Genomic DNA, 57,671 nt, shown 5'->3' with positions numbered 1-57,671 from the left:
TATGTTTTTAACGATAAGCTTTTAGCTAGAGCTGCAAGTTATTATGCAAAACTAGCTTTAAAATATTTAAACGCAGCTTTTTGAGTATTTTTTAGGAGTGCGTGCGTATAGATTTTTACGCTTTGGCCTTATTTGAATGCTTTTTATTTCGGTAGTGAAGTCTTAAACTCAAGCTTAAATTTAAGTAAGTGAGAAGTGCCCTCCCCACTTTTTTTGTCTATTTATTTGTTCAAATTTGTTTTTAAATATTAAGGCTTTAAGATTAGGCTTTTGCGAATTTCTTTTTATTTATTTTTCTTTTTAAGGACAATACCAAAAAACATTCACAAATAAAAAAGCTTAAAAAGTTCCATTACAAAGTTTTTGATGCCGTTTTATTATACCGGCATGACACGGATATTTGGACTAAGCTCTTCTTGCAAGATATTTTCTATAGCATATAAAGTTGCTCCACTTCCGCTTGCACAGCCATTACATGCACCTAAATAACGTATGTAAATATCCACATTTCCTTCATTTGACTTTTGTATATCAATAACTTCTAAATCTCCTCCATCGCTGTGAAGCATAGCTCTAATTTCAGAATCTAAAACGCTTTCAACGGCTTTAAGTTGCTTTACCATAGTCATATCATCAAAACTTATATCATCGTGTGTTGCAGCGATTTTAAGTCTTTCTCTTTCCATTTCAGCCCTTGTTTCAGCTAAAATATCTACAAGATAATAATCTCTTTTTTCATGTCCGCCCGGTTTAGCACAGGATTTGCAAAATGCACCTGCTTTGGTGTATTGCGTGATTTCTTCAACTGTGTGCAAATCATTTAGGCGAATGACTTCTTTAATCGTGCCAAGTGAAACTCTAGCACACTCACACACTATGATTTGATTTTCAAAGCTTTCTGCATCTACACCCATATACTGAGCTGCAGCTTGTTTGATTACATCATAAGCCATTACCGAGCAGTGCATTTTTTGAGGTGGCACGGCTGGGGTATTTTTATCATCTCTCATTGCAAATTCAACATCTAAATTGGTGATTTTTACCACATCTTTTACTTGCTTTCCTATGCAAAGATCAACCATAGTATCAGAGCTTGCTATGGCTGTTCCACAGCCAAAACTTTTAAATTTAGCATCTTTGATAGTATCTGTCTTTTCATCAACAAGCCAATAAAGTCTCACCGCGTCCCCACAGCTTTCAGCTCCAAAATCAGCTACGATGAGCCTAGCATTAGCTTTTGCAGCATCTTCTTCTGTAAATTCGCCCATGTGGCGAGGATTATTCATTCTGTCTTGAACTTTTTGTGAATACTCATCCCAAATAGATCCACCGATTAAATTATTTTTTCCCATGTTAATTCCCTTTTCTATAAGCTTTTGGTATATATGCATAAGTGCTTGAAATTGCCCTTAAACGCTCGGTTGCAAGCTTGATTTGCTCACTTGCATAATCAATCTCTTCTTCAGTATTAAATCTTGATAAAGAGAGCCTTAATGCAGTGTGGGCTAGATCATTTTCTGCACCAATTGCTTCCATGATAGGATTACTTTCTAAATCCTCGCTCGCACAGGCTGATCCGGTGCTTGCTGCAATGCCGTTTTTGTTTAAATCCCAAAGCATAGCCTCGCCTTCAACGCCTTTAATACTTGCTAAGATCGTATTTGGCACGCGGTTTGTTCTGCTACCAACCACGCTTGTATCAGGTAGAACTAAGATGGCATCTTCAAGTTTATCTCTTAAACGTTTGATATGAGAATCTTCATAATCAAGCATTAAATTTGCTATCCTTAAAGCCTCACCCATAGCCACTATACCAGCCACATTAAGCGTGCCACTTCTTCGCCCACCCATGTGTTCACCGCCGTGTAAAAGCGGGCTGAGTTTAATGCCTTTTTTGATATATAAACCGCCCACGCCTTTTGGTCCGTGAAATTTGTGTGCTGAAAAGCTTGCTAGATCAACTCCAGCAGCATTAAAATCAACCTTGATCTTACCTACAGCTTGAGTTGCATCAGTGTGAAATAAAGCTCCATATTCATGGCTTAGTTCAGCAAGCTCTTTGATAGGAAAGATCATACCTGTTTCGTTATTTGCCCACATGACATTGACAAGGGCTGTTTTTTCACTGATGACGCTTTTAAGATCATCTACACTACAAAGTCCTTCGCTATTTACAGGCAGGTCAATAACTTTTACCCCAAGACTTTTTAGAAAAAAAGCTGCCATACTTACGGCTGGGTGTTCAACGCCTGAGATAATGACTTCATTACGATCTTTGCCTAAGATATAATCAAAATAAATACTTTTAAGCACCCAATTAATACTCTCAGTAGCACAGGAAGTAATGATAATATCATCAATATCCCTTGCACCAAGTCCAGCATAAAGTTTATCCATAGCTTCCCTTAAAGGTGCATGCGTTGCTGAACCCCACTGATGAAGTGAGTTTGGATTGCCATAATGCTCGCTCAAGTATGGTTGCATAAGCTCATAAGCACTTGGATCAAGCTTGGTTGTTGCATTATTATCTAAATATACTTTCATTATGTCTTATCCTTATAATCTGCGAAAAATAAAGCTTTTAAAAACAAACTAGTTAAATTGATAGTTATTTTTAATAAGATTTATTTTATCTTGTTAATTTATCTGCAAATAATAACACAAAAAAATAAAAATAAGTTTAAAATTATCCATTAAATTTTAAAATTGTGCAAAATCACGACATAATGCTCATATACGAACGAACGATTTTGTTAAGACTTGCTTGTTTTTGCCTTTGAGTATAGAAATTTTCAAGTGAGTTTTGTCTTGTTTGATTGATTTGGTTTAGTTGTTCTTGATTGCTTTGTGTGCTTGCTTCTTGCTTGATTTGTTTAAATTCAGCATTCAAAGCTTGTGTATAAAGTGAATAAATCGAACTTGAACGCGTGAATTCTTCAATATTTAAGTCTTTTTGATAGTTGAGATATTGTTGATAGAGTAAGTTTAATTTATCACTTTGTGTGTTTTGTTTGTTTACTCCATTGACATACAAATACAAATCAAAGCTCATTCTTTCTTTGTTTTGCTCTTGAACATAGTTTTCAAAGGATCCTTCACTTTGAAGAATTTTGTAAAAATTTTGGTGTAAGCTTAGGCTTAAATTGACCGGTTCAATGAAAAAATTCACTTCTTTGTTGGCACTTTTTATATCCTTGTGTATAAAATTCATCAAAAGCCCACTTTTTGAAACTTCGCTCTCTTTGCTTAAATAAGGCTTGATAAGCTCGTTTTGGCTTGTATTGTTTATAGCTGAGTCAAAATGAAAATTGATGATTTTGTTTTCAAGGTTTAAAGGTATAAGGTTTTTATTGTGCGTTAAGGCTAAGTTTAGCTCATTTTCTCCTTTATAAAGACGTGTAATTTCACTTGAAAAATCCCCACTTTTTGTAGAAAAGCCTTGATAAAGTCCAGCAACTTCGCCACGATTTAAAAAAGCATTATCATCTTTTGCAAATTCAGGTTCAACAGCTTTTAAAGCCGAATAATAAGTATTTAAGAGTTGGGGCAAGTCGATTTTGTTAAAGCTTAAATTTTCATCTTGTTTTATAAGCTCTTTGGCTATACTTTGCACGCTTTTTATATTAATTTCATAACTCAAAGGTAAATTTGCAGCATGGTTTAAATCCTTTTGAAAAATGCCTTTTTCATCAGTTCTAAAGCCAAATTCACTTGCAAAACTTTGAGCTTCAAACTCAACTTTTGAATCAGGATTTTGCACTTCTGGAGTGCGAATTTCTTGAGTGTTTTGGATATTTTTTTTCTCATTATTTGCATTTAATGCTTGTGTTAAAAAAGTATTGGAACTTGAAAAACTTGTATTAATATCCATAAAACCTTCTTTTTCTCATATTGCGTCCAATAAAAGCAAAAAGTATTCCAATTTTATTTTTTAAAAAACTTGACTTTTGCAGTGAAAAAAGCTACAATGAAAAACTCAAAAAAAATTAAAAGGAGAAGCCAAATGAATACACCTGCTTTCATTCAAATACTTGTCCTTTTTTCTTCTATGGCAAATATGCGTGCTTTTGCGCGCTAAAAATTCTTTTTATTTATCTTTAATACTTAAAAATTTAAGTTAAAAGCCTTTGTGCTTTTATGATTTAAACTCAATGAAAAAGGAAAACAAAATGCCAAATTTAAAACACAATGATTATGCAAGTGCGACTTTAGCTCTACACGCGGGCTATGAATATGAAGGCAAAAGAACCACAAGTGTGCCACTTTATCAAAGTTCAGCTTATAGCTTTGAAAGCTTAGAACAAGCTGCAAATCGCTTTAGCCTTAAAGAGATAGGCTATACTTACTCAAGAATGGCAAATCCAACCATAGATGTGCTTGCCAAAAGGCTTGCTGCTATTGAGGGTGGGGCTATGAGTGCTGTAGTGGCTAGTGGGAGTGCTGCGATTTTTTATGCGGTGCTTAATCTTGCTGAGTGTGGAGATAATATACTTTATGCAAATAAAATTTATGGAGGAACGCAGACTTTGTTTGTGCATACACTTAAAAGGCTTGGTATATCATGCAAAAGTTTTGATCTTGATGATTTAGGCACGCTTGAAGAGGCAATTGATGAGAAAACCAAGCTTATTTTCTTTGAAAGTCTTTCAAATCCTCAAATTGCGATTGCCGATATAGAAAAAATTGCACAAATTGCTAAAAAGCATAATATCATCAGTATTTGTGATAACACCGTTGCCACAGCTTTTTTACATAAGCCCTTTAAATTTGGCGTTGATGTGAGTGTGTATAGTCTTACTAAATACATCAACGGGCAAGGAAGCACCTTAGGTGGAGTGATTATTGAAAGGAAGGGCTTGAATGAAGTGCTTATAAACAATCCTCGCTATACTCAGTTTAACACCCCAAATGAAGCTTATCATGGTTTAGTTTATGCGGATTTAAATTTACCACTTTTTTGCTCTCGTATCTTGCTTGAATGGCTTAGAAATACAGGAGCAAGTTTAAGTCCTTTTAATGCTTGGCAGCTTTTACAAGGGCTTGAAACTCTTGATCTTCGCATACAAAAGCACAGCCAAAATGCCCTTAAGATAGCCCAATTTCTACAAGCTCATCCTTTGGTTGAGGAGGTGAATTATCCAGCCTTAAAAACAAGTCCTTATCATAAGCTTTTGCAAAAATACTTTAAGAACAATCAAGCAAGCGGACTTTTAAGCTTTGAAGCAAAGAGTTTTGAGGCAGCTCAAAGAATTTGCAATGAACTCAAGCTTTTTTCTCTAGTTGTAAATATCGGCGATAGCAAGAGTTTGATCATACACCCGTTTTCAACGACACATTCACAACTCAGTGAAGAGGAGTTAAAAGCAGCAGGCATTACGCCAAAAACGCTTCGTCTAAGCATAGGGCTTGAGGATGCAAATGATCTCATCGCTGATTTAAAACAAGCCATAGAAAAGGAGGATTAATATGCCTTTGATTATCCCTAAAGAAATTCCAGCCTTTAATCTTTTAAAAGATTTTACTTTTATCATCGATGAAACAAGAGCGATCACTCAAGATATACGCCCTTTAAAAGTGTTGATTTTTAACCTTATGCCTACAAAAATAGAAACAGAAAATCAGCTTTTATCCTTGCTTGGAAACTCTCCTTTGCAAGTTGAGATTACCTTGCTAAAGACAAAAAGTTATGAGAGCAAAAACACAGATAAAAATCATCTTGATCGCTTTTATGTGAGCTTTGATGAGATTAGGGGGCACCAATTTGATGGTGCTATCGTTACAGGGGCACCGATTGAGCATTTAGACTTTGAAGAGGTGGTGTATTGGCAAGAATTTGCTGAGGTTTTAAGCTATCTTAGAACGCATACTACCAGCACATTATATCTGTGCTGGGGTGCAATGGCAGCCTTATATCATTTTTATAAAATTCAAAAGATTTCTTTGAAAAAGAAGCTTTTTGGCGTGTTTGAACATGAGCTTATCCATGAAGACTTGCTTTTAAGCGGGCTTGATGAGCAAGTAAAAATGCCTCATTCTAGGCATTCGGGCATTAATGAAGCACAAATTAGGGCAAATAAAAGCTTAAAGATTTTGCTTGAGGGCAAACAAAGTGGCATAAGCACGATAAGGGATTTTAAAGATGTGTTTATACTCGCACACCCAGAATATGCTAAATTTACACTTGATGCTGAGTATAAAAGGGATTTAGACAAAGGTAAAAGCATAGAAAAACCCTTGCATTACTATGATGAAAAGGGTAAGGTAAGCTTTTGCTGGAGATCAAATGCGAGTGTGATTTTTCATAATTGGCTTAATTTTGTCTATCAAGTTACGCCTTATCAGTTATCTTTTGCTTCAATGCAAGGAGTAAGATAGGGATTGAAAGAAGAACGAGGTTTATTTGAATATGAATTTAATGCGATTGTTTTAAATTCAAACAAGCTTTGTTGCAAATAAAACTTGTTTGAATGGTATGTTTTAGCTTTGAATAGCCTGCAAAATTTCTTCATAAGCTATGCAAAATTGTTTTAAACCATCATCAAGTAAGTCCTTGCTGGCTTTTTCAAGTTTATCTTGGCAGATATTTTTATACAACTTTTTTTCAAGCTCACTCTTGCTTTCGCACTCAAGCAAAGGCGAGTTTTTATAAGCTTTGATTGCATCAAGTGGAGCTGTGTTTATGCTATGCTTAAATTTTAAAGCCTTGATATAATGATCCTTGTCTAAATCATCGCCTTTCACGCCTGTGCTAGCAAAAAGGGTGCGTATATTTGGCTCGTTTTGATCTTTTATATGTGTATAAGCAAGACTAGCATTGAGTATGCCGATTTGATTTTTATCAAGCACCTTGTTATTTAAAAGCCGATCAAAACGACTTACAAAGACGCTGATAACAGCTTGTGGGCTTTGAAGCCGTCCTTTAAGGACTGAGTTTTTCTTGCGAAAGGTTTTTAAGCCCTCATTAAGAGCCTCAAAGCATTCTTTTGCTTGATTGAGTGAAAAAATCAGAGTTGCATTGACGCTGATACCCTCGCTCATCAAAACCTTCATTACTTCATAACTTTGCCTTGTGGCTGGCACTTTCATCATGACATTTTGTTTGCCTATGGTTGAGTAAAGTCTTTTTGCCTCCCCTATGCTTAAGGCTGTGTTACTTTCTAAACGTGGATCGATCTCAAGGCTGATAAAACCATCATCTTTTTTAAAAAAGTTTAAAGCAAGTTTATCAGCAGCCTTTGCTATGTCAGCTATGGCTAGGTTTTCATAAATTTCTTTTGCGTTTTTGCCTTTGAGCTTAATAATTTTTGCCTTATAGCTTGGGTGTTTAAGGATAGCATTTTTAAAAATGGCTGGATTTGAAGTTGCTCCGCTTATTTTACCACTTTGTAAAAGCTCTACAAATTCAGTATCTAAAAAGCTATCTTCAACAAAATCGCACCATAATGAGAAATTTTTCATTTTTTTCCTTTTTTAGCTGATAAATTGAATGATTTCTTTTAAGTCTTTTTTTTCAATGCAAATGTCAGCATGAGCTTTTAAAGCTTCTTTGGCACAAAAAGCGATTTTAAGCCCGCTTTCTTTAAACATAGAAATATCATTTGCCCCATCCCCTACGCATAGCACTTCATCTTGTTTTATATCTAAAAGCCTTCGAAGTCTTTGAAGCATAAGTCCTTTTGAGTTCAAAAACATCATCTCTCCGCCTACAAGTCCACTTAAAAACGTATTTTTATGGTGTAAGAAATTCGCAAAAGCGATGTCAAATTGAAGTGTTTTTTGAGCTTCATTTAAAGCCTCGTGAAAGCCACCGCTAAATACAGCAATTTTGATATTTTTGCTTTTTAATTCAGTGATAAGCTCTAAGCTACCTTTCATCAAAGGTAAATTCGCACAAGTTTTTAACACAAGTTCATAAGGCATGCCCTTAAGCAAAGCCACCCTTGCTTGCAAGCTTTCAAAAAAATCAAGCTCACCATTCATAGCCTTATGAGTGATCAAAGCGACTTGATCTCCTACTTCGTAAGCTTTTGCAAGCTCATCTATAGTTTCGCCATCCATTAAAGTGGAGTCGAAGTCAAAGACGCAAAGTTTTAGCATTAAAATTCGCGCTTGAGTAGAGATTCGACTTTAAGTATAGTAAAGATATTATCATCTCTTTTGCCTATACCATAGATCATACCCTTTTCTTTCAATAAAGTTTCAGGTGGCGGGTCAATGCGGTTGCGATGAATTTTTATAGCCTCTGTAAGTCTATCAATGACAAAGCCAGCACTTCCACCTATACCGCTACTTGCTTCCTCACCTTTAAGCACGATATAACGCGTTTGTGGTGTCATTTTTGAAACACCTAGATTAAAGCGCTGAGCTAGATCAATAAGAGGCATTACATTGCCTCGCATATTAAATACACCTAAAACATATTCAGGCACATTAGGCACACGGGTATATTCTATGGGCTTAATGATCTCTTGGATATTAAGGATAGGTATAGCATACTCCTCATCACCTACAACAAGCCCTACAAGTTGTATAATTTCATCTTCTTTGTTGTTCTCATAGGGCTGAGAAATTTGCACTTGCTGTTTTTGGAAAACTTGATTTAATTTATCGCTCATTTTCTATCCTAATTTTAAATTTTTCTTCACAACATTTTCAAGATATTCTGGAGAATATGGTTTGGTAATGTATTCTGTCATACCTACTTCAACTCCTCTTAAACGATCCGTTTTGCTTGTTCTTGAAGTAACGGCAATGAGTGGAAGTTGGCGGTATTTAGAGTATTTTCTAATCTCACCAGCTAAGGTATAACCGTCCATTCTTGGCATTTCTATGTCAATAAGCATGGCATCTATTTCTTTGTCATTTGATTTAACAACTTCAAGAGCTTCAACCCCATTTGTCGCTTCGATAATGCTTACACCAAGTGGTTCAAGAGCTTTTTGCATAAGGGTTCTATCCATTTTGCTATCATCAACGATTAAGACATTATAATCACTTGGCTGTTCTTTAGGCTTTTTGACATTTGATTCAATTTGAGCTTTTATATCGACTTTGATTTCTTTGGCTAAATTCATCATCACACCAACATCGATGATTAAAGTTACACGTCCATCACCTCTTATGGTAGCTCCTGCTATGCCTTGTATATTTTGCAAATAATCACCCATAGACTTAATAACAATTTCTTCTTGTCCTACAAGCGTATCTACGATGATACCAAGTTTGCTTTCAGCCACGCCGATAACTACTACATAAGTTTGACTTTCACTTTCTAAAATTTGTTTAACTCCAAACACATCACTTAGACGAACGAGTGAAAGCACTTCATCTCTTAAACGAAGCACATTTTTACCTTCTATGGTATAAATACTATCTATTGGCACACGCACAGTTTCAAGCACGCTTGCAAGCGGTATAGCATAGTATTCTTCTTGCGTGCCTACAAGTAGAGATTGGATAATGGCTAGAGTGAGTGGAATTTTAAGCTTAAACACAGAGCCTTTTCCAAGTTCGCTATCGATTTCAATCACACCATTGAGTTTTTCGATATTGGTTTTTACCACATCCATACCCACGCCGCGTCCTGAAACATTTGTAACCTTAGCTGCTGTTGAAAAGCCCGGTTTAAAAACCAATGCAAAAGCCTCTTTATCTGTCATTTGGCTTGCTTCTTTTTCAGTGATGAGATTCTTCTCAAGAGCTTTTTGCTTAAGCATATTTGCATCAAGCCCCTTTCCATCATCAGTGATTTCTATAACGATGTGATTGCCTTCATTGTAAGCTTTAAGTTGCACTATGCCTTTTTCAGCTTTGTTAGCCATAGCCCTTACTGAAGGCTCTTCTATGCCGTGATCACAAGAATTGCGTATCATATGCATGATAGGATCGCCAATTTCCTCGACTATTGACTTATCAAGCTCGGTTTCTTCACCTGAAATCTCAAGCTCTATTTGTTTGCCAAGCTCACGGCTTAAGTCCCTCACTACGCGTGGGAATTTGTTAAATACCTTTGCGATAGGTTGCATTCTTGTTTTCATTACCGCAAGTTGCACATCTGTTGTGATAACGCTAAGCTGAGATACAACTTGGTTTAGCTCTTCTAGGAATTTTTCGCCTTCATAACGTTCTTCAACATCATCATAAATTTTAAGCAAGCGATTTTTGCCCAAAACAAGTTCGCCAACTAAGTTCATCAAATGATCAAGTCTTTTTACTTCAACGCGTATAGTTTGATCCATAGTCGCACCACTTGAGCTACCTTGAGCTGGCACCTTCTTTGCAGCTGGTGCGCTTGGAGCTGGTGTTGGTTTTGCAGGAACTGGATTATTTTTTTGTTTTTCTTGACGGCGTGCTTGATCTTCAGCTTTTCTTACTTTAAGCAAGCGTTCGATTTCAGCTTCTATTTCAGCGTCGCTTAATTCATTGACATTCACTTCTTTTTCCGGTTCAGGTGCCGGCTCTTCTTTTTTTACCTCGCTTACACTTTCTTGTTGTGTGGTTTCTGCTAATATGTCATTGCCCTCAGATATAGCTGTGAGTTTAGCACAAATTGGTGCTATATCCATGCCTATAGCAGTATCATTGCCATTATCTCGTATGCAGTTAAGTAGGGTTTTCATTTTATCAATAGACTCAAGCACTACATCCATAATATCCGGTGTGATCTTAAGATCGCCATGTCTAGCTTTGTTAAGCACATCTTCCATATGATGTGTTAGTTTGGTTAAAACATCGAAATTTAAAAAGCTTGATGAGCCTTTAACTGTGTGTGCAACACGAAATATACTATTTAGAAGTTCTAAATCACCCGGATTTGCTTCAAGTTCGACTAAATCATGATCGATTTGATCGACAAGCTCAAAGGCTTCGACTAAAAAGTCTTCAAGTATTTCTTGCATATCGTCCATAATCTACTCCTGATATTGTGCTTCGTGCTCTTTGATGACACGAGTGATTTCTGAGAAGAAGTTGTCGGCGTTAAATTTAACCAAATACCCTTCTCCGCCTGATTCTTGCATGACTTTTTCGCTCATAAATTCATTAGAAAGCGATGAATTAAAGATTATAGGTATGGTTTTAAAACGTTCATCTTCTTTAATACGTGCGGCAAAATGGAAGCCGTCCATTTGCGGCATTTCCACATCTGAAACAATGATTTTGAGTTGAGTTTTAATGTCATTTCCATACACTTGATAGAGTTCATTAAGTTTTTGCAAACCCTCAACCCCATCTTTTGCCTCAACGACTTGAAATCCCATTTTTTGAAGCATATCTTTTACTCTTCTTCGTGCGGTTAAGCTATCATCTAAGGTAAGAGCTATGCCACTGAATTTTTCTATATTTGAATATTCCACTTCGGTTTTTGGTGTATAAATTCCAAGATCTTCAACTACGCTTTCTAAGTCTAAGATGAGCAAAACTTCATCATTTTCTATACGAGTTACACCGGTTATCTTACCTTTATCAAGTGCTCCTGAACCCGTTGAAAAAGTGGCTGGTTCTATATCTTTCCAGTTAATTCGGCGAATTCTTTTGGCTTCATGCACGATAAAGCCGATAAGTATATTGCTAAACTCAGTGATAATAACTCTTGGTTTTAGCATAGAGTCTTTTGGCTCGGTGATTTGCATCCATTTTGCAAGATTGACGACCGGAATGACTACACCACGAAGATCAAAAATCCCCTCTATGTAATCAGGCACGCCCGGAAGTTCGGTAAGGGTTGGGATTTTGATGATTTCTCTTACTTTAGAGACATTTACACCATAAATTCCCTCATACACCTTATCTTGACCTTGCTTGAAAATACGAAAATCAACAAGCTCCATTTCGTTTGAACCCGTTTTTACGATATTTTCGTCAAACATTCTTATCCCTTTAATTTCTTTTCTTGAAATTTGACTTTCAAAGAGAATTCTACTACAAAAAAACTTCTCTCATATGCAAAACTTGCTAAATTTATATATTTTATTGTTTTTTCATTTAAGGTAAAGTTTTGATGATAGTGTCCTTCTATGATCAAATCCTTATTTTCTGGATAGCTCAATATTCTTTTGTAAGCTAAGTTTTTAAAGTCCTTGATAGTAAAAAAAAGATTTTTTTTATTTTGATTCTTAATGATTTTTTTATAAATGGCATTATGAAAAAGCATATCTAAAGCATTTAAGAAATAAAGCAAAACCTTATTTCTTAGACTTTTTAAAGCAAAAGCAAGCAAAGGGGATAAAAAAATATCGCCGTGTGCAAGATAGATGTATTCAATCTTATCAAACTCCACATTTTTTATATCCTCAAGCCTTTGATTTTGCCTTAAATTTGGTTCGTTATCAAATTCTTTATTTTGAATCTTTGAAAAAACAGCCTTTAAGGGCTGATCTTGAAGCTTAAAAATCCTTACTTTTTTAAAAAGTTTTTTAAGATTAAAATCATGATTGCCCTCTATATAAATAATCTCCATTGTTTCACAAAGTTCTTCAAGCAAAGCTATATAAGGCTTTGCAAAGTTATGTGTGGCTTTTACCTCACCGATTAAAAGATCAAAAATATCACCCATTAAGATCAGCTGAGGGCTTTGAATCTCACCCTTTTTTAAGGCTTGTAAAAAGTCCCAAAAACCTTTTCTTTGTTCGTTTTCATGAGCATCGGCTAAAAATATAGCACGATTTTGAATTTTGATGCATTCTTGCATAAGTTTAAAGCTTTAAAGCCTCATAAGCAATGCTTACTATCTCAAATTCACTCTCACCCTTTGGGAGTTTTACACGAAATTCATCACCTTCTTTTTTGCCTAGCATTGCCCTTGCAAGTGGCGAATTTATGGAGATATAACCCTTGTCAAGATCAGCTTCTGCTATGCCTACTATAGTGTATTTACTTTCTTTTTCTGTATCAATATCCATGATAACAACACTTGAACCAAATTTTACGCTTTCATGTTCATAAGAGCTTGGATCGATGATTTGTGCACGTGAGAGTAAATCGCTAAGTTCAGCTATCCTACCTTCTATAAAGGCTTGTTTTTCACGAGCAGCGTGATATTCGGCATTTTCTTTTAAATCCCCGTGAGATCGGGCTGTATCAATTTCTACCACAACAGCTGGACGTTGCTTATTTTTTAAGTCTTCAAGCTCAAGAGCAAGTTTTTCATAGCCTAATTTACTCATAGGTTCTTTTTGCATGATTATTCCTTCAATTTAAATCTAGGTGAATTTTACCTGAAATTCAAAACACAAATAAAAATTTAGCAAAATTTTTTAACAATTCATATTTTTTTGGCATAATCCATCAAAACACTTCTTTATAATAATTTAAAGAAGAAACTATGTTAAGACTAGGTTTAGCTGGCTTTGCAGGCTATAAATTCCTAAAAGAATACAAAAAGGGTAAAAGCATAAAATCCTTATCTTAAAAGCTTAGCTGAAATTTTAAATGCTTTTATGAGCAAACTAACTCAAATTTAAAAGGAGAAAACAATGTTTAAAATCTTTATCTTAAGAAGCGTTGCAGCTACTGCAACTGGATATGAAATTAAAAAAAATCATGAGGTTTTAAATGAGGATGATAGCACAGATTATGCAAGCAAAGAGTAAGGATAGTCAAAATGAAACTAAGCTTTTAAATATGATAAAAATCGTTATTGCGAGCTTAGTGAAGTAATCCACAAAATCAACGATATATCTTAAGCCTCATTAAGAATTTTTGCCACATTGAAAGCCGAGCCAAATTTCAAATACTTTCTTACAAAGGCTACTTTACTGAAAAAATTCGCATAATCAAAGCTTTCATAAGCTTTTAAAAGATTAGGCACATTCACTTCATCTTGCAAGAGCTCAGGATTTAAAGCATTTTGCCCACCAAAATCACAGATCAAATTTGCAAGCCCTATGTATTTAAGCTTCACAAAAAATTTGGCTATGAAAAAATCAATCCTTTTTGCCTTGTAAGCTAGCACAAAAGGTGTGCCAACAAGGGTAGCTTCAAGCGTAGCTGTGCCAGAACAAATAAAGGCAAAATCAGACTTTTTAAGCAAAGCTGGGGTATTGCTTTGTACTTCAAAGCCACTTATATCTCCATAAAGTTCAGGGATTTTATTAAAATTAAAGCTAGGTACGCATAGCACTTTTTTACCCTCAAATTTACTTGCAAGTTCTTTAAAAATAGGCATTAAACGCTTGATCTCGCTCTTTCTAGAACCGGGTAAAAAGGCGATGAGTTTTCCATGTTCTTTTTTAGCAAGTATCTCATTTTGCTCCTCTAAACTCTTATGCTCCTTAATCTCATCAAGCAAAGGATGCCCTACAAATACACTTTTGGTAAAAAACTGACTATCAAAAGGAAGTATTGAAGCTAAAATATCAAAATTTGCTTCTATAATAGGAATTCTCCCCTTCTTCCAAGCCCAAACCTGAGGCAGTATATAATAAACCTGTCTTGTTTTTAAGCCACTTTTTTTCAAAGCTTTAGCCAGTGGTATATTAAAAGCTGGAGAATCTATACAAAGCACAGCGTCAAGCTTACTCACCTTTTCAGTTTCAAGGCTCAAATTCGCAAGTTCTTTTATCGCCCTTTTAGCCTTAAAAATAAGAGGTAAAACCTCAACAAAGCCCATAGCAGAAAACTCATGAGAGCTATAAAGAGGCTTGTTTTTAAGCCCAAACTCCTCACACAAAACCTCATCAAAGATACCTAAAAGCTCAAAGTCCCCAAATTCTTGTTTAAAATTTCTTAAAACTTCTTTTAAATGTAGATTAGCTGAAGGCTCAAGTGCTGATACTAGGAAGGTTTTCATAAATTAACTCCAAAATATACAACTTAAATGTAAATTAAGTTCTTAACTATAGCTTAATATTTATCAATATACACTTTTAAATCAAGTTTGTTTCATTATTATTTTCTTGATTTTAAAGATTTCTGTTTTTGTTTAAGAAGTTTTTAAATTTATGATATGAACCCACTTGCAAGAACCTTGTCTTTATCATAAAAAACAGCCATTTGTCCGCTTGCAAGCCCATATACTTCTTCTTTAAGTTTTATTTTTGCACTACCATCATCTGCTATCTTTACCACACACGGCGTGGCTTTACTTCGGTAGCGGATTTTTACTTCACAATCAAGCTCTTTTGCATCTAAGAAAAGATTGATTTTATCAAGCTCAAATTCCTTGACTTTAAGCTCTTCTTTCTTGCCGACTACGATTTGATTTTTATCCGCGTTGATTTTTAAGACAAAATGTGGCTCATGTGCTCCCTTTACTTCAAAACCGCGTCTTTTGCCTATAGTATAGTGCATATAGCCATCATGCTTGCCTACAACTTTGCCGCTACTATCAAGCACTTCACCGGAAATTTTTGTATTCATAAACTGCTCTAAAACCTGCACATAAGTATCCTCAACAAAGCAAATTTCAGCACTTTCTTTTTGTGTCGCAAAGCTTTGAAGTTCTTTTATACTTGCTGCGTAAGCTTTAACTTGCTCTTTTCTTTGCTCTCCTAAAGGAAAGATGAGATAAGGTAGAGCATTTTTATCAGCTGAGGCGAGAAAGTAACTTTGATCTTTGCTTTCATCAACTGCAACTTTTATAAAACCATCTTCAATACGTGCATAATGTCCTGTAGCAAGTTTTTCACAGCCTAAACTTTTTGCAAATTCTAAAAGCTTACCAAGCTTGATAAAGCGGTTACACCATGCACAAGGATTGGGTGTTTTACCTTCTTTGTAGGTATTTACAAAGGGCATATACACAGCCTTTTTAAAGTCTTCTTGCAAGTCTAAAATGTGGTGTTTTATACCTAAAAATTTCGCTACTCTTTCAACTTTGGCGATATTTTCTTCATGGTAACCGGGCTTGCCGTGTAATTTCATATAACACCCCTGAACCTCATGCCCTTGTTTAAGAAGTGTGTAAGCGGTTATGGTGCTATCAACTCCTCCGCTCATAGCGACTAAAATTTTCATCATTTTCCTTTAGTTTTTTGATAATCAAATCCAAGTCGTCAAGTATCTCATACTGAAAAATATCATCATTTGAAATCATTTCGTTTTTAAGTAAAGAATGCTTGACAAACTCATCAAAACCCTGCCAAAATTCTTTCCCAACAACAAAAATAGGAACCTCTTTAAAACCAAGTTGCTTTAAGGTTAGCACTTCAAGAAGTTCATCAAGTGTTCCATAGCCGCCGGGGAAGATCACAAAAGCAATGCTCTTTTCAATAAGAGCCATTTTGCGAATGGCTAAGCTTTTAAAAGTCATATTATATCCTAAAAAGTCGTTTAACTTTTGCTCAAATGGTAAAAAAATGTTAAAACCTATGGATTTTTCGCCCTCTAAGCCAAGTTTAGTCTTAGCATAAAACGCCCCTTCATTAGCACCCATCATAATGCCTCCACCGCCACCTGTAATGACACTAAAACCCTCTTCAACGCACTTGAAAGCTAAATTTTTAGCCTGCTCGTAGTAAAAACTGCCTTTTTTTAGACGCGCTGAACCAAAGAAAGTTATGGGCTTGTGAAGCTTTATGATAGAGTTGAATTGCTCTAAATCATCATTGATATAATTTGTCATTTTTTACCTCTTGCGTTAAAAAAATAAGCATTGATTGTAGCTAAAAATTTATAAAAAATCATTAAAGGGCTTTTTGAATTTTAAAATAAAAGCTTATAAGTTAAGAAAACAAATCTTAAGTTTTAATTGTTTGATATTTATTCATAAGTTATTTTTTAAGTTTAATTGTCTATAATCTATATTTTAAATTTTCCAAAATAAAGGCGATAAATAATGCTTTGGGCGGTATTTAGGGCAAATTCAAGAATCATAAAAACTATTTTTGAGTTCTATAAACAAGGTTTTGCAAACCTTACTCTTGGAAAAATTTTGTGGAAAATCATTTTTATCAAGCTTTTTGTTATCTTTTTTGTCTTTGAAATGTTTGTTTTTGATGATAACCTCAAAGCTTTGTATAAAAGCGATGAGGAAAAAACGCATTTTGTGCTTAAAAATTTACTGCAAGAGGAGTAGTGATGGCTGAATTATCAAGTGTGGATTGGAGTAGGGCTCAGTTTGCCCTCACTGCTTTATATCATTTCATCTTTGTACCTTTAACTTTGGGGCTAAGTTTTATTTTAGCGATTATGGAGACTATTTATGTTAAGACAAATGATGAAAAGTGGAAAAAAATCACTCAATTTTGGATGGCTTTATTTGCCATAAATTTTGCCATAGGTGTGGCTACTGGAATTATCATGGAATTTGAGTTTGGAACGAATTGGGCAAATTATAGTTGGTTTGTGGGTGATATTTTTGGTGCACCTTTGGCAGTTGAAGGCATAATGGCGTTTTTCTTAGAGGCGACTTTTTTTGCGGTGATGTTTTTTGGCTGGAACAAGGTTTCAAAAGGCTTTCACTTGCTTTCTACTTGGTGTGTTGCTATAGGTTCAAATTTATCAGCCTTTTGGATACTTGTGGCAAATGGCTGGATGCAATACCCTGTAGGTATGGCTTTTAATCCAGATACTGCAAGAAATGAAATGCAAAATTTCTTTGAAGTGGCTTTAAGTCCAGTTGCCATAGCTAAGTTTTTACACACCATAGGTAGTGGTTTTGTTATAGCTGCTTTATTTGTTATGGGTATTTCTGCGTGGTTTTTGCTTAAAAAACGTTTTATAAGCGAGGCTAAAAAAAGCCTTGTAGTAGGGGCTAGTTTTGGTTTTATTTGTTCGATTTTCCTCTTTTTTAGTGGTGATGAGAGTGCGTATAGGGTGACTCAAACTCAGCCTATGAAGCTTGCAGCTATGGAAGGCATTTATAAGGGCGAGCATAGAGCTGGACTTGTGCCTTTTGGGATTTTAAATCCAAACAAAACACTGGGTGATAATGAAAATGTCTTTTTATTTGACTTAGAAATTCCTTATGCACTTTCGATCTTAGGCAATCGCGATCCAAATTCTTTTGTGCCGGGCATTGAGGATTTAATTTATGGCAATACTGAAAAAGGCGTGGTGCCTATGCAAGAACGAATTGACAAAGGCAAGCTTGCTTTAAATGCTCTTAAAAACTATCAGCTTGCTAAAGAAAATAACGATACAAGAACTATGAGCGAGCATAGAGGCATTTTAGAAAGCAATTTTAAAGACTTTGGCTATGGGTATTTTAATGATGTTAAAGAACTTGTGCCTCCTGTTGCACTTATCTTTTATAGTTTTCACCTAATGGTAGCTTTAGGAAGCTTATTTTTCGTGCTTTTTATCGTGGTGCTTTATCTTTCAATGGCAAACAATATAGAAAAATTCCGCAAGATTTTATGGGTTTGCGTGTTTTTTGTCCCGCTTGGTTTTGTTGCAGCTGAGGCTGGCTGGATAGTCGCTGAAGTAGGACGCCAGCCTTGGGCTATACAAGATCTCATGCCAGTAGGCATTGCGGCTACAAATTTAGGTGCTGTGAATGTGCAAATTTCTTTTTGGCTTTTTGCTGTGCTTTTCACAGCCTTACTTGTGGCTGAACTTAAGATTATGCTTACTTATACCAAAAAGGGGTTTTAAATGTTTTTTGGCTTAGAACTTAGCGGACTTCAAATTTATTGGTGGCTTATAGTAAGCTTGCTTGGTGGGTTTTTGGTGTTTATGTTTTTTGTGCAAGGTGGGCAAACTTTAATTGATACTTTATCAAAAAATGAGCTTGACAAAACTATGCTTGTTAATTCCTTAGGGCGTAAATGGGAGCTTGGTTTTACCACCTTAGTGCTTTTTGGTGGGACGTGTTTTGCAGCCTTTCCGCTTTTTTATAGCACGAGTTTTGGTGGAGCGTATTGGGCTTGGCTGGCGATTTTGTTTTGCTTTATACTCCAAGCTGTATCTTATGAATACCGCAAAAAAGAAGGTAATGTCTATGGCTCAAAAACTTATGAAATTTTTCTTAAAATCAATGGTTTTTTAGGCGTTTTTCTCATAGGCATAGCCCTTTCTAGCTTTTATAGTGGCTCACATTTTAGCTTAAATGAACATAATTTCGTGCAGTGGCAAAGCCATTTTAGAGGACTTGAATTGCTTTTAAATCCTTATAATTATCTCTTAGCTCTAGCTTTGGTGTTTTTAAGTAGGGTTTTAGGGGCAAGTTATTTTATGAATAATATCTTAGATGAAGAACTTAAACTTAGAGCAAGTAAGGCTGTGCTTATGAATGCCTTGCCTTTTTTGCTTTTTTTCGTGGTTTTTTTAGGCTGGATTTTTACTAAAGATGCCTTTTTTATGGCTGAAAATGGCGAGATTGTGATGAAGCCTTTTGGGTATTTTTTAAGTTTTATATCTTGTTATGGGTTTTTTGCAATTTTGTTCTTAATAGGACTTGTTTTTGTAGTGCTTGGACTTTGGCTTAATATCTTTATCAAAGCAAGATGTGGGGTATGGAATTTAGGTATAGGCGTGGTTTTAGTTGTCTTTGCCCTTTTAGCTAGCCTTGGAGTGCAAAATGCTTTTTATCCGTCCTTAAGCGAGCTTCAAAGCTCACTAAGCATTAAAAATGCAAGTTCAAGTTATTATACACTAAGCGTTATGGCTTATGTATCCTTGCTTGTGCCTTTTGTGTTAGCTTATATCTTTTATGTGTGGCGTGCTATGGATAGGGTAAAAATCACAAAAGAAGAAATAGCAAACGATCATCATACTTACTGAAAGGAAAAATTATGGAAGGCTTATTTTTACTAGCTTGGCCCCTTGTAATATATTTGAGTTATAAATTCATAAGGCTCAATTTAAATCAACTTGATAAGATAGAAAAACTTGAAAGGCTTGAAAAAGAAAAAGAGGTTTAAAAATATCTATTTTCAAGCTTTGACTCAAGGCTTGAATTTTGATATTTGATCAATTTATACAATTTAAGCTTTACTTACTATAGAGTTTAAATTTTTAATTTTAATTTCAATAAGATAAAAAATTATGCTATAGTAAAACAGCTTCATTATTTTTACATTTTAAGTTAAGGTTGAATTTTGGATAGAGAAGAAGAATTAGCTTATTTAAAGAAACAAGATTCTTGGGAGGTGCTGGTTATAGGCGGTGGTGCTACAGGACTTGCTTTAGCCTTAGATTCTGCAAGCAGAGGATATAAAACCTTGCTTTTAGAAGCTTATGATTTTACTAAAGGCACTTCATCTCGTTCTACGAAATTACTTCACGGAGGTGTGAGGTATTTAGAACAAGGCAATTTTTCTTTGGTTTATGAGGCTTTACACGAGAGGAATTACCTTTTTCTCAATGCTCCTTGGCTTTGCAAAAAACAAGGTTTTATCATCAGCACTCCTGGTTATTTTCAAAATTGGTATTATTATTTGGGTTTGAAATTTTATGATTTATTGGCAGGAAAATTAAATATCGGCAAGAGTAAAAAACTCTCTAAAAATGAAATCCAAACAAAATTAAAAGGTTTAAAAACTCAAAAAATTCAAAATGGGATTTGTTATTATGATGGAAGTTTTGACGATGCTAGAATGGGGATAAGTTTAGCAAAAACCGCTCATTTTTATAAGGCTTGTTTGCTTAATTATATGGAAGTTCAGGATTTTCTTAGAGATGAAAAAAATCAAATCGCTGGTGTAAAAGCGTATGATAAAATTAATCATCAAGCTTTTAAAATCAAAGCCAAATGTGTGATTAACGCCACAGGAGTGTTTAGCGATTCTATTACTCAAATGGACGGAATGCACGCTAGTATCACTCCAAGTCAAGGGGTTCATTTGGTGGTGGATAAAAGATTTTTTCCAAATGAAGAGGCTTTATTAGTGCCTAAAACTTCTGATGGTAGAGTTTTATTTATCATTCCTTGGTATGAAAAAGTGTTGCTTGGAACAACAGATACCTTAATAAAAGAGGTAAGTTACGAGCCTAAAGCCTTAAAAGAGGAGATTGATTTTATTCTTCAAACAGCAAATAAATATTTAGAAAAAGAACTTTCAAAAGAAGATATCCTTAGCGTTTTTGTGGGATTAAGACCTTTAATTTCAAAGCAAAATCAAAACACCAAAGAATTATCAAGAAGCCATAAAATCGAGCTTTCTCCAAATAAACTTCTTTCAATTAATGGTGGAAAATGGACTACTTGTAGGATTATGGCAGAAGAAACTTTAAATTTTGCTATAAAAAATAAGCTTTTAGAGCCTAAAATTTGTCAAAGTAAGCATTTAAAGCATTATGGCTATGATGAAAACATAGATTCTTCACAAAGATTAAAAATTTATGGCTTGGATTCTTTAGAGCTTAGAAAGCTTGAAAAAACAGAGCTTGGAAAAAGGATACACCCAAATTATCCTTTTACCTATGCTCAAGTTTTTTGGGCTTTAAAATATGAAATGGCACAAAATATAGAAGATGTTTTAGCCAGACGCATACGCTTGCTTTTTATTGATGCAAAGGCTTGCGAGGAATGTGCTGATGAGGTGAGTGAATTTATTGCTCAATATTTTAATCACGACAAAAAAAGAAGTGAAAAAGAAAAGCAAGAATTTATCCAACTGACCAAACAATATCAAATAAAGGATTAAACAATAAAATAAATGGTTTCACCAAGGCACTTTTAAGCACATTTATTTTGATGGATAAGTTTATCAGAGTGAAGCGTTTATGCTTAATCTTGATGAAAATGCTAAGATCAATTCAGACTTAATATCTATTTGATGAAAAAACTTCGTTTGATTTTATTCATCTTTTATATTTCTTTTGCTCGTTTAAGCGTTCTTATTTGCTTTAAAATATGATTTTAATATTTTTTTCTTTGAAAGAGTTTAAATTTCATTAATTGTTACTCTTTGAAATAAATTCAGATTTTTTTTAATTTTGTTTTTTGTATTTTTGAGTTTTTTTATAAAAAATCAGCTAAAGTTATGTAACTTGTAATTTTATTAAGGAGATTTCAAATGCTTCATTTTCTAAAACCTGCTAAACACATTGAAAGGCTTGAAAATTCTCAAATTGATACTACTTACAAGAGATTAAGAATTCAAGTGTATTTAGCAATTTTTATAGGGTATGCTGCTTTTTATTTAACAAGAAAAGTTTTTACTTTAGTTATGCCTGAATTAGAAAAACAAGGTTTTGATAAAGGTAGTTTAGGGATAGTTTTGGGTGCAGTTTCAATTTCTTATGGCCTATCCAAATTCTTAATGGGAAATGTTTCAGATAGAAGCAACTCAAGATATTTTCTTGCAAATGGATTGTTTTTAACAGCTTTAATTGCGGTTATTTTTGGAATTATTCCTTATTCAAGTATGAGTATATCGACAGCCATAGTCGTTATGTTTATTTTAATGTTTTTAAATGGTTGGTTTCAAGGTATGGGTTGGCCTCCTTGTGGTAGGGCTATGGTGCATTGGTGGTCATCTAAAGAAAGAGGGGCTGTAGTTTCAACTTGGAACTGTGCTCACAATGTAGGAGGAGGATTAGCTGGAAATATAGCAGTTTGGGCTTTTGGATATTTTAATCAATGGCAGGCTATGCTTTATGTTCCTGCTGGTATAGTTGTAGGTGTGGCTATTTTTGTTATTTTGGTGATGAGAGACACTCCGCAATCTTGTGGTTTGCCACCTATTGAAGAATATAAAAATGACTATCCAAAAGATTATTCAGATAAAAATGAAATTGAACTTAAGGCTAAAGAAATTTTTACAAAATATATTTTACCTAATAAATTTCTTTGGTATATCGCCATAGCGAATGCTTTTGTATATTTTATAAGATATGGTGCACTTGATTGGGCTCCGAGTTATCTCTCCCAAGTAAAACATTTTGAGCTTAATTCTATGGGTTGGGCTTATGCTTTGTATGAATACGCCGCAATCCCTGGAACTATACTTTGTGGAATCATTTCAGATAAAATTTTTAAAGGAAGAAGAACTGAAACAGGGATTATTTTCATGGTTTTAACCCTAATTTTACTTGTGATTTATTGGAAACTTCCAGATAATACTTCTGAATTTGTAATCACACTTGTGCTTACTGGAATTGGCTTTTTAATTTATGGTCCAGTTATGCTTATAGGTCTTCATGCCTTAGAGATTGCACCTAAAAAAGCAGCTGGAACTTCTGCTGGTTTTACGGGTTTATTTGGTTATTTAGGCGGTTCTACTCTTGCGGGTATGCTTTTAGGTTATGTAATTGAGTATAGTGGTTGGGATATGTATTTTATATTGCTTATAGCTTCATCGTTTTTGAGCATATTTTTTATAGCTTTAACTTATACACGTAAAAAGGATTGATTTTAAATTTTATAAGTTTGTGTTTTTTGTAAGGTAAAAACCATTTAGACTATAGTCAAAAAGAGTGGATGAATTTGTTATTTCATATTTTAATCACGATAAAAGAAGAAGTAAAAAAAATAAGAATTAATCAAATTTGTTAAACAATACCAAATAAAGGATTGAATGATGAAATATTTAATGGCTTTAGATCAAGGAACTACCTCTTCAAGGACGATTATCTTTGATAAACAAGGACGCATTGTATCAAGTGCACAAAAGTCTTTTACTCAATATTTTCCGCAATCTGGCTGGGTAGAGCACGATCCAAAAGAGCTTTGGAGCTCGCAAATTTCCACACTCACCGAGGCTTTAGCTAAGGCAAATTTAAATGCAAAAGATATAGCTGCTTTAGGCATTACAAATCAAAGAGAAACTTGTATTGTTTGGGACAAAGAAAGTGGCGAGCCTTTATACAATGCTATTGTATGGCAAGATAGACGAACGGCTGATTATTGTGAGCAAATTAAAAAAGATAAAGCGGAATGGATTTTTAAAAAAACTGGGCTTGTGGTTGATGCGTATTTTTCTGCTACAAAGCTTAAATGGATTTTGGATCATGTAAGCGGAGCTAGGGAGAAAGCAAATAAAAATCAGTTGTGTTTTGGAACAGTGGATACTTTTTTAATCTATCATCTTACAAAAGGCAAGGTTCATATTACTGATGTGAGCAATGCAAGCAGAACTATGCTTTATAATATCCAAAGCCTAGAATGGGACACTGAATTGCTTGAATTTTTTGATATTCCTTTAAATATACTTCCTGAAGTTAAATCCTCAAGCGAAATTTATGGCTACACTGCCAAAAGATGGGTGGATACTGAAATTGCCATTGCAGGAGTTGCAGGAGACCAACAAGCCGCACTTTTTGGACAAATGTGTATCCAAAAGGGTATGATGAAAAATACTTATGGAACAGGTTGTTTTTTGCTTATGAATACAGGAAATTCCATTGTTTATAGCCAAAATAAGCTTTTAAGTACCATAGCGTGGCAAATAAAAAATCAAACCACTTATGCCTTAGAAGGTTCTGTATTTATCGGTGGAGCAGCCGTGCAGTGGTTAAGAGATGGGATAAAGATGATTCGAACTTCTGAAGAAATTAATAACTTAGCTGCTTCAGTGCAAGATAATGCAGGGGTGTATTTTGTCCCCGCTTTTACAGGACTTGGAGCACCTTATTGGAATCAATATGCTAGAGGAGCGATTTTTGGTATCTCTCGTGGAACTACACAAGGACATATTGCAAGAGCTATTTTGGAGGGCATTGCCTTTCAAGTTTATGATATTGCTAAGGAAATGGAAAAAGATTTAGGAGAGGCTTGTAAGGAAATTCGCGTCGATGGTGGGGCGAGTGCGAGTGATTATTTGATGCAAATTCAAGCGAATTTATTTGGGTTTGAAATCAAAAGACCTAAGATTATAGAAACGACAGCCTTAGGAGCAGGATATCTTGCAGGGCTTGGCGTGGGGTATTATGAAGATATTGATGCAATTTTATCTCAATGGCAAATGGATAAAAGTTTTAAACCAAATTTAGATGCAAAAGAAATTAAGAATATGCTTGATTATTGGCACAAGGCTGTACAAAGAACTTTAAATTGGATGGAGTAGAGAAGATGGGAATTTTTACAGCTGAACTCATTGCAACTGCTTTGATGATACTTTTGGGAAATGGAGTTGTAGCCTCTTGTTTGCTCAAAAACACTAAATGTGATTTTGGTGGGGCTGCTCAATGGTTAGTGATTACTACAGGTTGGGGATTTGCAGTTTTTGTAGGTGTAGTGGTTGCTTCAAATGTAAGCGGGGCTCATCTTAACCCAGCTGTTACCTTAGGCTTAGCCCTTGCGGGTAAAATTTCTTGGAACTTAGTTCCTATTTATATTGTAGGAGAATTTATTGGAGCTTGTTTAGGGGCATTTCTTGTTTATCTTTTTTATAAAGAGCATTTTAAAATCACTGAAGATGAGAGTTTAAAAAGGGCTTGTTTTTGCACTGAACCTGCGATAAGAAATTATTTTTCAAATTTTTTCAGTGAATTTTTAGCAACCTTTGTTTTAATCTTTGTAATTTTGTATATTAGCGGTGCAAGTATAACTTTGCCTAACGAGACTAACGCTCAAATCGGCTTAGGAAGTTTAGGAGCGTTGCCTGTTGCAATCTTAGTTTGGGCTATAGGCTTATCTCTTGGCTCTACAACGGGTTATGCAATCAATCCTTTTAGAGACTTAGCTCCAAGACTTGTTTTATCAATTTTACCTTTAAAAACCAAATCCGATTGGAAATATGCTCCAGTTCCTATTTTAGGACCTATTTTAGGAGCAGCTTTTGCAGCTTTTATCTATCTTATCACAAAATCTTGATTAAGAAACATTGCAAGAATTAATCTTGCAATGTTTTAATATTCTATATTAAAATGCTGATTTTATGATAAATTCAGCACAAGAAACAAGGCTAAGTTCGTTGAGTTAAACCCTTTTTAAAGGTGGCAAAAACCACCTTAAATTCTTAATTTTTAGTGTAAAGCTTCATTTAGTTTTACAGCTTTTTTGTTTAAAGCCACTACGATCTGTCCAGTTTGAGAGTTCATTCTAAAATGAAGCCCATTAAGATTGGCTAGTTCTAAGCCTTTGTAAAGTTCTTTGTCAAAGCTAAAATTTGGGTTGAGTTTGGCAAGCTCATTTTTATCTTTTAGGGCGATTTTTGTGCCTTCAAGCACGGCTATACCAGCATCGACTATGCAATTATCCCCCAAAGGTATGCCTGTAACTGAGTTTGCTCCAAGTAAGCATGCTTTTCCTATGCTGATAGCATTGCCACTTGTGCCACTTAAAACGCCTAGTATAGACGCTCCACCGCCTACATCAGAGCCTTCACCCACAACTACGCTTGAGCTAATGCGTCCTTCAACCATGCACGCTCCTGTGGTGCCAGCATTAAAATTCACATAAGCAGCTCCGGGCATAATAGTCGTGCCAGCTGCTAAAGCTGCTCCCATTCGCACTTTGGCTGTGTCAAGCACTCTGGTATTATCCTCTGGCACGATATGAGCTAAAAATCTTGGAAACTTATCCACAAAATCGATCTTTGGATAAGTTTTAGAAAATTTAAGCTCAAGTTCATTTTTACGCAAATACCCAAGTTCTATAGGCTTATCATTGCTCCACGCTACATTAGGTAAAAGTCCAAAAGCTCCGTTTAAATTCAAGCTTCTTAAGGGAGCTTTTCTGCCCGAAAGCAAATAAAGCTTTAAATACACGCTTTCAACACTGCGAGGCTCTTTATCCTCAAACAAGCATACAAAAGCAAATTCATTGGGCTTAAAATGCTTTTTTGCAGCTTTGAGCACATCTATATTTAAATGTCCTTCCTCGTCCTTAAAAGGTTCAAAGCAAGCTAAGGCAAAGTCAATATCCTTTTCCTCAAGCACACCTACAAATTCACTTGAGCTAAAGTCTATTTCTTGTCCTTTTTGCATAAAGCTTTCAAGTAAAACCGCAGCCGAGCCGTAGTTTTGCTCAAAATTTACATGTGCAAAGCGAGCTTGCAAGGTTTTTTCAGTATTAAGCTGTCCTTTATCAAGCACGGCTATACCAAAGGCTATAGGCTTTTTATAAGCTTTTTTTTGTTCGATTTGTTTTACGAATTGTAAAAAATCTTCTTTTGTTTTAATATCCATGATTTTTCCTTTTTTGAATTTATTGCGAGCATGCTGGTGCTGCATTTGGCACAGGTTGAACGGCCGCATTATCTGCTAAACCTTCTTTTTGCACCTTTTCTAAAAAGTCCCAAAGCTTATGAGCTGCTTCATCGTAACGTTTTGCACTTAAACTTTCGCTTTGATAAAAGCTTATCGGTTTGCCACTATCTCCACCTTCTCTTACATCTATTTCAAGTGGGATTTGAGCTAAAACTTCACAATTATATTCTTTAGCAAGCGCTTGCGTGCCTCCTTTACCAAAAATTTCATAGATTTTGCCATTATCAGGACATAAGAAGCCACTCATATTTTCGATGATACCAGCAATTGGAATGTGAAGTTTTTCAAACATATCTAAGGTTCTTTTACTATCATCAATTGAGACAAGTTGAGGTGTAGAAACGCAAATTCCAGCACTTACTGGCACGTTTTGAGCAAGGCTGATTTGTGCATCGCCAGTTCCGGGTGGCATATCAAATAAAAGCACATCAAGCTCGCTCCAAAGCACATCAGTTAAAAGCTGTTCAACTGCTTTCATAATCATCGCTCCACGCCAGATAAGTCCTTGTTCCTTAGCAACAAGCACGCCCATACTCATCATTTCTATGCCATGAGAAAGTATAGGTTTGATCTTATTTCCTGCAAGCTCGACTTTTGCATTATCTTGTCCCATCATTCTAGGGATATTTGGACCATAGATGTCAAGATCAAGCAAGCCTACTTTTTTACCCATTTTGGCTAGATTAATGGCTAAATTTAAAGTTGTGGTTGATTTGCCAACTCCACCTTTTCCGCTTGAAATCATCACGAAGTTTTGAATTTGTGGGGCTATGTTTTTACCACTTTGAGTGTTTGATTTTTCTTTAGGTGGTGCTGGGTGCTTGATCTCAAGTTTAAGCTCTTTTAAATTTAAGTCTTTTAAAGTGGCTTTGATATTCGTATCAAGTTCTTTGACAAAGTCTTCATTGGCTGAAAAAATTTCTACTACAAGACTTAAAATGCCATCTTCATAGTCGATTTTTTTCACACAATTAAAAGTGATAATATCCTTAGAAAAACCCGGATACTTCACGCTTTTAAGTTTTTCTTTAATCTTTTCTACCATTTTTTTCTCCTCATTTTGCATTTGAAATTTTACTCAAAAAAAATAAAATTTAGCTTTGCAATAGTGTATAATATAGTAACATAAAAATTTCTTCAAGGATAAAGTGTGTTAGAACTTTCTTTGATAATGCTCGCTGCTGGGAATTCTACGAGGTTTAATCTCCCTACAAAAAAGCAGTTTTTACGTATAAAAAGCGATCCTTTGTGGTTATATGTTACAAAAAAATTGAGTTCCTTTTATAGTTTTAAGAAGATTATTGTTGCTTCTAGTAATATTTCTTATATGAAAAAATTTGCTTCTCATTATGACTTTGTTCAAGGTGGAACAACAAGAGTACAGTCTTTAAAAAATGCACTTGAAAAGGTGCAAACACCTTGGGTTATGGTCAGTGATGTCGCAAGGGTTGATATTCCGCATAGCCTTTTTTTAAGGCTTGTTGAAAATGCTTTACATGCTGATTGCATTACTCCTGCTTTAAAAGTGGCTGATACAGCTTTGTATGCAAACGATGAGGCTTTGCAAAGAGAAAAGATCAAACTGATCCAAACCCCACAACTTTCACGCACAAGCTTGCTTCAAAAGGCTTTAAATTTAAACGCAGATTTTAGTGATGATAGCACAGCTATGAGTGCTGTGGGGGCTAAGATTTGGTTTGTTGAGGGCGATGAAAGGGCAAGAAAACTAACCTATAAAGAGGATTTAAGCAGTTTTAACCTCTTTGCACCTAGTGCTGAAGTCTTTAGTGGAAATGGTTTTGATGTGCATGAATTTGGCAAAAATAGGGCTTTGATCTTAGGTGGGATAAAAGTGCATGAGAGTATGGGCTTAAAGGCACATTCAGACGGCGATGTTATCGCTCATGCTTTAACAGATGCTTTGCTTGGAGCAGCGAGCTTAGGCGATATAGGAGAGTATTTTCCAGATACAGATAAGGCGTATAAAAATGCTGATTCTATGCAGCTTTTAAGTAAGGTTTATACCCTTGTAAAACAATACGGCTTTGAGCTTGTAAATGCTGATATTAGTGTTATCGCTCAAGCCCCAAAGCTTGGCGAGTTTAAGGCTTTAATTGCACAAAATATCGCCTCTTGCTTGGGCGTGAGTGAATTTAGGATCAATGTCAAAGCCACCACCACAGAAGGGCTAGGCTTTGTAGGGCGAAAAGAAGGAATCGCCGTTTTAGCGAGTGTGAATTTAAAATATTTTGATTGGACACAACTATGAAAGTTTTGATTGTTGAAAATGAGCTTTATCTTGCTCAAAGTATCTCAAATAAGCTAAGTGACATAGGTTATATTTGTAATATTATCACTCAAATAAAACAAGTGGATACAAATGCACATTATGATGTGATCTTACTCTCTACAAATACAGACGAATTTGAAAAAATAATCACACATTTTAAACAAAGTGTGATTGTGTTGTTGATCTCTTATATTAGCGTAGATACGGTTATAAGCCCTTTAAAAGCCGGGGCGAGTGATTATATACAAAAACCCTTTATGATAGAAGAGCTGATTCGAAAGATCAAGCACCATCAAGAATACAAAGCCTTGCAACTTTTAAATAAGTCCTTTTTAACTTATATCCAAACGCATCTAAAGAAAGCAAAAATTAAAAGTTTTGATTATAAAAAGCTTCAATTGCCTTTGATTTTAAAAACTTTTAAGCAAGTAAATGCCGATGCTTTTGTATTTCACTACCTTAAAACACACCAGCTTAAATTTTCTTGCATTGATTTAAGTGAAGTAAGCAGTGTGGATAAAATTCTTAAATACGCAAATGATAAAACCTTGCTCTTTTTAGTGAATTTTCAAAGCCTCAAAGCTGATGAAAAAGAAAAATTACTCGCTGAATGCAAAAATAAAAAAGTGATTATTTACACAAATTCTGAACTCGATCTTGACATTAACATTAATACTATAGATCTTAATGACGGGGAAAAAAGCTTAGCAAACAATGAGATCTTAACCATAGATGAATATGTGAAATTTATCATTGCTCAATATCAAAATACCTTTCCAGATACCGATTTATCAAAAAGATTGGGCATTTCAAGAAAATCTCTTTGGGAAAAAAGGAAAAAATATGGACTCGCGAAGAAAAAGTAAAAATCTTACACTAACAAAAAGCGAATATGAAATTTTTTGCCTCATTAAAGCTGGAATGCTTGGCTCTTGCACGCATTTAATGAATGAAAAAGAAAGAGATGAGCTTGTTAAAACAGGTGGAGTAAAAGGTGAAAAATTTCCTTACGCATTGACTTTTTCTTCAGTTAAAAGCGATCAAATATTTCAGCAAGTTCAAATAGGACAAGTGCTTGATTTGTATTGTGAAAAAAAGCTTGTAGGACAGATCAAGGTTGAAAGCAAATTTAAAAACGATAAAAGCTTAAATAATATTTTTTCATCAAACACTTGCTCACTTGAAGGTTTGGGCGAAATTTGTATAGGTGGAGAATTTGAGCTTTTTGAATCAAAAATAGAACAATCAAAACAAGAATTTCTTCACCTTAAAAAAACCTTAAATGCTAGAAGTATCACTGCTATAGTTTCAAGTTTTGATCCTTTACACAGAGGACATGAACGCATTTTTCGCTGGACTATAGACAAAGCAGATTTAGTTGTGGTGTTTTTGATCGAATCTTATGAAGAAAATGGGTTTGATTTTGAACTTAAACATAAATTTGTGCAAAGCTTTATTCAGCAATACATACCAAAAGAACGCGTTTTTGTCTTTCCTTTAAAGGACATTGCGATCTTTCACGCACACTTAAATCCCAAACTTGAAGGCATTATAGCAAAAAGCTTAAATTGCACTAAAATCGTCGTTGGACAAAATCATACTGGACTTGGAATGTTTTTTGATAATAATATCCCAAAAACCATGCTTGATGAATTTGCGAAGGATTATGGTATCGAGGTTGTTGTGTTGCCCGAGTTTGTGTTTTGTGAAAAATGCAAAGTTGCAGTGAGCATAAAATCCTGCCCACATGGCTCTCATCATCATATCAAATTCAATTCCGCCTCGCTTAAAAGTCTTTTAAGGCTTGGTATTATCCCACCACCTGTGTTTATGAGACGTGAAATTTCTTTTATTATCCTAGCTCATCTTTTTCCAAATCGCTTTAAACATATGCAAAAATTATATAATGATCTTTTTGCTACTCAAGGCATTATTGAAGAGCGAAAAGATGAGGAGTTTTACGCTCAACTTTTAAAACTCTATCAAATCACTTATATGGTGTAGCATATGCAAAAATGTTTTTTAACTTTTTTTTATGTGGGTTTAGTCAAATTTGCACCCGGCACTTTTGGAAGTTTGGCTGCTTTGGTACCTGCTTTTTTGATTTTAAGATATTTAAGTGTTGAGACTTTGTTTTTGCTTTCTTTTCTCATTTTTGTGTTTTCTATAAATATCATTAATGATTATGAAAAAAAGACAAATACTCATGACTCAAAGCATATCGTTATCGATGAAGTAGCTGGCGTGTTTTTAGCGGCCTCGCTTGCTGCTTGGGCTGAAAATTCGCTTTTCAGCCTTTTTTTAGCTTTTGCACTATTTCGCTTTTTTGACATTATGAAACCTTCTGTGATAGGTAAGCTTGATAAAAATGTCAAAGGCGGACTTGGCGTGATGAGTGATGATATGCTTGCCGGGCTTTTTGCTGGGTTTTTAAGTGCTGTGATCTATGGCTTTGGTTTGAAATTTGAGCTTTTAAGCTGGGATATAGCCTTAAATGAAATTTTTTAGATAAAAAGCATTTTTCTTTTACTTTTTAATGAAAAATTCAATTTAAATAATATAAAATAAAAGCTTTAATTTTTAGAAAGGACAAAAAATAAATGGCAAATCACAAATCAGCCGAAAAAAGAGCAAGACAAACCATCAAAAGAACAGAAAGAAATAGATACTACCGAACAAGGCTTAAAAATATTACAAGAGCCGTAAGAGAAGCAGCTGAACAAAACGATAAAAATGCAGCTAATGAAGCTTTGAAAATAGCCAATAAAAGTATTCATTCTATGGTAAGTAGAGGCTTTTTGAAAAAGCAAACTGCTTCACGCCGTGTAAGCAGACTTGTCCTTTTAGTGAATAAAATCGCTTAAGTTTTTATGCTCGCAAGCAAACTTCAACCCTTTCTCAAACGCTATGAAGAGCTTCAAAGTCTTCTTAGCGATGCAAGCGTGATGAATGATATCACTAAGGTAACAGCTCTTTCAAAAGAACAAAAGGGTATTCAAGCTCTTGTTTTCAAAGCCAAAGAATACCTTGACACACTGAAAAATATAGATGAAAATAAAAATTTACTTAGCGATAATGAGCTTGGCGAACTTGCCAAAGAAGAACTTAAAAGCTTAGAACCTCTAAAAATCAAGCTTGAAGAAGAGCTTAAAATCTTACTTTTACCAAAAGATAAAAATGATGAAAAAAATATCTTTTTAGAAATTAGAGCTGGCACAGGTGGAGATGAAGCAGCTTTATTTGTAGGGGATTTGATCAAAGCGTATGCAAGATATGCTGAGTTAAGAGACTATAAAATGGAAATTGTAAGCTCAAGCGAAGGAAGTGTTGGAGGCTTTAAAGAAATTATCGTTTTAATCAAAGGTGAAGGGGCTTTTTCTCGTCTTAAATACGAAGGTGGCACGCATAGAGTGCAAAGGGTGCCACAAACTGAATCTCAAGGTAGAGTGCATACTTCAGCCATAACTGTAGCTGTTATGCCAGAACTTGATGAAATAGAAATTGAGATCAGCGAAAAAGATTTAAAAATCGATGTTATGCGAAGTAGCGGACATGGGGGACAAAGCGTAAATACTACAGATAGTGCGGTGCGTATCACGCATTTGCCAACAGGTTTGGTTGTGGTAAATCAAGACGGCAAATCCCAGCACAAAAACAAAGAAGCAGCGATGAAAGTGCTAAGAGCAAGGCTTTATGATATTCATGAGCAAGAAAGACTTGCAAAAGAAAGTCAAGACAGAAAATCTCAAGTTGGTAGCGGAGATAGAAGCGAACGCATACGAACTTATAATTTTCCGCAAAACAGAATCAGCGATCATCGTATCAATCTTACTCTTTATAGGCTTGATCAAATTATGGAAAACGGGACATTTGATGAGATCATAGAGCCTTTAATCACGCATTTTCAAGCCCTTGCTTTAGAAGAAAACGGACTTTAATCACAAAAAGCATAAAAACTGAAATTCATTGAGCTTTTTTTTCAACTATTGGCTAAATAAATGTTATGATTAAAGCTAAGGAGTTTAAAATGAAAGTATTTTTGAGTGTAGTAAGTTTTATTTTCTTTTTTATAGCTTGCTCAGGCGAGAAAAACACAGAACAAAGTGCCTTTACAAATCCTTTTACTCTTGAAAAAAATCAAGGAATTTTTTATTTTATGCAGGGTAAATTAGGCGAAAAGGAGCAAAAACTCTATCTTAGTATAGAGCAAAAAACTGAGGGAAATTTAAGCGTGAATGCTTCTTTGCTTGGTGACAAGGAATTATATTTTTCAGGCTTTTTAAAAGACGATAATACAAGTTTTGTGTTGCACGCCCAAAATACACAAGAAAAAGATATCATCGAAGGGCAAATCAGCTTTGATACGCTTTTTATCCCTACAATAGAAGCGAATGTAACTCAGGCAAAACAGCAAATCCCAGCTCATTTTATGCTCGCTCAAAATAAAGTCAATGTTTTTGATTTTGTTGAGAATACAGCTCAAGAAAAAAAGAGTGTTGATGGAGCAAGTTTTACAAGCACTTTAAGCGATGAGGGCTTTTTAATTCCTTCAAATTCAAAACTTAGCCTTGAAGCAATTGCAAGGATCAATCAAAAAATAGGTTTAAGTGCTCAAAATATCAAAGAACTTCAAGCAAAACTTATGAAAATCCAGCAAGAAAAATTTGCCAAAGAAGAAAAATTTTCTTTTTATACCGAGCATATCAACTCGCTAAGTCCTTATTATATAGATGATAAAATTTTGGTATTTAGCTCTTTAGAGTATGTGTATTTAGGTGGTGCTCATGGTATACCTCATCTTAGTTCTTTAATCTTTTCTTTGCAAGATGGGAGCGAAATTTCAGGAAAAAGCAAGGATTTGTTTGAAAATACGAGTGATGAGGCTTTGCTAAATCTTGTGCTTGAAGCTTTAAGCGTATATAATGAAACAAGTTCTTTTAAAGATACGCAAGGTGTAAAACGTTTTATAGAGTGGGACGATAAAAACAAAAATGGTTTTGTAGCTTTACCAGAAAACTTTTTCATTACTGAAAAAGGTGTTGAGTTTGTGTATCAGCCTTATGAGATCGCTTCTTTTGCAGAAGGACATATCAGCATTTATATAGCTTTTGATAAACTCGCTCCTTTTGTGAAAAAAGGCTCGCCTTTAGCGTATCTTTTTAAACAAAAAAGATAATATTTAGAATTTGTGATAAGCGTTTAGCTTCTCTTTTGAGCTGTATAACTTGCTTATCAATAAGTGCTTTTCTTGTTTAAAAGGCTTTTGAGTAATTTGGGCTATATAATAAAATGCCAAAATTTAAAGTTTATCTTGCCTCAAACTGATTTGAGCTTAGTAAGAGGCTACTTAAAAGCTCTTTGCTAAAACTTAGAGCTTGAGTGTTAAGTTTATTTAAAAATTTATCAAATGCGTTTAGCTCTTTCCAGCTTGGATTTTCTACTTTTGCTAGCTCTTCTACTCTTTTTTTGGCTGTTTCAAGATTGCCTAATTCATCGATTAAGCCTAGCTTTCTAGCTTGATCTGATAAAAATACTCTTGCATTCGCCCATTTATCTTTTTCTTCAAGCTTCAAATTTCGCTCTTTTGCTACAAATTCAGTAAAAAGTTCATAGCTTTGAGTGATAAGCTCTTGTAAATATGCCCTTTCTTGCTCGCTCCAAGCCCTTGTAAAAGTGCCTGCTTCTTTGTATTTGCCAGCCTTTATCACTTGAGGTTTTATTCCAAGTTTATTCGCAAGCTCACTTAAATCAGCTCCTTGCATGATAACGCCTATAGAGCCGATAAAAGAAGCAGGATTTGCGATGATCTCATTTGCACCAACTCCGGCTAAATAACTTCCGCTTGCCATAGTTCCACTTGCATACACTACTACAGGCTTTTTGGCTTGCAAGTCTTTTACAGCCAAAGCAAGTTCCATACTTGGAGCAAAAAGCCCACCCGGACTATCGATGATAAAAAGCACACCTTTGATATTTTCATCATCTTTAAGTTTGTTAAGTGCCTCAAGAGTGGTATTGACATTAATGATTTCACCGCTTAATTCGACTTTGGCAAGATTATTTAAAGAAGCTTTTGAATTAAAACTTGGCAAGATGATTAATGCAATGATAAATAAAAACACAAAGGTTTTAAAGTAAGTATTTATATATCTTATACACGCACCAAATGACTTAAAAATGGACTTTAAAAACTGCATTCTTTTCCTTTAATAAAAATTTTTTCAACTTTTTTTGCATTTAAGATAAACTGCAAGGCAAGTTGTTTAAGCTCACATTCTTCTACTTTAAACACGCTTATATCAGCTACTTTACCTGCTTTTAGCTCGCCAAGCTCTAAATTTAAGGCTTTAGCTGGCTTTGAAGTTGCCATTAAAAGCAATTCTTTAGCCAAATTCTCAGGCTTAAAATCCTGATGAATAAGCAAATTTGCCCTCATTTCATCAAGCATAGACAAAGAGATATTTGAGCTAAGCCCATCAGTGCCAAGATGCACGCTCATACCGGCTTTTAAAGCTTTTTTGAGTGAAAATTTTGCCTTACTTAGCAAGCGGTTTGAAACAGCACAATGCGTGATAAAATGTAAGTTTTTATCAAAATGGCTAAAGTCTTTTACATAGACACAATGTGTAAAAAGCGTTCTTACTTCTTTAAATAGCTCTAAAAAGCTTTGAGGACTAAATTTTGGCTTTGGACTTGGCTCAAAAAAGCGTAAGTATTTTTCAAAGCTTTTGCCTTTGTGATGAAGCCATTTAAATTCATGATCGCTTTCTAAAAAATGCGTGCTTACAAGCAGGTCGTATTTTTTAGCTAAATCAAGGGCAAATAAAGCTAAGTCCTTGTTTAAAGAGTAGGGCGAATGTAAAGAAATCGCTGGTATAAAATTTTCATTTTTATGCTCTAAACTTGAATAAAATCGCTTAAGAAATTCTTGTTTTTTGCTCTCATTTGCGTTTTCATTGACGCCTAAAATTTCATTAAAAAATACTACACGCATAGGACTTTTTACGCAAGCTATAAGATCGCTTGCAAAGCTTGAAATTTCTCCAATCGTTGCTGTGCCACTTTCAAGCATTGAACGCATGGTATTTAAGATAAGTTTTTCTTTGGCTTTTTGGCTTAAATTTGAGCGAGAATGAATTACGCTTTTAAGCCACACTAAAAAGTCTCCATAATGCAAAGTATAAGAGTTTGCACTAAATTCTAAATGCGTGTGTGGGTTGATAAAAGCAGGCAGTATAAGCGAATTTGGCGGGGTTTGAATGAGTTTTGCTTGAGGGTATTTTAAAGCCAACTTTTCAAATTCACCAAGTTCAACGATCCTTTCATCAAAGCACAAAGCTTTATTTTCAAGGATATTAAAGGCTTCATCACAAACAAATATATATCTTGCTTTTATCAAAAACATTATTTAACCTTAATTTAAAAGTTAAATTCTAGCAAAAATTTGGTTTTCTTTTGCTATAATATAGACTAAAATTTTATAAATGATGAGGTAAATTTATGAAAATCATGGTGATTCAAGGTCCAAATCTTAATATGCTAGGGCTTCGTGAAACAGCGATTTATGGTGCGATGAAAATGGAAGAAATTCACGAACAAATGAAAATCGCTGCTTCGCAAAATAGCGTAGAGATAGACTTTTTTCAAAGTAATTTTGAAGGCGAGATCGTCGATAAAATTCAAGAATGCCTAGGCACATTTGACGGCATAGTTTTAAACGCAGGAGCTTATACACATACTTCAGTGGCTATTCGTGATGCGATTTCAGCTGTAGCTTTGCCTGTGATTGAGGTGCATATCTCAAATATTTATCGCAGAGAGGAATTTCGTCATAAAAGCCTAATTGCTCCTGTTTGTGCTGGTTCTATAGTGGGTTTTGGTGCTTTTGGTTATCATTTGGCTTTAATGGGTGTTTTGCAAATTTGTGATCAGCTTGAAAAACTTAAAGCTGCAAATAATAACTAAAAAATGATCAAGCTAAAAGGTGCAAAAAGTCTGCAAACAAGCACTTTTTTTCCTTTTAGTTCAAAAGAAAAATTAGGATATGGGAGGTATTTTGCTCTTGTTGGCTTGGGATCAAATATAAGCGATGAAAAAAAGCGTTTTGATCGTCTTTTTCGCTTTTTGATAAACGATAAAAGGATACGAGTTCTTCAAAGTTCATCTTTGCTGATTAATAAAGCCTTTGGTTTTGAGGCACAAAAGGATTTTACAAATGCTGTGATATTGGTGCAAACGCCACTTCACGCAAAGGCTTTGTTAAAAATTTTGTTGTATTATGAGTTTAAATTTAAACGAAAAAGAACTTTTAAAAACGCTCCTCGCACGCTTGATTTGGATTTGTTATATTTTAGCCAAAAAGTAGGAGCTAATGAGCGTTGCGTCGTGCCTCATGTAGGTGCGAAAGAAAGATTAAGCGTAATCTTGCCCTTGGGCGAATTAAACGAAAGGAGAGTTTGTGGGACAACTCATTCATACTTTTACCGTTGAAGATACTGATGAGATCATACCTAAGGTAAAACAAGACTTTGGCGATGAAGCGATGATCGTAACACATAAGCAAATCAAAGCCAAAACTTTAACTCAAAAGCCTTTGTATGAAGTTGTTGTAGCTGTTGATGAAAAAGACTATGAAGAACACCTTAAAAAACTTGGTAAAACGCCAGTTAAAAAAAGTCCAAGTGGGGCAAGCTCAAGCACTAAGCCTGCTGAAGTTAGACAAGAAAAGAATTTCAAGCAACCAAAACGAGATGATGATGTAATTTTGGATTTTTCAAACAAAGCAGAATTGATGAAAAATAAAGCTTATGCCGCTGCTTATAATGCTCCGCAAAATAGTAAAAACAAGCTTGAAAGTTTTAAAGAAAGACTTTCTGAGGTTAGCTCTGAAATTTCAAAAGTTGCAAATGTAGATGAGATGCTAAAGCCAAGTTTTGATGCAAATTATGATAAAAAAATTCAAAGTTTTGAAAAGCAGATTAATAAACTCAGTGAAAAAGTAAGTCTCATCATCGATATGATGTGGGAAGATAAAGCTCAACTGCATAATAACATCATCATTCCACCTGAGTTTGCAAGCATTTATAAGCAAACCAAAGAAAGTGGCATGAAAGAAGAGCATGTAGAAGCTATTATGAAAGCAACGGTTGAAAATATGCCAGTTTCAATGAAAACAAATCCAGAAGCCGTTTCAAGGTATTTTTATTCTTTGCTTAGAAATATGCTTCCGGTGCGAGCTGAAAAAGAGATCAAAAAGCAAAAGATTATGATGCTTGTAGGACCAACTGGTGTTGGCAAAACTACGACTTTAGCAAAACTTGCTTTTCGTTACGCGTATGGAGATAAACGCTATAAAACAGGCATTATCACGCTTGATACTTATAGAATCGGTGCGGTAGAGCAACTTTTTCAATATGCAAAAATGATGAAACTGCCTATCATTGATAGTATAGAGCCAAAAGATTTAGATGAAGCGATTAAGAGCTTAAATTACTGCGAAGTGATTTTGGTAGATACTATAGGTAATTCACAATACGATCAAAGCAAGCTTGCTAAAACAAAAGAGTTTTTATCGCATTCTAATGCCGACATTGATGTAAATTTAGTTATTTCAGCTAATACCAAGTTTGAGGATTTAATGGAAGTGTATAAAAACTTTTCAGAGTCTTTAAATGTTGATACGCTCATCATTACTAAATTTGATGAAACAAAAGTCTTTGGAAATATCTTTTCACTCATTTATGACACCAATATCCCAATGAGCTTTTTTTCAATAGGACAAGAAGTGCCTGATGATTTGGAGCCTGCAAGCGGAGAATTTTTGGTAAAATGTGTTTTAGAAGGTTTTAAAAGGAAAAGCGATGAATAATCAAGCCAATAAATTAAAAAATTTAATGAATGAAAACAAAGCTCAAAAGCATAAAGGCACGCATTTTGTAGCTATAACAAGCGGCAAGGGTGGAGTTGGTAAAAGCACAATCAGTGCAAATTTAGCTAATGTTTTGAGTAAAAATGGCTATAAAGTAGGGTTATTTGATGCTGATATAGGTTTGGCAAATTTAGATGTGATTTTAAATGTTAGAATAAGCAAAAATCTTCTTCATGTGTTAAGAGGTGAATGCTCACTTGAAGATATACTCATAGAAGTAAAACCAAATTTATGGCTTATACCGGGTGAAAGTGGTGATGAAATTTTAAAATACAATGATAAAAATATCTATGAAAGATTTTTAAATCAAGCTAGTATTTTAGATGGACTTGACTTTCTTATCATTGACACGGGTGCTGGTATAGGTGGGTCTATACAGCATTTTTTAGAAATGGCTGATGAGGTTATAGTCGTAACTGTGCCTGATCCAGCTGCTATCACAGATGCATATGCGACGATAAAAGCTACTTCAAAAACCAAAGAAAATTTACTCATGCTTTTTAATTCTGTAAAAAGTGAAAATGAAGCTTTAAAGGTGTTTGAAAATATCAAAAAGGTAGCTGATTTAAATATCAAAAATCCTCTTAATTTAGAATTCATAGGCTCTTTAAATGCAAGTAAAGATGTGAGCAATAGCATTAAAAAAAGAACACTTTTTACTGATGAAAATTCACTTGCTAGTGATGAGTTTAAAGCTCTAGCCTCTAAGCTTTTGTATAGATTGGAACAAAAAGTGCTTGATCAAACGCAAAACAGAAGTTTTTCAAATTTCTTTAAGAGGATAATTGAAAGATTTTGAGCTAAGATTGAAGGAATACAATTATGAGACCAATGCCCGAGAATTTTGTAGCCTTTTTTACCGTTTGTGGATTTTTTATAGGGCTTGCTTTTAGTGTAGTAAGTATTGAAGGGGCTTTTGAGATTGTTGCTTTTACTTGTTTAATTACCTTTGCTTTTTATGTGCTTGTGCATATTTCTATTATGAATTTTATCGATGTTACAAAAATAAGTGGCAGAGTCTTTAACAAAACTCAATACGAAGAAACAAGCAATACTATTATTAACGATCTTTCCATTCGTGAAAAGAAAATGGAACACTTGCTTGAAAAGCTTAATGAAGAGCGTGTAGAGCTTAAGAAAAATGAAGCCAAAGAAAGACGCAAGAATGCTAAAAAACGCCCAGCCTAATCCTTATGCTACTTTGCTCAAAAAAGAGCAAGATGAGCTTGTCGTAGCGTATATGCCAGCTCTTCGTGCTATGGCATTTCGCCTTAAAGAACGTTTGCCAAGCAGTATTGATGTGAATGATCTTATTAGTATAGGCGTTGAAGAGATGATTAAGCTTTCGCGTCGCTATGATAAAGATCAAAATGATAGCTTTTGGGGTTATGCTAAAAAGCGTGTGAATGGGGCTATGCTTGATTATCTAAGAAGTCTTGATGTGATGAGTCGTAATAACCGCAAGATCATCAAAGAAATGGATACTTTGATCGACGAATATTATCAAGAACACGAAGAAGAGCCAGATGATGCATATCTTGCAAAAAAACTTGATCTTGATTTAGAAAAGATAAAAGACGCAAGAGCAGCCCATGCGATCAGTTATGTTTTACCTCTTGATGAACAGATTAATTGCTATAGCGAAGATGACACTATTGAAAAGATAGAAAAAGATGTTTTGCTTGAGAAGATTAGCGAAATTTTAGAAGGCTTAAAAGAAAGAGAGCAGCTCATCATCCAGCTTTACTATTATGAAGAGCTGAATTTAAAAGAGATTAGTGAGGTTTTACAGATTAGCGAAAGTAGAATTTCTCAAATTCATAAAAAACTTCTAAAAAAGCTTAGAGAAAGGCTAGGAAATGGCTGAGATATTATCCCAAGAAGAAATTGATGCCCTGCTTGAAGTCGTTGATGATAGCAGTTCAAATATAGGCACTCATGGTGGGAGCGAAAAAGATGAGCGAAACGTCGTCGTTTATGATTTCAAACGTCCAAACAGAGTCTCAAAAGAACAGCTTCGTTCCATAAAAGGCATACACGATAAGCTTGCAAGAAATCTTGCTTCTCAAATTTCATCAATGATGAGAAGTATAGTTGAGATCAAGCTTCATTCAGTCGATCAGATGACTTATGGTGAGTTTTTGATGAGCTTACCAAGCCCAACAAGCTTTAATGTTTTTTCTATAAAGCCACTTGATGGAAACTGCGTTTTAGAGATTAATCCTAGCATAGCTTTTCCTATGATAGATAGGCTTTTAGGCGGACAAGGCGATAGTTATGAAACCTTAAGAGAACTTACTGATATAGAGCTTAATTTGCTTGATAGTATTTTACGTATCATTATGCAAAGACTCAAAGAAAGTTGGGCAACGGTAACTGAAATTTATCCAAGTGTTGAAGCTAAAGAAAGTAGTCCAAATGTCGTGCAAATCGTTGCACAAAATGAAATCGTTATCATGGTGGTTATGGAGATTATCATTGGAAATTCAAGTGGTATGGTCAATATCTGCTATCCAGTAGTGCATTTAGAAAGTATTTTAAGTCGTTTGGCAAATAGAGATATAATGATGGGTGAAACTTCAGCCAAAAAGTCAAGAAACAAAGAGCTAAAAACGCTCATAGGACGTGCCGAGGTAGTGTATGAGGCGATTTTAGGCAAAACCTTAATCAGCGTTGATGAGTTTTTAGAACTTAAACAAGGCGATATTTTAAGGCTTGACAGGGAAGCTGATGATAAGGCTATCGTGTCTATCGATAAAAAAGATGTGTTCTTAGCACAAATTGGCTTACATCGCTTCAGAAAAAGCATCAAAATCATCGAACTTATCCGCACCGATAAAGACGAGATTAAAGAACTTCTTGAAAAATATGAAGACGAAAGAAGAGCAAAAGCTAGCGTTTATGATGAGAGTGAAGCTACAGAGGAAGAAGAGGAAATACTATGATCAATGATTTTTTGAAATTTTTTACAAACGAGGCAACAAGCACGATTGAAGGGCTTACAGGCAAATCAGCTGAATTTAGCGAATACCAAGAATTTGATGTCAATGCTCAAGATTCTATGAATCCACCTTTGGTGCGAGCGATTTTTAATGTTAGCACGGGTGGGAAATTTGGCATTTTAGCTAGCACAGTTTTAATGAGCGCCATTGGCGAATGGATGATGGGCGAGGAAGAAATTTCTAAAAACAATCAGCTTAATTCTGATGAAATGGACGCTGCTAAAGAAGCGATACTTAATATTATCTCAGCCTTTTCAACCACACTTGGTGCACAAAAAGAGCTAACTAAAATGGACTTTGAACTTGAAAGTTGTGATTTTGTAGCGGATAATTTGGATTTAAAAGATTTTTATAAGCTGTATTTTTTCGACGTTAAAATCACTGATTTGGACGAAAAAATCGCCTTGATTATGGACGAAAAGCTTTACATAAGCCTTGATAGAAAAGCCACTATAGAAAGCGTGAGCGAAAGTGCTAACCAAGAAACACAAAGCAAGCTTGCAAGCGTAGCAGAGGAGCTTAAAAATATCAACCTCATTATGGATGTGCGTTTGCCAATCCGCGTTCGCATAGGTAACAAAAAAATGCTTTTAAAAGATGTTTTAACTATGGATATAGGTTCAGTTGTTGAGCTTAACCAGCTTGCTAACGATCCTTTAGAAATCCTCATCGGTGATAAAAGAGTGGCGTATGGAGAAGTTGTCATCGTAGATGGGAATTTTGGCGTGCAAATCACTGAAATAGGCACAAAAAAAGAAAGACTTGAGCAACTAAGATAATAAATTTTTATACTATTAAATTTATATAGTATAAAAAGTATTATATTTTAGGCTTGTGTTTATTATAATGATTAAGTAAATTTGTATAAATTGTTTCATTTTTATCTTTGCTTTAGTAAGTTCTTTACATTGAAATTTTGAAAGAAAATATTTTAAATTTCACAAATTCATTGTATAATCAAACTTCATTTTATCTTAAAAGGTGGGTATGGATACGCAAAAAATCAGTGTTTGCATCTTAGTAAAAAATGCTCAAGATACAATTTTAGAATGCTTAAATTCGCTTAGTGAGTTTGGTGAGATTATTTTACTAGACAATGAAAGTAGCGATGATACCCTAAAAATCGCTGAAAATTTTAATCAAACTTATCAAAAATTACATATTTACAGCAATAAATTTATAGGCTTTGGCAAGCTTAAAAATTTAGCCCTAAGCTATGCAAAAAACGAGTGGATTTTAAGTATTGACTCTGATGAAGTGCTTGAAAAAGAGGCTTTAGAAGAGCTAAAAGCTCTTGAACTTACTTCAAATTCCATCATCGCTTTGCCACGCAAAAATCTTTATAGAGGTGAGTGGATCAAGGCTTGTGGCTGGTATCCGGACTTTGTTTGGCGTGTGTTTAACAAAAACTTTACTCGCTTTAATGATAATTTTGTTCATGAAAGTGTGCTAATGCCTGTAAATTCACAAAAGATTAAATTTAAAAATGGCTTTAAGCACTACGCTTTTAAGGATATGCAAGGCATTATTCATAAAATGAATACTTATACAAGCTATTCAGCCCAAGAAAAATTCAAAAATGGCAAGAAAACAAGCTTTTTTGCGGCATTTTGTCGTTTTCATTTAGTATTTTTTAAGGACTATTTTTTACGATCTGGTTTCAAATACGGCTACAAAGGCTTTATAGTCGCTTTGCTAAATGCCTTAGGGGCATTTTTTCGTTATGCTAAACTCTATGAGCTTCAAAAAGATAAATAATGAAAGAAAATTTGCCCTCTTACAAAGAGTTCTTCACTCGCCCTTTCATGGGTTGTTTTAAGATTTTTTCACAAAAATATTTATCGTTTTTATTTTAGTTTTAAAACTCACAAGCTTATTTTAGGCAAATCGCTTTTTATGCCCAAGATTTTATATTTTTGTTTATTCAACTTTTAGGCTAATTTGCTATAATCTTTGTTTTTAAAGCTAAATTTAAGGATAAATGATGAAACTTTTTGGAACTGATGGCGTGCGTGGTAAGGCTGGTGAGTTTTTGGATAGCTTTTTAGCCATGCGTTTAGCAATGGCAGCTGGGATTTATTTTAAAGATAAGGCTATAACAAATAATATTCTAGTTGGTAAAGACACGCGTCGCAGTGGCTATATGATCGAAAATGCCATAGTTTCAGGGCTTACTTCCATAGGCTATAATGTCATTCAAATAGGGCCTATGCCAACGCCTGCCATTGCTTTTTTAACTGAGGATATGCGTTGTGATGCAGGCATTATGATTTCAGCTTCTCATAATCCTTATTATGATAATGGCATTAAATTCTTTGATACACATGGCAACAAGCTTAGTGAAGAGGCTGAAAGACAGATCGAAAAGATTTATTTTGATGACAAACTTATACAAAATGCTAAAAATCAAAACGCTTTCATAGGGCAAAGTAAGAGGATTGATGATGTTATAGGGCGTTATATAGTAAGTATAAAAAATTCTTTTCCAAAAAATTTAACACTTAAAAACTTAAGAGTAGTTTTAGATGTGGCAAATGGTGCAGCTTATAAGGTTGCTCCTACTATCTTTAAAGAGCTTGGTGCTGAAGTTATAGTGTTAAGTGATAAGCCAAATGGGCTTAATATCAACGAAAATTGCGGTGCACTTCACCCTGCAAATTTAGCTTTAGAGGTAAAAAAACTTCGTGCTGATGTGGGTTTTGCTTTTGATGGGGACGCTGATAGGCTTGTGGTGGTTGATGAAAAGGGAGAAGTTGCAAATGGCGATAGTTTGCTTGGGGTTTTAGCACTTTTTTTAAAAGAACAAGGTAAGCTAAATTCAGTTGTAGTTGCTACTATAATGAGTAATGGGGCTTTAAAAGAGTTTTTAAATAAGCATAAAATTGACTTTGCAACTTGTGGGGTTGGTGATAAGTTTGTGCTTGAAAAGCTCAAAGAGCTTAATGGTAATTTTGGCGGAGAGCAAAGCGGACATATAGTTTTTACTGATTATGCTAAAACCGGAGATGGACTTATAGCCGCACTTCAATTTAGTGCTTTAATGCTCTCAAAAGATAAAAAAGCAAGTGCGATTTTAAATCAAATCAAGCCTTACCCGCAAAAACTTGTCAATCTTAAAATCAGTGAGAAAAAAGACTTAAGCAAGCTAAAAGGCTTAAAAGAGCTTGAAAAAAGCTTGCAGGATAAGGGTTTAAATAGTTTATTTAGATACTCAGGCACAGAAAATCTTATTCGTTTGCTTATAGAAAGCAAAAATGCTAGCGTGCTTGAAAAAGAGATGAAAAATGTAGTGGAGTTTTTCAAGAAAGCCTTGAATGCCTAAGAAAATTTGGCTTTTTTTTCTCATTTTTATCGCTGTTTTTGTGCTTGATCAGTTGAGTAAATTTTTAGCTATTGAGTATCTAGGTATTAATAAAATGCCAAATTTTAACACTGCTTTTAAAAGCGAGTATATGGATTTGGTTTTAGTGTATAATGATGGCGTGGCTTTTTCAATGCTAAGCTTTTTCAAGGGCTATTTAAAATACTTACACCTTTTTTTACTCCTTGTTTTAAGTGGATATTTGCTTTGGCAAAAAAGCTTTTTAAAAGAACATTTTGTAGCCTTTGCAATGATTTTAGCAGCTGGAAGTTCAAATTTACTTGATCGCTTTGTGTATGTGGGCGTGGTAGATATGTTTTTTTGGCACAAGTGGTTTGAATTTGCAGTGTTTAATGTCGCTGATGTGATGATAAATTTTGGAGTAGCCTTAATCATCATCAAAGAATTGTTTTTTAAAGCCAAAAAAGTATAGGTTTGATTTTTCTTCATATTTGTATTTTTTAAAAGCTTAATTTCGCTTAAGATTTAGCTTTTAGCCTTCTTTGCGCTGAATTCATTCTTTTTTGATATAATGAGGGGTTTGATTTTGATTTATTTTAAGGAAATACAATGCTTGATTTTATTTCACAACATTATCTTTGGGTGAAGGCTTTGCATTATGCTGGCTTTATTTCGTGGATGGCAGCTTTATTTTATCTACCTCGTTTGTTTGTATATCATAGCGAGCATAAGGATAATGATGGTTTTGTAAGTGTGGTAAAAGTGCAAGAACGCAAGCTTTTCAAAGGTATAGCCATGCCAGCGATGTTTGTTACCTTGCTTACAGCTTTTTTAATGCTTGCAGCAAATCCTATTTTGATGAAACAGCCACATATCCATGCTAAGCTTACTTTGGCTTTGCTTTTGCTTATATATCATTTTGATAATTGGCGTTTTTTAAGACAGCTTCAAAATGATCGTTGCCAAAAAAGTGGGCGTTTTTTTCGTGCATACAATGAAATCCCGACGCTTTTAATGATTGCCATACTGGTGGTGATGATAGTAAGGGTGTTTTAAATTTAAAAAAAAGGATAATAAATGAACAAAGAACAAATCGTTGCTGATTTAAACGAGCTTTTTAGACAAAGGAAGGAATTTTATGCCTTTTTTGATGCAAAAATTCCAAAAAAAGAGGGTTTAAATATTTTTGATTTTGAAAAATTAGATGATGCAAATTTAAGGGATTTTCACAAGCTTTTCCATCGTTATGATTATGCTATTCGCAAGATTTTGCCACGAATTTATAAGGCTTATGATATAGATATGGATAAGGATTTAAGTAAGGATTTTTAGCTCGTTTTAAAGTAGAGTATCTACTTGGGCAGATCAAAGTTTTCTTAGCTTCATATAGTGATAAACACAAAGATATAAGAGTAGCATTTTTATCAATGCTGAACTTGTGTATAAAATTTCTTAAGTGATGATAGGATTTATCTTAAAAACTTTAGTGGCATTGAGTGTAATTTCTTTGGGCTTGAGTTATCATAGTAATTATAAAATGAGTTTTTAAACTCTTTGCGTAAAAAAGCATATGTAAATCCTTACTTGCTTTTTAAGTGTAAATTTTGCATTGATTATAATGACGCTGAAGGGTAGGGTTGCAACATTTCAAAGATATGGCTTTAATTTACAAGCTAAATTTCCTTTATCTCAAAGCTATATTTTATTCTAAGTTTGACTATTCTCATCTTAAAGCTTTAAAAAGCAATGTGATTTTTAATGATATACAAAAAGCACACAATATAAAAGCGAATTTCAACCTTGTAAAATTAGGAATTTTAAGCTATAAAAAAGCTTATGCTTTTGCAAATTATGGCTTTGAGCTAAGAGAAAATAGTATCAACTTTTATGATGAACAATTTCAGTTTTTGCTTCTTGGTTTAGGGTATAGATTTTAGAGAGTAAAATTACTCTCTAAAAGACATATCAAGTTTTGTAGCACTTTCTTCAAGATTGCGTTCGTAATTATCTTTAGCGTCAAAACCTCCGCCAAAGGCTTTTATCACATCAACAACAGAGCTTAAAAGCGTATAAACAGAGCTTTCATAGTTTAACTTAGCATTAAGATAATTGCTTCTAGCGCTCAAAAGATCGTTAAGTGAAATGCTGCCATTATCATAGCGAATTTGAGAAAGCTCAAAGATTTTTTCTTGAGAAGAAAGTAAATCAGCATAATTTTTCTCATTCATAAAAGCACTTTGTCTTTCAACAAGGGCTGTTCTTACCTCTCCAAAAGCCGTTTTTAAAGTGCTTTCATAGTTTAAAAAAGCTTCATCTTTGGAAAGCTTAGCTAAATTTACATTCGCATTAATCTCGCCCCAATGAAAAATCGGCATCAAAGCACTTGTTCCGCCATTCCACGTTACACTAGGATTTTCGACAAGGTTATTAAGCTGCGTACTTTGAAATCCTAAAAGTCCGGTTAAAGAAATATTTGGCAAAAATGCCGTTCTTGCAACACCTACAAGATAGTTTCTTTGTTCAAGTCTAGCTAAAGCTGCTTGAATATCTGGTCTTTGTAGTAAAATTTCACTGCTTATGCCTTGAGGAAGTTCGACTTTGAAATTTTCAATCTTATTTTGCGTTGAAGTTGCGTATAAAATATCATCAAGATTTGCCGAAACGAGTATCATTAAAGCCTTGTCGTTATTATCTTTGTTTGCCTTTGCGCTGACAAGTTGAGTCCTTGCGCTTTCAAGCTGGGCTTTAAAGCTTAAAAGCTCATATTCACCAATAGCCCCGACTTTAAATTGCTCATTTTTTAGCTCATAGCTCGTTGTGTAATCTTGCACGCCTTCTTCTAAAATTTGCACCTGATTTGTAAGATTTATAGCGTTAAAATAGAGTTTAACAACATTTGAAATAAGGCTAAGTCTTGCTGCTTCAAAATCATATGCTGAAGCTTCATAAGCTTTATTTGCTGCAAAATACCCATCTCTGTATTTGCCCCACAAATCAAGTTCATAGCTTAAATTTAAGCCCATATTAAAGTTATTTTTAGTCTGTCTTACACCAAAAGAATTAGCATTTTTACCTGTGCTTGAACGTGTTACACCAGCACTTGCATCAAGTTTTGGAAACAAATCACTTCGATTAATACCTAAAGTTTGTGCAGCTTGTTCAAAGTGAAGAAAAGAAATTCTTAAGTCTGTGTTATTTGCAAGGGCTTTTTCGACAAGTTCATTAAGTTTAACATCGTTAAAAAGTCTCCACCATTGTCTATCAAAACGCACTTGATTGTTTGTGTTTTGGCTGCATTTTAACCCTTGATCTTCCATACATTCAAGCATATTTGCACTTGCATTAAAACGAGCTTGAGGAGCTTCGTAAAAAGGCTTTAAAGAACAACCCGCCAGCACGAAGCAAGTTGCAAGAGATATAAAATTACGCATGAGTTTTTCCTCTCTTTCTATCAAGCCAAGCATTAAAGCTTTCAAGCAAGTAAAAGAATAAAGGCACAAATAAAAGTGCTAGTGTTGAAGCAGCGATCATTCCGCCTAAAAGCCCTGTGCCAAGTGAGTGGCGACTTGAACTTCCAGCACCTGTAGCAACAGCCAAAGGCAAAATTCCTAAACAAAATGCAAGAGAAGTCATACAAATTGGGCGAAATCTTAATTTTGCTGCCTCAACCGCAGAGTCAAATATGCTTTTACCTTGTTTAAGGTGTGTTTCCATAGCAAATTCAACGATTAAGATCGCATTTTTTGCTGAAAGCCCTATGAGGAGTAAAAGTCCGGTTTGAAAATATATATCATTACTTACCGCCGGACTTACAAAGCCTCTAAGCCATACAAAAAGCAAGGAACCAAATACAGCAAATGGCACAGCTGTAACGACAGCTAAAGGCATAAGCCATCTTTCATATTGAGCAGCAAGGATTAAAAACACAAAAATGAGCCCAAAGCTCATAGAAATAAGTCCAGAATTTGAACTACTCACTTCTTGATATGCCGAACCACTCCAAGCTATGGTATAATCATCGCCTAAAGTTTGAGCTGCTACCTCGCTGATAGCTTGTATAGCCTGTCCTGAGGTAAAGCCTGGTGCTGGATCGCCTTGCACTTGTGCAGCTGGGAAGAGATTGAAACGTTTTACATCATCAGGTCCTATACTTCTTTGAAGAGTAAGCACAGAGTCTAAAGATACCATTGCTCCCGTTGAAGAACGCACAAAGATATTTTTAAGTGCTTCTTGAGTATTTCTAAAATCCCCTAAAGCTCTAACATTGACTTGAAAAGTTTTTCCAAGCATAGAAAAATCATTGACATAATAACTTCCAACCGTTGCTGCAAGCGTGCCAAAAACATCACTCATAGTAAGATTGTAGAATTTAAGCTTATCTCTGTCGATCTCGGCTTTAAATTGCGGAAAGCTCGTATTAAGTGTAGTTCGCACATTTTGCAAATCCGGTCTTTTGCGAGCTTCTGCAACGAGCATATCAACATCTTTTTGAATTTCTTCATAGCTTTTTCCGCTTCTGTTTTGCACATACATATCAAAACCACCCGTTAAGCTTAACCCTTGAATAGGTGGCGGATTGACAAAGAAAGTTTGTCCAACTGGATTCATAAAATATTTTTGATTATAATAGCCTGAAAGCTGTGCTGAAGTAATATCTCTTTCACTCCAATCCTTCATAATCACAAAGGACACGCCAGCATTTTCTTTCAAAGAACTTGTGAAAAGATCATAACCAATCATAGACATATTGCTTTGAATATCAGAGTTTGAATTAAAATCTTTACCCAAATCATCAATATAATTAACCGTTCTATGCAAAGCTGAAGCAGGTGGTAAATTTGTAATAGCGATCATAATGCCTTGATCTTCAGCAGGCACTAGTGATTTTGGCACGATGCTATATAGTCCAAGAGTGAGTAAAATCATTCCTATAAAAAGTGCCACAAAAAGCCATGCCTTTGTGAGTATAAATGCTACGCAAGAGGTAAAAATTCGTGTCGAATGGTCAAAAAGGTCATTGAATTTTTGCACTATCTTAAAAGGTTCACCCATGTTGCGTCTTAAAAATAAAGCACACATTGAAGGTGTAAGTGTTAAAGCCACAAAGCCAGAAATTGTTACTGAAATGGCTAGGGTAAGAGCAAATTGTCTTTGAATTTGTCCGGTAAAACCGCCCATAAAAGAAACTGGGATAAACACCGCACAAAGCACCAAAACGATAGAAATAACCGGAGAAGTAATTTCTTTCATAGATTCAATGGCGGCATCTTTTATGCTGATATTTTTATCTTCATGTATGATTCTATCGATGTTTTCAACCACGATGATCGCATCATCAACTACTATACCAATAGCTAAGATCAGAGCAAAAAGTGTGAGTAAATTTATAGAAAAGCCCAATACATAAAGCCCAGCAAAGGTTCCAAGCAAAGAAACCGGAATAGCAACCATAGGGATAAAGGTTGATCTGAAATTCTTAAGGAATAAATACATGATCAAAATAACCAAAACAAAGGCTTCAACAAAGGTTTTGCTCACCTCATGAATAGAAGCATTTACAAAGGTTGTTGTATCATAAGGAATGCTGTATTGTAAGCCTTGAGGAAAATTCTTAGAAAGTTCTTCCATTTTAGCTGCGACGAGCTTGGCTGTTTCTACAGCATTTGCTCCAGATTGTAGGTTAATCATAATAGGCACAGCATCATTGCCATTTAAACGCCCTTGAGAAGAATATTGTTGAGAGCCTATCTCAACATCAGCAACATCTTTAATGCGGATAAAAGAGCCATCTTCGTTTGCTCTTAAAGTGATATTTTCAAATTCAGCTGGCGTTTTAAGCCTTCCTTGCATAGTGATTGAATACACAAAAGGCGATTTTTCAGCAACCGGTTCTTCGCCTATTTTACCAGTAGCGTATTGTTCGTTTTGATCGTTTATTGCAGCGATAACTTCTGTGGCTGTTATGCCAAATTTATTCAACAAATCCGGTTTGAGCCAAACACGCATTGAATAGTTTTTATTTCCAATAGCCGTAGCATCGCCCACGCCTTTAACTCTTTTTATATCATCTAAGACATTTACGATGATATAATTATAAATTTCAGTTGCATTCATCGAGCCATCGCTTGAGTTTATTGTAATAGCTTCAAGCATAGATGATGAAGCCTTTCTTACGGTTACGCCCAAACGACGCACACTTTCAGGAAGCTTTGCAGTAGCAGCTGAAATTCTGTTGTTAACATCAATGGTTGCTTGATCAGGATCAGTGCCTATTTTAAAATATGCTGTTAGTCTCATAGTGCCAGCTGATGATGAAGTTGATTCTACATAGATCATATTTTCAACCCCATTGATCGCATCTTCTATAGGCGTAGCGATAACTTCGGCTATAGTTTTAGCGTCTGCTCCCGTATAAGTCGCACTTACGCTAACGGTTGGCGGAGTAAGGCTTGGGTATTGCTCTATAGGCAAAAAATACATACTCACAGCTCCAGCTAATGAGATGATAATTGCTACAACTGAAGCAAATACAGGTCGTTCGATAAAGAATTTAGAAAACATTACCTACTCCCAGCTTCTTGCACGCTTGAGCCTACTGAAATTTTCTTAAAATTATCTAAAATGATTTTATCGCCATCTTTTAAGCCACCTGAAGCGATAATGAATTGATTGTCCTGATAGGCTATTTGTATAGGTGTTTTTTTCACTTTTCCATTATCTATCGTATAAACAAAGGCTTCTTTTTGATCTTGCATAACGGCAATTTGTGGAATTTTATATGCTTTTTTTTGTAAAAAGCCATTCATAGAGATGGTTGTGATAGTGCCGGGTATAAGCTTGCTTTCGTTATTATCAAAGATCGCTTTTGCTTTGACATTTGCGCTGTTATTTTCAATCACTGAAGAGATAAAATACACCCTGCCTTTGAAATTTTGTCCTAATATAGTGATATTTGCTTCCGGGTTTGCAAATTCAAGGGTGTTATTACTTAAGCCTTGATCAAGCTTCATTTTGTCTTTGTCTGAGATATAAAAATCAGCATAGATTGGATTTAAATTTGTAATCCTTACAAGCTCGCTTGTGGTGGCATTAACATACTCACCAACATTGACTAAAGCATCACCTACTACACCATCAAACGGGGCTGAAACACTAGAATAATTCAGATCAATTTGGGCATTTTTATAGCTTGCAGCAGCAGATTCTAAATTCGCTGTTGCACTTCTAAAAGCAGCCAAAGAAGTATCATATTCTTTTTTAGAGATAGCTTGTTTAGCGATTAAGGCTTCGTTTCTTTCATGTTCTTGTTGGGCATTATAAAAATTTGCTCTAGCAACGAGCCATTCGCCTTTAGCGACCTCATTGGCTGCTTGATATTTGTCTTGTTCGATGATAAAAAGCACTTGATCTTTTTTAACTCTATCGCCAGCCTTAAACAGCTTTTGAGTGATCGCACCGCTTACTTTTGGCTTAAGCACCACATCTTCTTCGCTTACAAGCTTGGCTGGGTAAGAATAACTTATGCTTATATCTTCTCCTAAAGCAAGCATAGTTTGCACAGGCATAGGAGGCATACCTTGTTGCTGTGGTTTTTCGCCACTACAACCCAGCCAAAATAAAGCCAAACTCAAAGTTAGAAATACTCGTATTGTTGTAATCTGCATGTACATGTATTTTCCTTTATAAAATTCAGTTTTTGTAAATTTTATTTTTGTGTAATTTTTATTACAAAATAGTAAATTAAAATTATAAACAAATTTTGGTAAATGGGATTAAATATTACACGAGTTTTTTTAAGAAAAAATCCACACAAAATTCAATATGTTTTTGTTGCTCTTGCTCATTCATAGTGGTGTTGCTAAATACACAACTTTCAAATGGTGCTTTAATCAAAGTGCAAAGAAGCTTGCTAAGTTGTTCAGCATTTTCTTTAAGATAAGGATTTTTTTCTCTTTTAAAACGTTTGATGAGTATGGTATCAGCAAAAAAGTCTTGATTGACTTTAAACCACTCTTTCATCATACCTTGAAGATTGTAAATTTGAGAATAGATAATCCTTGCTAGAGCTACAGTGGTGCAATCATTAAATTTTTTTAAAAAAATTTGTGAAAAATGAAGTAAAAAATTTCTTAAATCCGTAGCTGCGTCATTTTCTAAATTTTTAAAAAAATTAAAATGCCTTCTAATCTCATCGCTTAAAACTTCCAAAAGCAAGCCTTCTTTGCTCTCAAAATAAGTATAAATGCTCGAAAAAGAACCCCCACTTTTTTTGATAATTTCATTTAAACTTGTATCTTCATAACCTTTTTCTAAAAAGCATTCTAAAGCTACGGTTTTGATTTTATTTTGCCTTGCTATCGCTCTTTGGGTCAGTTTTCTAGCCATTGCTATCCTTTGAAATTTTTATGATAAAAATTTAAACGTTTAAGTATAATATAAATTACTATAAATAAAAATAAAAAACTTAAAAATTATAAAATTTATGAATAATTTGTAAATAATAAAGAATTCATATTTTTATTATGTAAATTGAGTTATAATAAACGCATTTTGTAAAAAGTTGGTTGATGAAAATGAAGGAAAAAAAAGATAAATTGATCGTAAAAACAAAGACTTGGATAGAAAATGCTGACAATGAGCTTTTGTTTGGTAAGGGTAAAAGCGAACTTTTAGAGCTTATAGAGCAAAGTGGAAGCATACTTAAAGCCTCAAAACTTATGGGGATTAATTACAAAAAAGCATGGACACACCTTCAAGTTTTGCAGAAAAACACAGAAGAAGAGCTTGTCATTACCAAACAAGGACGCAGTAAAGAATCAGGCACAAAGCTTACTCCAAGAGCATTGGAACTTATGAAAAACTATCAAATTCTTTGCAAAGATATAGAAGATTTTGCAAACAAACGTTTTAAAGAGCTTTTTAAAAGCGATAAATAATCTTATTTTCTGCGTCATTTTATTTTTTAAGTTGAAATAAATTTATTTTTTGCTATGATGTAGGTTATATGAGGATTTCATAAGTATTAAATAGGAGGGATATATGCGTTTTAACATCAAAACTAAAGCAGCGATTTTAGGAACAGGTATTTTTATTATTGTTGCGGTTATTTTTTCTCAATTTTATTATAATAATTCTAAAGCCAGTGTTTTTCTAACAGAGAAAATTTATGAAGTATATCAACATCAAGCCGAAGAGAAGGTAAAACTTCTTGCTCTTTCTATGGCGCAAGCTATGGGAGATGTGCTTAAAAATGTTTCAAGCGAAGAAGAAAAGAGACAAATCATCGCTGATATGATTGAAGATTTTCGTTATGAAAAAGATAAAAGTGGCTATTATTTTGCATGCCAACGCACTAAATTTGTAGCTCATCCGGTGCGTAAAGACTTGCTTGGCAAGGATTTAACCGGAATAAAAGACACCAATGGCATAGCTTTTATTGATGAGTTATATAAGGCAGCAAAGAGGGGGGGGGGGTTTGTAAAGTTTTATTTTACTAAGCCTTTACTAGATGGCACAACTAATATTGCTGAAAAAACAGGCTATGCGGTGATGATACCAAATACTGATGAAATTTGGATTTCAACGGCAATTTATACAGATACCTTGCAAAATGAGGCAAATAAAGGAACGGCTCATATTATTGATTGGCTTGATCATATGTTTTTGATTGCTTTTGCTGTTTCTGTAATACTTTTTTTGATACTTATTGCTTTTGTGCTAGGTTTTTGTATAGATATCACTCGTTCTATCGCGACTGTTTCTCAAAATTTGAAATCATTTTTTGAATTTATCAACCATAAAGTCGATAATGTTAGTATTAAAATAACTAAAAGTAAAGATGAATTCCATGATATGTGCAAAATGCTTGACAGCAATGTTACAAGCACCATCCATAACTTAAATGCCGATAAAACAATGGTGACTCAAGTGATGGAAACAGCAAAACAGATCGAAGATGGAAACCTAACAACAAGGCTTGATAAAATTCCTTCAAACCCTCAGCTTTTAAAGCTTAAAGATGTTTTAAATGCCTTGTTTGATGACTTGCAAAAGAATATCGGCTCTGATACAAACGAAATTGGACGGGTATTTGAGGCATACAAAAATTTGGATTTTACAACTGAGATTAAAAATGCTCAAGGAAGTGTTGAAGTAACTACAAACATCCTAGGTAAAGAGATTAAAAATATGCTTAGTGCCTCATCAAATTTCGCGCATAATTTGGCTCGCTCATCTGATGAACTTAAAGAGCTTATGCTTAAGCTCGTCGAAGAAAACAAAGCACAAATGCACTCGCTTGAAGATTCGGCTGCGGCGGTAGAACAAATCAGCTCATCTATGCATAGTGCGAGCGAAAAAACCGGCGAGGCAAGTTTAAAGGCTGAAGATATTAAAAATATCGTTGTTGTGATCAAAGATATAGCCGAGCAAACCAATCTTTTAGCCCTCAATGCAGCTATTGAAGCAGCAAGGGCTGGCGAGCATGGCAGGGGCTTCGCGGTGGTAGCTGATGAGGTGCGAAATTTGGCTGAGAGAACAGGAAAATCTTTAAGTGAAATTGAAGCAAATATCAATATACTCACTCAAAGCGTTAATGAAATGTCTGATTCAGTAAAAGAACAAGCTCAAGGACTTGATATCATCAATGACAGCATAGCTTCTTTAAAAACAATGATGCAAGAAAGTCTTGAAGTGGTTAATCAAACCAATGAACTTTCTCAAAAAGTAGATGATATCGCTAATAAAATCATCGTTGATGTGCAAAGAAAGAAATTTTAAAGAAAAACATAGTTAATAAGCTTGGTTTGCAGTTAAACACCTTGTGTGTTTAGCACAAATCAAGTATTGATGAGTATTGATAATTTTTCAAAACAAAACATAAAAAGCAATTATAGCCTAAATTGATGTGCTTTTAAGTTTATTTTTCTATTTTTCATCCAACTCCTCGCACATTTTTTCAAATTCATTATAGTATTTCCAAGAAGCGATGATGTCAGGGCGGGTTTGTTTTACAAATTTAGCTTCTTTATTTAAAGTTTCTTTAAGTAAAAGTCTTAATTCTTGATCTTTACTTGCTAAATCAATAATTTTTTCTTCTGTTGTTTTTAAATTTTCATTGGTATAGTCAATAACATTTTTCAAGATAAGAATAAAGTCTTGAATTTGCCCTTTAAATAAAGTTTTTTCTTGTTTTATGATAGTTATGTTTTCTTCTTTTGTATAGATATTAAATTCTCTTTCAAAAAAGTCTTTTTTTAAGCCTAAAAGCTTACTTATTTCAATACCTTCGCATTTATAGGCACTGATAAGAAATTCTATATTTTTTATTTTGTAATGCAAGGGTAAAATACCACTAAAAAGTTGAACGTAAGTTATATCAGAAAAATCATTTTTGCTTTGAGGAGTATTAAAATCAAATTTCTCAGCAAGCTTACAAAAAGTATTAAAAAGTTTATTTTCATCAAGCTCTTTAAAATCAAGAAAAGAAATGTGAGAAAAACCTAATTTTTGACTATATTCAAATAATGGTGCGTAAGCAAGGGTATTAATGCCTAAAGAAATTTTAATGCGTTCTTTTAAATCCTTGTTTATGTCTATATGAAAATAAAGTCTATTATCAAGGGCAGATAAATTGCTATTTTCATCAAAGTTATACACCAAATTTGGCTTAGCCCAAGAATTGTTTAGGCTTGATTTAAGTTTTGATATAGGATCTCGAACTACCCATAAAATAGGGCTTGTATGATGAGTGAATGAAAGCATTCTTTGAGCATTTGACAATCCACGAGCAAAATTATATAAAGTGATGTTTATAACTACAGGAGCTTTATTCTCTAGGCTTTGTGTATAATCATAAATAAAATGTCTTTTTATATCATCAATGACATGATCGTTCATGATATGCACATTACACTTTTTTAAGTTTCGTATAACAGCAGAATGTGCAGTAAAAGAAGCTGTGATAACTATAAACTTATAACCTTTTGGTATCTGCAAATTCAAATCCCAAGCCACTTCAGCTTCTATATCAGTATAAGATAAAGTTTTGCTTGTATTAAACTCATCTTGATCAGTATTATTTTCACTCGTTTT

General features: G+C 34.5%; 53 protein-coding genes and 3 pseudogenes (1 of these 56 running past the window's edge). 34 read left to right on the top strand and 22 right to left on the bottom strand.

Annotated features, from left to right (window positions below):
- Positions 1–84, top strand: partial view of a M20 aminoacylase family protein gene (locus DMB91_RS06990; protein ID WP_034903283.1) — the end only. The gene continues 1,077 nt to the left of window position 1, outside the view; only the last 84 of its 1,161 coding nucleotides appear in the window; its start codon lies beyond the left edge, outside the window; its stop codon occupies positions 82–84.
- 293 nt (positions 85–377) lie between these two features.
- On the opposite strand, the gene DMB91_RS06985 is transcribed toward DMB91_RS06990, so the two are convergent.
- The 3 genes from DMB91_RS06985 to DMB91_RS06975 form a co-directional block, all read right to left on the bottom strand.
- Positions 378–1,352, bottom strand: coding sequence for an iron-sulfur cluster assembly scaffold protein NifU (locus DMB91_RS06985; RefSeq protein ID WP_034903286.1), 975 nt, complete (start codon positions 1,350–1,352; stop codon positions 378–380).
- 1 nt (position 1,353) lies between these two features.
- Positions 1,354–2,544, bottom strand: a complete 1,191-nt coding sequence (locus DMB91_RS06980; RefSeq protein ID WP_034903288.1) for a NifS family cysteine desulfurase — start codon at positions 2,542–2,544, stop codon at positions 1,354–1,356.
- 172 nt (positions 2,545–2,716) lie between these two features.
- On the bottom strand, positions 2,717–3,871 hold the full coding sequence (locus DMB91_RS06975; protein WP_034903291.1) for a hypothetical protein: 1,155 nt from the start codon (positions 3,869–3,871) through the stop codon (positions 2,717–2,719).
- Positions 3,872–4,169: 298 nt separating this feature from the next.
- Between DMB91_RS06975 and DMB91_RS06970 the strand changes: the two genes are divergently transcribed.
- Positions 4,170–5,465: an O-acetylhomoserine aminocarboxypropyltransferase/cysteine synthase family protein gene (locus DMB91_RS06970; protein ID WP_034903294.1), complete on the top strand. Its 1,296-nt coding sequence runs from the start codon at positions 4,170–4,172 to the stop codon at positions 5,463–5,465.
- Between the two features lies 1 nt (position 5,466).
- The gene (gene metA, locus DMB91_RS06965) at positions 5,467–6,375 is read left to right on the top strand and encodes a homoserine O-succinyltransferase (protein ID WP_034903297.1); all 909 of its coding nucleotides are present in this window, start codon (positions 5,467–5,469) and stop codon (positions 6,373–6,375) included.
- A gap of 102 nt (positions 6,376–6,477) precedes the next feature.
- Here the strand turns inward: metA and DMB91_RS06960 are convergent, their stop codons facing one another.
- The 10 genes from DMB91_RS06960 to DMB91_RS06915 all read right to left on the bottom strand — a co-directional run bounded on the left by DMB91_RS06960 (position 6,478) and on the right by DMB91_RS06915 (position 16,561).
- A complete protein-coding gene (locus tag DMB91_RS06960; RefSeq protein ID WP_034903300.1) occupies positions 6,478–7,458 on the bottom strand; it encodes a transaldolase in 981 nt (326 codons plus the stop codon).
- A 12-nt stretch (positions 7,459–7,470) separates the two neighbouring features.
- Complete coding sequence (gene serB / locus DMB91_RS06955) at positions 7,471–8,097, bottom strand: phosphoserine phosphatase SerB (protein ID WP_034903302.1); 627 nt, start codon at positions 8,095–8,097, stop codon at positions 7,471–7,473.
- Positions 8,097–8,615 (bottom strand): chemotaxis protein CheW, encoded by a 519-nt coding sequence (locus DMB91_RS06950; protein WP_034903305.1) that lies wholly within the window; start codon positions 8,613–8,615, stop codon positions 8,097–8,099. Before DMB91_RS06950 ends, serB begins: the two co-directional genes overlap by 1 nt.
- Positions 8,616–8,618: 3 nt before the next feature.
- Positions 8,619–10,907 (bottom strand): chemotaxis protein CheW, encoded by a 2,289-nt coding sequence (locus tag DMB91_RS06945; protein WP_034903308.1) that lies wholly within the window; start codon positions 10,905–10,907, stop codon positions 8,619–8,621.
- Between the two features lie 3 nt (positions 10,908–10,910).
- Positions 10,911–11,867, bottom strand: a complete 957-nt coding sequence (locus tag DMB91_RS06940; protein ID WP_034903311.1) for a chemotaxis protein — start codon at positions 11,865–11,867, stop codon at positions 10,911–10,913.
- A gap of 2 nt (positions 11,868–11,869) precedes the next feature.
- A complete protein-coding gene (locus tag DMB91_RS06935; protein WP_221886029.1) occupies positions 11,870–12,688 on the bottom strand; it encodes a metallophosphoesterase in 819 nt (272 codons plus the stop codon).
- Between the two features lie 4 nt (positions 12,689–12,692).
- Positions 12,693–13,178, bottom strand: coding sequence for a transcription elongation factor GreA (gene greA / locus DMB91_RS06930; RefSeq protein ID WP_034903313.1), 486 nt, complete (start codon positions 13,176–13,178; stop codon positions 12,693–12,695).
- A 500-nt stretch (positions 13,179–13,678) separates the two neighbouring features.
- On the bottom strand, positions 13,679–14,788 hold the full coding sequence (lpxB, locus tag DMB91_RS06925) for a lipid-A-disaccharide synthase (RefSeq protein ID WP_034903316.1): 1,110 nt from the start codon (positions 14,786–14,788) through the stop codon (positions 13,679–13,681).
- 149 nt (positions 14,789–14,937) lie between these two features.
- Positions 14,938–15,954, bottom strand: coding sequence for a tRNA 2-thiouridine(34) synthase MnmA (gene mnmA, locus DMB91_RS06920; protein WP_034903319.1), 1,017 nt, complete (start codon positions 15,952–15,954; stop codon positions 14,938–14,940).
- Positions 15,920–16,561, bottom strand: a complete 642-nt coding sequence (locus DMB91_RS06915) for a TIGR00730 family Rossman fold protein (protein WP_034903322.1) — start codon at positions 16,559–16,561, stop codon at positions 15,920–15,922. Before DMB91_RS06915 ends, mnmA begins: the two co-directional genes overlap by 35 nt.
- A gap of 213 nt (positions 16,562–16,774) precedes the next feature.
- On the opposite strand from DMB91_RS06915, the gene DMB91_RS06910 reads away from it, so the two are divergent.
- The 8 genes from DMB91_RS06910 to DMB91_RS06880 all read left to right on the top strand — a co-directional run bounded on the left by DMB91_RS06910 (position 16,775) and on the right by DMB91_RS06880 (position 25,639).
- Positions 16,775–17,014, top strand: coding sequence for a DUF4492 domain-containing protein (locus DMB91_RS06910; protein ID WP_052043161.1), 240 nt, complete (start codon positions 16,775–16,777; stop codon positions 17,012–17,014).
- A gap of 2 nt (positions 17,015–17,016) precedes the next feature.
- The gene (locus tag DMB91_RS06905) at positions 17,017–18,534 is read left to right on the top strand and encodes a cytochrome ubiquinol oxidase subunit I (RefSeq protein WP_034903324.1); all 1,518 of its coding nucleotides are present in this window, start codon (positions 17,017–17,019) and stop codon (positions 18,532–18,534) included.
- Positions 18,535–19,662 (top strand): cytochrome d ubiquinol oxidase subunit II, encoded by a 1,128-nt coding sequence (locus tag DMB91_RS06900; protein WP_034903328.1) that lies wholly within the window; start codon positions 18,535–18,537, stop codon positions 19,660–19,662.
- Positions 19,663–19,673: 11 nt separating this feature from the next.
- Positions 19,674–19,802 carry a hypothetical protein gene (locus DMB91_RS09140; RefSeq protein WP_260604885.1) on the top strand — a complete coding sequence of 43 codons (129 nt, stop codon included), beginning with the start codon at positions 19,674–19,676 and terminating at the stop codon, positions 19,800–19,802.
- A 177-nt stretch (positions 19,803–19,979) separates the two neighbouring features.
- The gene (locus DMB91_RS06895; protein ID WP_034903502.1) at positions 19,980–21,527 is read left to right on the top strand and encodes a glycerol-3-phosphate dehydrogenase/oxidase; all 1,548 of its coding nucleotides are present in this window, start codon (positions 19,980–19,982) and stop codon (positions 21,525–21,527) included.
- Positions 21,528–21,899: 372 nt separating this feature from the next.
- Positions 21,900–23,237 carry a glycerol-3-phosphate transporter gene (gene glpT, locus DMB91_RS06890; RefSeq protein WP_034903332.1) on the top strand — a complete coding sequence of 446 codons (1,338 nt, stop codon included), beginning with the start codon at positions 21,900–21,902 and terminating at the stop codon, positions 23,235–23,237.
- Positions 23,238–23,402: 165 nt separating this feature from the next.
- The gene (gene glpK / locus DMB91_RS06885) at positions 23,403–24,890 is read left to right on the top strand and encodes a glycerol kinase GlpK (protein ID WP_034903335.1); all 1,488 of its coding nucleotides are present in this window, start codon (positions 23,403–23,405) and stop codon (positions 24,888–24,890) included.
- A 5-nt stretch (positions 24,891–24,895) separates the two neighbouring features.
- On the top strand, positions 24,896–25,639 hold the full coding sequence (locus DMB91_RS06880) for an MIP/aquaporin family protein (protein WP_034903338.1): 744 nt from the start codon (positions 24,896–24,898) through the stop codon (positions 25,637–25,639).
- Between the two features lie 152 nt (positions 25,640–25,791).
- Here DMB91_RS06880 and DMB91_RS06875 read toward each other — a convergent pair whose 3' ends face one another.
- Both DMB91_RS06875 and DMB91_RS06870 read right to left on the bottom strand, forming a co-directional pair.
- Positions 25,792–26,955: a tetrahydrodipicolinate N-succinyltransferase N-terminal domain-containing protein gene (locus DMB91_RS06875; protein WP_034903341.1), complete on the bottom strand. Its 1,164-nt coding sequence runs from the start codon at positions 26,953–26,955 to the stop codon at positions 25,792–25,794.
- Positions 26,956–26,974: 19 nt separating this feature from the next.
- Positions 26,975–28,081 carry an Mrp/NBP35 family ATP-binding protein gene (locus DMB91_RS06870; protein WP_034903344.1) on the bottom strand — a complete coding sequence of 369 codons (1,107 nt, stop codon included), beginning with the start codon at positions 28,079–28,081 and terminating at the stop codon, positions 26,975–26,977.
- Between the two features lie 105 nt (positions 28,082–28,186).
- Between DMB91_RS06870 and DMB91_RS06865 the strand changes: the two genes are divergently transcribed.
- From DMB91_RS06865 to DMB91_RS06835, 7 genes are all read left to right on the top strand, one after another.
- The gene (locus DMB91_RS06865; protein WP_034903348.1) at positions 28,187–29,305 is read left to right on the top strand and encodes a bifunctional 2-C-methyl-D-erythritol 4-phosphate cytidylyltransferase/2-C-methyl-D-erythritol 2,4-cyclodiphosphate synthase; all 1,119 of its coding nucleotides are present in this window, start codon (positions 28,187–28,189) and stop codon (positions 29,303–29,305) included.
- Complete coding sequence (locus tag DMB91_RS06860; RefSeq protein ID WP_034903350.1) at positions 29,302–30,192, top strand: response regulator; 891 nt, start codon at positions 29,302–29,304, stop codon at positions 30,190–30,192. The genes DMB91_RS06865 and DMB91_RS06860 overlap by 4 nt, the downstream gene beginning before the upstream one ends.
- Positions 30,170–31,330, top strand: coding sequence for a sulfate adenylyltransferase (locus DMB91_RS06855; RefSeq protein ID WP_034903353.1), 1,161 nt, complete (start codon positions 30,170–30,172; stop codon positions 31,328–31,330). Before DMB91_RS06860 ends, DMB91_RS06855 begins: the two co-directional genes overlap by 23 nt.
- Before the next feature lie 3 nt (positions 31,331–31,333).
- Positions 31,334–31,834: a phosphatidylglycerophosphatase A gene (locus DMB91_RS06850; protein ID WP_034903356.1), complete on the top strand. Its 501-nt coding sequence runs from the start codon at positions 31,334–31,336 to the stop codon at positions 31,832–31,834.
- Positions 31,835–31,926: 92 nt separating this feature from the next.
- Entirely contained in the window at positions 31,927–32,190 is a 264-nt protein-coding gene (gene rpsT / locus DMB91_RS06845; protein ID WP_034903359.1) for a 30S ribosomal protein S20, read from the top strand.
- A gap of 6 nt (positions 32,191–32,196) precedes the next feature.
- Positions 32,197–33,264 carry a peptide chain release factor 1 gene (gene prfA / locus DMB91_RS06840; RefSeq protein ID WP_034903361.1) on the top strand — a complete coding sequence of 356 codons (1,068 nt, stop codon included), beginning with the start codon at positions 32,197–32,199 and terminating at the stop codon, positions 33,262–33,264.
- Positions 33,265–33,353: 89 nt separating this feature from the next.
- Positions 33,354–34,502, top strand: coding sequence for a DUF3298 and DUF4163 domain-containing protein (locus DMB91_RS06835; RefSeq protein ID WP_034903364.1), 1,149 nt, complete (start codon positions 33,354–33,356; stop codon positions 34,500–34,502).
- A 130-nt stretch (positions 34,503–34,632) separates the two neighbouring features.
- Here DMB91_RS06835 and sppA read toward each other — a convergent pair whose 3' ends face one another.
- On the bottom strand, positions 34,633–35,523 hold the full coding sequence (gene sppA, locus DMB91_RS06830) for a signal peptide peptidase SppA (RefSeq protein ID WP_034903366.1): 891 nt from the start codon (positions 35,521–35,523) through the stop codon (positions 34,633–34,635).
- Complete coding sequence (locus tag DMB91_RS06825; protein ID WP_034903370.1) at positions 35,511–36,731, bottom strand: metal-dependent hydrolase; 1,221 nt, start codon at positions 36,729–36,731, stop codon at positions 35,511–35,513. The genes sppA and DMB91_RS06825 overlap by 13 nt, the downstream gene beginning before the upstream one ends.
- Positions 36,732–36,826: 95 nt before the next feature.
- On the opposite strand from DMB91_RS06825, the gene aroQ reads away from it, so the two are divergent.
- The 14 genes and pseudogenes from aroQ to DMB91_RS06755 all read left to right on the top strand — a co-directional run bounded on the left by aroQ (position 36,827) and on the right by DMB91_RS06755 (position 47,515).
- Positions 36,827–37,291, top strand: a complete 465-nt coding sequence (gene aroQ, locus DMB91_RS06820) for a type II 3-dehydroquinate dehydratase (protein WP_034903373.1) — start codon at positions 36,827–36,829, stop codon at positions 37,289–37,291.
- Positions 37,292–37,294: 3 nt separating this feature from the next.
- On the top strand, positions 37,295–37,816 hold the full coding sequence (folK, locus tag DMB91_RS06815; RefSeq protein ID WP_034903375.1) for a 2-amino-4-hydroxy-6-hydroxymethyldihydropteridine diphosphokinase: 522 nt from the start codon (positions 37,295–37,297) through the stop codon (positions 37,814–37,816).
- The gene (gene flhF, locus DMB91_RS06810; protein ID WP_034903378.1) at positions 37,785–39,194 is read left to right on the top strand and encodes a flagellar biosynthesis protein FlhF; all 1,410 of its coding nucleotides are present in this window, start codon (positions 37,785–37,787) and stop codon (positions 39,192–39,194) included. Before folK ends, flhF begins: the two co-directional genes overlap by 32 nt.
- Entirely contained in the window at positions 39,187–40,053 is an 867-nt protein-coding gene (gene flhG / locus DMB91_RS06805) for a flagella biosynthesis ATPase FlhG (protein WP_034903381.1), read from the top strand. The genes flhF and flhG overlap by 8 nt, the downstream gene beginning before the upstream one ends.
- A gap of 32 nt (positions 40,054–40,085) precedes the next feature.
- Positions 40,086–40,442 carry a hypothetical protein gene (locus tag DMB91_RS06800; RefSeq protein ID WP_409513472.1) on the top strand — a complete coding sequence of 119 codons (357 nt, stop codon included), beginning with the start codon at positions 40,086–40,088 and terminating at the stop codon, positions 40,440–40,442.
- Entirely contained in the window at positions 40,420–41,121 is a 702-nt protein-coding gene (locus DMB91_RS06795) for an RNA polymerase sigma factor FliA (protein WP_034903388.1), read from the top strand. The genes DMB91_RS06800 and DMB91_RS06795 overlap by 23 nt, the downstream gene beginning before the upstream one ends.
- The gene (gene fliM, locus DMB91_RS06790; RefSeq protein ID WP_034903392.1) at positions 41,114–42,199 is read left to right on the top strand and encodes a flagellar motor switch protein FliM; all 1,086 of its coding nucleotides are present in this window, start codon (positions 41,114–41,116) and stop codon (positions 42,197–42,199) included. The genes DMB91_RS06795 and fliM overlap by 8 nt, the downstream gene beginning before the upstream one ends.
- On the top strand, positions 42,196–43,035 hold the full coding sequence (fliY, locus tag DMB91_RS06785) for a flagellar motor switch protein FliY (RefSeq protein WP_034903396.1): 840 nt from the start codon (positions 42,196–42,198) through the stop codon (positions 43,033–43,035). The genes fliM and fliY overlap by 4 nt, the downstream gene beginning before the upstream one ends.
- Before the next feature lie 208 nt (positions 43,036–43,243).
- Positions 43,244–44,011 (top strand): annotated as a pseudogene (locus DMB91_RS06780) (glycosyltransferase family 2 protein); the annotation flags it as partial.
- Positions 44,012–44,240: 229 nt separating this feature from the next.
- Positions 44,241–45,578, top strand: a complete 1,338-nt coding sequence (gene glmM / locus DMB91_RS06775) for a phosphoglucosamine mutase (protein WP_034903499.1) — start codon at positions 44,241–44,243, stop codon at positions 45,576–45,578.
- Complete coding sequence (lspA, locus tag DMB91_RS06770) at positions 45,571–46,050, top strand: signal peptidase II (protein WP_034903248.1); 480 nt, start codon at positions 45,571–45,573, stop codon at positions 46,048–46,050. The genes glmM and lspA overlap by 8 nt, the downstream gene beginning before the upstream one ends.
- A 137-nt stretch (positions 46,051–46,187) precedes the next feature.
- A complete protein-coding gene (hemJ, locus tag DMB91_RS06765) occupies positions 46,188–46,634 on the top strand; it encodes a protoporphyrinogen oxidase HemJ (RefSeq protein ID WP_034903251.1) in 447 nt (148 codons plus the stop codon).
- Positions 46,635–46,655: 21 nt separating this feature from the next.
- Positions 46,656–46,910, top strand: coding sequence for a CmeU family protein (gene cmeU / locus DMB91_RS06760; RefSeq protein WP_034903254.1), 255 nt, complete (start codon positions 46,656–46,658; stop codon positions 46,908–46,910).
- A gap of 305 nt (positions 46,911–47,215) precedes the next feature.
- Entirely contained in the window at positions 47,216–47,515 is a 300-nt protein-coding gene (locus tag DMB91_RS06755) for a DUF2860 family protein (protein ID WP_034903257.1), read from the top strand.
- Positions 47,516–47,524: 9 nt separating this feature from the next.
- On the opposite strand, the gene DMB91_RS06750 is transcribed toward DMB91_RS06755, so the two are convergent.
- The 4 genes from DMB91_RS06750 to DMB91_RS06735 all read right to left on the bottom strand — a co-directional run bounded on the left by DMB91_RS06750 (position 47,525) and on the right by DMB91_RS06735 (position 53,963).
- The gene (locus DMB91_RS06750; protein WP_034903770.1) at positions 47,525–49,009 is read right to left on the bottom strand and encodes an efflux transporter outer membrane subunit; all 1,485 of its coding nucleotides are present in this window, start codon (positions 49,007–49,009) and stop codon (positions 47,525–47,527) included.
- Positions 49,002–52,139, bottom strand: a complete 3,138-nt coding sequence (locus DMB91_RS06745; protein ID WP_034903261.1) for an efflux RND transporter permease subunit — start codon at positions 52,137–52,139, stop codon at positions 49,002–49,004. Before DMB91_RS06745 ends, DMB91_RS06750 begins: the two co-directional genes overlap by 8 nt.
- Positions 52,139–53,242, bottom strand: coding sequence for an efflux RND transporter periplasmic adaptor subunit (locus tag DMB91_RS06740; protein ID WP_034903773.1), 1,104 nt, complete (start codon positions 53,240–53,242; stop codon positions 52,139–52,141). The genes DMB91_RS06745 and DMB91_RS06740 overlap by 1 nt, the downstream gene beginning before the upstream one ends.
- Positions 53,243–53,357: 115 nt before the next feature.
- Positions 53,358–53,963: a TetR/AcrR family transcriptional regulator gene (locus tag DMB91_RS06735; RefSeq protein ID WP_034903264.1), complete on the bottom strand. Its 606-nt coding sequence runs from the start codon at positions 53,961–53,963 to the stop codon at positions 53,358–53,360.
- Positions 53,964–54,154: 191 nt separating this feature from the next.
- Between DMB91_RS06735 and DMB91_RS06730 the strand changes: the two are divergent.
- Positions 54,155–54,514: pseudogene (locus DMB91_RS06730) on the top strand (LysR family transcriptional regulator); the annotation flags it as partial.
- Positions 54,515–54,746: 232 nt separating this feature from the next.
- A pseudogene (locus DMB91_RS09235) lies at positions 54,747–56,357 on the top strand (methyl-accepting chemotaxis protein); the annotation flags it as partial.
- Positions 56,358–56,504: 147 nt separating this feature from the next.
- On the opposite strand, the gene DMB91_RS06720 reads toward DMB91_RS09235, so the two are convergent.
- Positions 56,505–57,671 (bottom strand): DUF2972 domain-containing protein (locus tag DMB91_RS06720; protein ID WP_143116874.1); only part of this gene is annotated, 1,167 nt, incomplete at its 5' end.

This window comes from Campylobacter sp. MIT 97-5078, assembly GCF_006864455.1.
Taxonomy (GTDB): domain Bacteria; phylum Campylobacterota; class Campylobacteria; order Campylobacterales; family Campylobacteraceae; genus Campylobacter_D.
Note: the sequence above shows the minus strand (reverse complement) of the source record. Positions and strands in the feature narration are given on the sequence as shown.

Coding starts and splice junctions, on each gene's coding strand:
- DMB91_RS06985 (WP_034903286.1), bottom strand. CDS start 1,352: ATGGGAAAAAATAATTTAATCGGTGGATCTATTTGGGATGAGTATTCA.
- DMB91_RS06980 (WP_034903288.1), bottom strand. CDS start 2,544: ATGAAAGTATATTTAGATAATAATGCAACAACCAAGCTTGATCCAAGT.
- DMB91_RS06975 (WP_034903291.1), bottom strand. CDS start 3,871: ATGGATATTAATACAAGTTTTTCAAGTTCCAATACTTTTTTAACACAA.
- DMB91_RS06970 (WP_034903294.1), top strand. CDS start 4,170: ATGCCAAATTTAAAACACAATGATTATGCAAGTGCGACTTTAGCTCTA.
- metA (WP_034903297.1), top strand. CDS start 5,467: ATGCCTTTGATTATCCCTAAAGAAATTCCAGCCTTTAATCTTTTAAAA.
- DMB91_RS06960 (WP_034903300.1), bottom strand. CDS start 7,458: ATGAAAAATTTCTCATTATGGTGCGATTTTGTTGAAGATAGCTTTTTA.
- serB (WP_034903302.1), bottom strand. CDS start 8,097: ATGCTAAAACTTTGCGTCTTTGACTTCGACTCCACTTTAATGGATGGC.
- DMB91_RS06950 (WP_034903305.1), bottom strand. CDS start 8,615: ATGAGCGATAAATTAAATCAAGTTTTCCAAAAACAGCAAGTGCAAATT.
- DMB91_RS06945 (WP_034903308.1), bottom strand. CDS start 10,907: ATGGACGATATGCAAGAAATACTTGAAGACTTTTTAGTCGAAGCCTTT.
- DMB91_RS06940 (WP_034903311.1), bottom strand. CDS start 11,867: ATGTTTGACGAAAATATCGTAAAAACGGGTTCAAACGAAATGGAGCTT.
- DMB91_RS06935 (WP_221886029.1), bottom strand. CDS start 12,688: ATGCAAGAATGCATCAAAATTCAAAATCGTGCTATATTTTTAGCCGAT.
- greA (WP_034903313.1), bottom strand. CDS start 13,178: ATGCAAAAAGAACCTATGAGTAAATTAGGCTATGAAAAACTTGCTCTT.
- lpxB (WP_034903316.1), bottom strand. CDS start 14,788: ATGAAAACCTTCCTAGTATCAGCACTTGAGCCTTCAGCTAATCTACAT.
- mnmA (WP_034903319.1), bottom strand. CDS start 15,954: ATGAAAATTTTAGTCGCTATGAGCGGAGGAGTTGATAGCACCATAACC.
- DMB91_RS06915 (WP_034903322.1), bottom strand. CDS start 16,561: ATGACAAATTATATCAATGATGATTTAGAGCAATTCAACTCTATCATA.
- DMB91_RS06910 (WP_052043161.1), top strand. CDS start 16,775: ATGCTTTGGGCGGTATTTAGGGCAAATTCAAGAATCATAAAAACTATT.
- DMB91_RS06905 (WP_034903324.1), top strand. CDS start 17,017: ATGGCTGAATTATCAAGTGTGGATTGGAGTAGGGCTCAGTTTGCCCTC.
- DMB91_RS06900 (WP_034903328.1), top strand. CDS start 18,535: ATGTTTTTTGGCTTAGAACTTAGCGGACTTCAAATTTATTGGTGGCTT.
- DMB91_RS09140 (WP_260604885.1), top strand. CDS start 19,674: ATGGAAGGCTTATTTTTACTAGCTTGGCCCCTTGTAATATATTTGAGT.
- glpT (WP_034903332.1), top strand. CDS start 21,900: ATGCTTCATTTTCTAAAACCTGCTAAACACATTGAAAGGCTTGAAAAT.
- glpK (WP_034903335.1), top strand. CDS start 23,403: ATGATGAAATATTTAATGGCTTTAGATCAAGGAACTACCTCTTCAAGG.
- DMB91_RS06880 (WP_034903338.1), top strand. CDS start 24,896: ATGGGAATTTTTACAGCTGAACTCATTGCAACTGCTTTGATGATACTT.
- DMB91_RS06875 (WP_034903341.1), bottom strand. CDS start 26,955: ATGGATATTAAAACAAAAGAAGATTTTTTACAATTCGTAAAACAAATC.
- DMB91_RS06870 (WP_034903344.1), bottom strand. CDS start 28,081: ATGGTAGAAAAGATTAAAGAAAAACTTAAAAGCGTGAAGTATCCGGGT.
- DMB91_RS06860 (WP_034903350.1), top strand. CDS start 29,302: ATGAAAGTTTTGATTGTTGAAAATGAGCTTTATCTTGCTCAAAGTATC.
- DMB91_RS06855 (WP_034903353.1), top strand. CDS start 30,170: ATGGACTCGCGAAGAAAAAGTAAAAATCTTACACTAACAAAAAGCGAA.
- DMB91_RS06850 (WP_034903356.1), top strand. CDS start 31,334: ATGCAAAAATGTTTTTTAACTTTTTTTTATGTGGGTTTAGTCAAATTT.
- rpsT (WP_034903359.1), top strand. CDS start 31,927: ATGGCAAATCACAAATCAGCCGAAAAAAGAGCAAGACAAACCATCAAA.
- prfA (WP_034903361.1), top strand. CDS start 32,197: ATGCTCGCAAGCAAACTTCAACCCTTTCTCAAACGCTATGAAGAGCTT.
- DMB91_RS06835 (WP_034903364.1), top strand. CDS start 33,354: ATGAAAGTATTTTTGAGTGTAGTAAGTTTTATTTTCTTTTTTATAGCT.
- sppA (WP_034903366.1), bottom strand. CDS start 35,523: ATGCAGTTTTTAAAGTCCATTTTTAAGTCATTTGGTGCGTGTATAAGA.
- DMB91_RS06825 (WP_034903370.1), bottom strand. CDS start 36,731: ATGTTTTTGATAAAAGCAAGATATATATTTGTTTGTGATGAAGCCTTT.
- aroQ (WP_034903373.1), top strand. CDS start 36,827: ATGAAAATCATGGTGATTCAAGGTCCAAATCTTAATATGCTAGGGCTT.
- folK (WP_034903375.1), top strand. CDS start 37,295: ATGATCAAGCTAAAAGGTGCAAAAAGTCTGCAAACAAGCACTTTTTTT.
- flhG (WP_034903381.1), top strand. CDS start 39,187: ATGAATAATCAAGCCAATAAATTAAAAAATTTAATGAATGAAAACAAA.
- DMB91_RS06800 (WP_409513472.1), top strand. CDS start 40,086: ATGCCCGAGAATTTTGTAGCCTTTTTTACCGTTTGTGGATTTTTTATA.
- DMB91_RS06795 (WP_034903388.1), top strand. CDS start 40,420: ATGCTAAAAAACGCCCAGCCTAATCCTTATGCTACTTTGCTCAAAAAA.
- fliM (WP_034903392.1), top strand. CDS start 41,114: ATGGCTGAGATATTATCCCAAGAAGAAATTGATGCCCTGCTTGAAGTC.
- fliY (WP_034903396.1), top strand. CDS start 42,196: ATGATCAATGATTTTTTGAAATTTTTTACAAACGAGGCAACAAGCACG.
- glmM (WP_034903499.1), top strand. CDS start 44,241: ATGAAACTTTTTGGAACTGATGGCGTGCGTGGTAAGGCTGGTGAGTTT.
- lspA (WP_034903248.1), top strand. CDS start 45,571: ATGCCTAAGAAAATTTGGCTTTTTTTTCTCATTTTTATCGCTGTTTTT.
- hemJ (WP_034903251.1), top strand. CDS start 46,188: ATGCTTGATTTTATTTCACAACATTATCTTTGGGTGAAGGCTTTGCAT.
- cmeU (WP_034903254.1), top strand. CDS start 46,656: ATGAACAAAGAACAAATCGTTGCTGATTTAAACGAGCTTTTTAGACAA.
- DMB91_RS06750 (WP_034903770.1), bottom strand. CDS start 49,009: ATGCGTAATTTTATATCTCTTGCAACTTGCTTCGTGCTGGCGGGTTGT.
- DMB91_RS06745 (WP_034903261.1), bottom strand. CDS start 52,139: ATGTTTTCTAAATTCTTTATCGAACGACCTGTATTTGCTTCAGTTGTA.
- DMB91_RS06740 (WP_034903773.1), bottom strand. CDS start 53,242: ATGCAGATTACAACAATACGAGTATTTCTAACTTTGAGTTTGGCTTTA.
- DMB91_RS06735 (WP_034903264.1), bottom strand. CDS start 53,963: ATGGCTAGAAAACTGACCCAAAGAGCGATAGCAAGGCAAAATAAAATC.